This is a genomic window from Pantoea agglomerans NBRC 102470, from assembly GCF_001598475.1.
GTDB classification, from domain to species: domain Bacteria; phylum Pseudomonadota; class Gammaproteobacteria; order Enterobacterales; family Enterobacteriaceae; genus Pantoea; species Pantoea agglomerans.
Genome location: NZ_BCZA01000006.1, coordinates 341,726 through 398,820 on the forward strand (window position 1 = coordinate 341,726; position 57,095 = coordinate 398,820).

Annotated in this window: 56 protein-coding genes (2 of these 56 running past the window's edge); 39 read left to right on the top strand and 17 right to left on the bottom strand. The window is 54.7% G+C overall.

Annotated elements, in window-relative coordinates; genetic code table 11:
- Positions 1-38, top strand: partial view of a CGNR zinc finger domain-containing protein gene (locus tag PAG01S_RS14170; protein WP_062759173.1) — the 3' end only. The gene continues 550 nt to the left of window position 1, outside the view; only the last 38 of its 588 coding nucleotides appear in the window; the start codon falls outside the window, past its left edge; its stop codon occupies positions 36-38.
- 53 nt (positions 39-91) lie between these two features.
- Here PAG01S_RS14170 and proP read toward each other — a convergent pair whose 3' ends face one another.
- Both proP and PAG01S_RS14180 read right to left on the bottom strand, forming a co-directional pair.
- Complete coding sequence (gene proP / locus PAG01S_RS14175) at positions 92-1,558, bottom strand: glycine betaine/L-proline transporter ProP (RefSeq protein ID WP_062759175.1); 1,467 nt, start codon at positions 1,556-1,558, stop codon at positions 92-94.
- Between the two features lie 309 nt (positions 1,559-1,867).
- On the bottom strand, positions 1,868-3,046 hold the full coding sequence (locus PAG01S_RS14180; RefSeq protein ID WP_062759177.1) for an aminotransferase class I/II-fold pyridoxal phosphate-dependent enzyme: 1,179 nt from the start codon (positions 3,044-3,046) through the stop codon (positions 1,868-1,870).
- A 219-nt stretch (positions 3,047-3,265) separates the two neighbouring features.
- On the opposite strand from PAG01S_RS14180, the gene PAG01S_RS14185 reads away from it, so the two are divergent.
- The 11 genes from PAG01S_RS14185 to PAG01S_RS14235 all read left to right on the top strand — a co-directional run bounded on the left by PAG01S_RS14185 (position 3,266) and on the right by PAG01S_RS14235 (position 13,872).
- On the top strand, positions 3,266-4,078 hold the full coding sequence (locus PAG01S_RS14185) for a MetQ/NlpA family ABC transporter substrate-binding protein (protein ID WP_033768553.1): 813 nt from the start codon (positions 3,266-3,268) through the stop codon (positions 4,076-4,078).
- The gene (locus PAG01S_RS14190) at positions 4,075-5,109 is read left to right on the top strand and encodes a methionine ABC transporter ATP-binding protein (RefSeq protein WP_010670742.1); all 1,035 of its coding nucleotides are present in this window, start codon (positions 4,075-4,077) and stop codon (positions 5,107-5,109) included. Before PAG01S_RS14185 ends, PAG01S_RS14190 begins: the two co-directional genes overlap by 4 nt.
- On the top strand, positions 5,093-5,761 hold the full coding sequence (locus PAG01S_RS14195) for a methionine ABC transporter permease (protein ID WP_010670743.1): 669 nt from the start codon (positions 5,093-5,095) through the stop codon (positions 5,759-5,761). The genes PAG01S_RS14190 and PAG01S_RS14195 overlap by 17 nt, the downstream gene beginning before the upstream one ends.
- A gap of 3 nt (positions 5,762-5,764) precedes the next feature.
- Positions 5,765-8,080, top strand: a complete 2,316-nt coding sequence (locus PAG01S_RS14200) for a molybdopterin-dependent oxidoreductase (RefSeq protein ID WP_062759179.1) — start codon at positions 5,765-5,767, stop codon at positions 8,078-8,080.
- 131 nt (positions 8,081-8,211) lie between these two features.
- The gene (locus tag PAG01S_RS14205; RefSeq protein ID WP_010670745.1) at positions 8,212-9,231 is read left to right on the top strand and encodes an isopenicillin N synthase family dioxygenase; all 1,020 of its coding nucleotides are present in this window, start codon (positions 8,212-8,214) and stop codon (positions 9,229-9,231) included.
- 22 nt (positions 9,232-9,253) lie between these two features.
- Entirely contained in the window at positions 9,254-10,057 is an 804-nt protein-coding gene (locus PAG01S_RS14210) for a MetQ/NlpA family ABC transporter substrate-binding protein (protein ID WP_062759325.1), read from the top strand.
- Positions 10,050-10,838: a methionine ABC transporter ATP-binding protein gene (locus PAG01S_RS14215; protein ID WP_010670747.1), complete on the top strand. Its 789-nt coding sequence runs from the start codon at positions 10,050-10,052 to the stop codon at positions 10,836-10,838. Before PAG01S_RS14210 ends, PAG01S_RS14215 begins: the two co-directional genes overlap by 8 nt.
- Positions 10,826-11,494: a methionine ABC transporter permease gene (locus tag PAG01S_RS14220; RefSeq protein ID WP_022624728.1), complete on the top strand. Its 669-nt coding sequence runs from the start codon at positions 10,826-10,828 to the stop codon at positions 11,492-11,494. The genes PAG01S_RS14215 and PAG01S_RS14220 overlap by 13 nt, the downstream gene beginning before the upstream one ends.
- A gap of 9 nt (positions 11,495-11,503) precedes the next feature.
- Positions 11,504-12,574 (top strand): iron-containing alcohol dehydrogenase family protein, encoded by a 1,071-nt coding sequence (locus PAG01S_RS14225; RefSeq protein WP_062759181.1) that lies wholly within the window; start codon positions 11,504-11,506, stop codon positions 12,572-12,574.
- A gap of 97 nt (positions 12,575-12,671) precedes the next feature.
- Entirely contained in the window at positions 12,672-13,274 is a 603-nt protein-coding gene (locus PAG01S_RS14230; protein ID WP_062759183.1) for an NAD(P)H-dependent oxidoreductase, read from the top strand.
- Positions 13,264-13,872 carry a TetR/AcrR family transcriptional regulator gene (locus tag PAG01S_RS14235; protein ID WP_062759185.1) on the top strand — a complete coding sequence of 203 codons (609 nt, stop codon included), beginning with the start codon at positions 13,264-13,266 and terminating at the stop codon, positions 13,870-13,872. The genes PAG01S_RS14230 and PAG01S_RS14235 overlap by 11 nt, the downstream gene beginning before the upstream one ends.
- An 86-nt stretch (positions 13,873-13,958) precedes the next feature.
- On the opposite strand, the gene malG is transcribed toward PAG01S_RS14235, so the two are convergent.
- The 3 genes from malG to malE all read right to left on the bottom strand — a co-directional run bounded on the left by malG (position 13,959) and on the right by malE (position 17,771).
- The gene (gene malG, locus PAG01S_RS14240) at positions 13,959-14,849 is read right to left on the bottom strand and encodes a maltose ABC transporter permease MalG (RefSeq protein ID WP_010247369.1); all 891 of its coding nucleotides are present in this window, start codon (positions 14,847-14,849) and stop codon (positions 13,959-13,961) included.
- 150 nt (positions 14,850-14,999) lie between these two features.
- Positions 15,000-16,523 carry a maltose ABC transporter permease MalF gene (malF, locus tag PAG01S_RS14245; RefSeq protein WP_062759187.1) on the bottom strand — a complete coding sequence of 508 codons (1,524 nt, stop codon included), beginning with the start codon at positions 16,521-16,523 and terminating at the stop codon, positions 15,000-15,002.
- Between the two features lie 57 nt (positions 16,524-16,580).
- Positions 16,581-17,771, bottom strand: a complete 1,191-nt coding sequence (malE, locus tag PAG01S_RS14250; RefSeq protein ID WP_010247363.1) for a maltose/maltodextrin ABC transporter substrate-binding protein MalE — start codon at positions 17,769-17,771, stop codon at positions 16,581-16,583.
- 362 nt (positions 17,772-18,133) lie between these two features.
- On the opposite strand from malE, the gene malK reads away from it, so the two are divergent.
- The 6 genes from malK (at position 18,134) to PAG01S_RS14280 (ending at position 22,953) form a co-directional block, all read left to right on the top strand.
- On the top strand, positions 18,134-19,243 hold the full coding sequence (malK, locus tag PAG01S_RS14255) for a maltose/maltodextrin ABC transporter ATP-binding protein MalK (protein WP_010247360.1): 1,110 nt from the start codon (positions 18,134-18,136) through the stop codon (positions 19,241-19,243).
- A gap of 43 nt (positions 19,244-19,286) precedes the next feature.
- Positions 19,287-20,588, top strand: a complete 1,302-nt coding sequence (locus PAG01S_RS14260) for a maltoporin (RefSeq protein WP_033760237.1) — start codon at positions 19,287-19,289, stop codon at positions 20,586-20,588.
- Positions 20,589-20,690: 102 nt separating this feature from the next.
- Positions 20,691-21,629 (top strand): maltose operon protein MalM, encoded by a 939-nt coding sequence (malM, locus tag PAG01S_RS14265; protein ID WP_062759189.1) that lies wholly within the window; start codon positions 20,691-20,693, stop codon positions 21,627-21,629.
- Positions 21,630-21,817: 188 nt separating this feature from the next.
- On the top strand, positions 21,818-22,033 hold the full coding sequence (locus tag PAG01S_RS14270) for a type II toxin-antitoxin system Phd/YefM family antitoxin (RefSeq protein WP_033773851.1): 216 nt from the start codon (positions 21,818-21,820) through the stop codon (positions 22,031-22,033).
- 98 nt (positions 22,034-22,131) lie between these two features.
- A complete protein-coding gene (locus tag PAG01S_RS14275; protein ID WP_033773852.1) occupies positions 22,132-22,476 on the top strand; it encodes a type II toxin-antitoxin system PrlF family antitoxin in 345 nt (114 codons plus the stop codon).
- Positions 22,477-22,482: 6 nt separating this feature from the next.
- Positions 22,483-22,953, top strand: a complete 471-nt coding sequence (locus PAG01S_RS14280; protein WP_045140153.1) for a type II toxin-antitoxin system YhaV family toxin — start codon at positions 22,483-22,485, stop codon at positions 22,951-22,953.
- Positions 22,954-23,141: 188 nt separating this feature from the next.
- Here PAG01S_RS14280 and malQ read toward each other — a convergent pair whose 3' ends face one another.
- Positions 23,142-25,217: a 4-alpha-glucanotransferase gene (malQ, locus tag PAG01S_RS14285; protein ID WP_062759191.1), complete on the bottom strand. Its 2,076-nt coding sequence runs from the start codon at positions 25,215-25,217 to the stop codon at positions 23,142-23,144.
- Positions 25,218-25,225: 8 nt separating this feature from the next.
- Complete coding sequence (gene malP, locus PAG01S_RS14290) at positions 25,226-27,628, bottom strand: maltodextrin phosphorylase (protein WP_062759193.1); 2,403 nt, start codon at positions 27,626-27,628, stop codon at positions 25,226-25,228.
- Positions 27,629-27,910: 282 nt separating this feature from the next.
- Between malP and malT the strand changes: the two genes are divergently transcribed.
- The 7 genes from malT to PAG01S_RS14325 all read left to right on the top strand — a co-directional run bounded on the left by malT (position 27,911) and on the right by PAG01S_RS14325 (position 34,799).
- The gene (gene malT, locus PAG01S_RS14295) at positions 27,911-30,613 is read left to right on the top strand and encodes an HTH-type transcriptional regulator MalT (protein WP_062759195.1); all 2,703 of its coding nucleotides are present in this window, start codon (positions 27,911-27,913) and stop codon (positions 30,611-30,613) included.
- 921 nt (positions 30,614-31,534) lie between these two features.
- Positions 31,535-31,687, top strand: a complete 153-nt coding sequence (locus tag PAG01S_RS22655) for a hypothetical protein (RefSeq protein ID WP_223564369.1) — start codon at positions 31,535-31,537, stop codon at positions 31,685-31,687.
- Between the two features lie 48 nt (positions 31,688-31,735).
- On the top strand, positions 31,736-32,158 hold the full coding sequence (locus PAG01S_RS14305) for a hypothetical protein (protein WP_010247334.1): 423 nt from the start codon (positions 31,736-31,738) through the stop codon (positions 32,156-32,158).
- A gap of 116 nt (positions 32,159-32,274) precedes the next feature.
- Positions 32,275-32,532, top strand: a complete 258-nt coding sequence (locus PAG01S_RS14310) for a hypothetical protein (protein WP_062759197.1) — start codon at positions 32,275-32,277, stop codon at positions 32,530-32,532.
- Positions 32,533-32,684: 152 nt separating this feature from the next.
- On the top strand, positions 32,685-32,930 hold the full coding sequence (locus PAG01S_RS14315) for a hypothetical protein (RefSeq protein ID WP_022624743.1): 246 nt from the start codon (positions 32,685-32,687) through the stop codon (positions 32,928-32,930).
- Between the two features lie 642 nt (positions 32,931-33,572).
- Entirely contained in the window at positions 33,573-33,929 is a 357-nt protein-coding gene (locus PAG01S_RS14320; protein ID WP_060679078.1) for a hypothetical protein, read from the top strand.
- 384 nt (positions 33,930-34,313) lie between these two features.
- Positions 34,314-34,799: a GNAT family N-acetyltransferase gene (locus PAG01S_RS14325; RefSeq protein WP_062759199.1), complete on the top strand. Its 486-nt coding sequence runs from the start codon at positions 34,314-34,316 to the stop codon at positions 34,797-34,799.
- Positions 34,800-34,982: 183 nt separating this feature from the next.
- On the opposite strand, the gene PAG01S_RS14330 is transcribed toward PAG01S_RS14325, so the two are convergent.
- Complete coding sequence (locus PAG01S_RS14330; protein WP_062759201.1) at positions 34,983-35,933, bottom strand: AraC family transcriptional regulator; 951 nt, start codon at positions 35,931-35,933, stop codon at positions 34,983-34,985.
- Positions 35,934-36,041: 108 nt separating this feature from the next.
- Between PAG01S_RS14330 and PAG01S_RS14335 the strand changes: the two genes are divergently transcribed.
- On the top strand, positions 36,042-37,265 hold the full coding sequence (locus PAG01S_RS14335; RefSeq protein WP_062759202.1) for an MFS transporter: 1,224 nt from the start codon (positions 36,042-36,044) through the stop codon (positions 37,263-37,265).
- Between the two features lie 255 nt (positions 37,266-37,520).
- Positions 37,521-37,961 carry a GNAT family N-acetyltransferase gene (locus tag PAG01S_RS14345; protein ID WP_062759205.1) on the top strand — a complete coding sequence of 147 codons (441 nt, stop codon included), beginning with the start codon at positions 37,521-37,523 and terminating at the stop codon, positions 37,959-37,961.
- Positions 37,962-38,058: 97 nt separating this feature from the next.
- On the opposite strand, the gene PAG01S_RS14350 is transcribed toward PAG01S_RS14345, so the two are convergent.
- On the bottom strand, positions 38,059-38,607 hold the full coding sequence (locus tag PAG01S_RS14350; protein ID WP_062759207.1) for a GNAT family N-acetyltransferase: 549 nt from the start codon (positions 38,605-38,607) through the stop codon (positions 38,059-38,061).
- A gap of 293 nt (positions 38,608-38,900) precedes the next feature.
- Here PAG01S_RS14350 and PAG01S_RS14355 point away from each other — a divergent pair, with 293 nt between their 5' ends.
- A complete protein-coding gene (locus PAG01S_RS14355) occupies positions 38,901-39,356 on the top strand; it encodes a GNAT family N-acetyltransferase (RefSeq protein WP_170933459.1) in 456 nt (151 codons plus the stop codon).
- 167 nt (positions 39,357-39,523) lie between these two features.
- Here the strand turns inward: PAG01S_RS14355 and PAG01S_RS14360 are convergent, their stop codons facing one another.
- Positions 39,524-40,015 (bottom strand): GlcG/HbpS family heme-binding protein, encoded by a 492-nt coding sequence (locus tag PAG01S_RS14360; RefSeq protein WP_062759208.1) that lies wholly within the window; start codon positions 40,013-40,015, stop codon positions 39,524-39,526.
- Positions 40,016-40,020: 5 nt separating this feature from the next.
- Entirely contained in the window at positions 40,021-40,431 is a 411-nt protein-coding gene (gene uraH / locus PAG01S_RS14365; protein WP_010247303.1) for a hydroxyisourate hydrolase, read from the bottom strand.
- 136 nt (positions 40,432-40,567) lie between these two features.
- Here uraH and hprR point away from each other — a divergent pair, with 136 nt between their 5' ends.
- Both hprR and PAG01S_RS14375 read left to right on the top strand, forming a co-directional pair.
- Positions 40,568-41,248 carry a response regulator transcription factor HprR gene (hprR, locus tag PAG01S_RS14370; protein ID WP_062759210.1) on the top strand — a complete coding sequence of 227 codons (681 nt, stop codon included), beginning with the start codon at positions 40,568-40,570 and terminating at the stop codon, positions 41,246-41,248.
- A complete protein-coding gene (locus tag PAG01S_RS14375) occupies positions 41,241-42,599 on the top strand; it encodes a heavy metal sensor histidine kinase (protein ID WP_062759211.1) in 1,359 nt (452 codons plus the stop codon). The genes hprR and PAG01S_RS14375 overlap by 8 nt, the downstream gene beginning before the upstream one ends.
- A 262-nt stretch (positions 42,600-42,861) precedes the next feature.
- On the opposite strand, the gene PAG01S_RS14380 is transcribed toward PAG01S_RS14375, so the two are convergent.
- Positions 42,862-43,155 carry a DUF1330 domain-containing protein gene (locus PAG01S_RS14380; RefSeq protein WP_010670299.1) on the bottom strand — a complete coding sequence of 98 codons (294 nt, stop codon included), beginning with the start codon at positions 43,153-43,155 and terminating at the stop codon, positions 42,862-42,864.
- Between the two features lie 385 nt (positions 43,156-43,540).
- Between PAG01S_RS14380 and PAG01S_RS14385 the strand changes: the two genes are divergently transcribed.
- The 4 genes from PAG01S_RS14385 to yfiB all read left to right on the top strand — a co-directional run bounded on the left by PAG01S_RS14385 (position 43,541) and on the right by yfiB (position 46,840).
- Positions 43,541-44,449 (top strand): LysR family transcriptional regulator, encoded by a 909-nt coding sequence (locus PAG01S_RS14385; protein ID WP_062759213.1) that lies wholly within the window; start codon positions 43,541-43,543, stop codon positions 44,447-44,449.
- 144 nt (positions 44,450-44,593) lie between these two features.
- Entirely contained in the window at positions 44,594-45,154 is a 561-nt protein-coding gene (gene yfiR / locus PAG01S_RS14390) for a regulatory sequestration protein YfiR (RefSeq protein WP_062759215.1), read from the top strand.
- 1 nt (position 45,155) lies between these two features.
- Entirely contained in the window at positions 45,156-46,364 is a 1,209-nt protein-coding gene (gene dgcN / locus PAG01S_RS14395) for a diguanylate cyclase DgcN/YfiN (RefSeq protein WP_010247285.1), read from the top strand.
- 2 nt (positions 46,365-46,366) lie between these two features.
- A complete protein-coding gene (gene yfiB / locus PAG01S_RS14400) occupies positions 46,367-46,840 on the top strand; it encodes an outer membrane lipoprotein YfiB (RefSeq protein ID WP_062759217.1) in 474 nt (157 codons plus the stop codon).
- Between the two features lie 158 nt (positions 46,841-46,998).
- Here the strand turns inward: yfiB and iolG are convergent, their stop codons facing one another.
- From iolG to PAG01S_RS14420, 4 genes are all read right to left on the bottom strand, one after another.
- Positions 46,999-48,009: a bifunctional inositol 2-dehydrogenase/D-chiro-inositol 1-dehydrogenase gene (iolG, locus tag PAG01S_RS14405; protein ID WP_010247281.1), complete on the bottom strand. Its 1,011-nt coding sequence runs from the start codon at positions 48,007-48,009 to the stop codon at positions 46,999-47,001.
- Between the two features lie 9 nt (positions 48,010-48,018).
- Positions 48,019-48,846 carry a TIM barrel protein gene (locus tag PAG01S_RS14410; RefSeq protein WP_033773887.1) on the bottom strand — a complete coding sequence of 276 codons (828 nt, stop codon included), beginning with the start codon at positions 48,844-48,846 and terminating at the stop codon, positions 48,019-48,021.
- 98 nt (positions 48,847-48,944) lie between these two features.
- On the bottom strand, positions 48,945-50,393 hold the full coding sequence (locus PAG01S_RS14415; RefSeq protein ID WP_010670306.1) for a sugar porter family MFS transporter: 1,449 nt from the start codon (positions 50,391-50,393) through the stop codon (positions 48,945-48,947).
- Between the two features lie 321 nt (positions 50,394-50,714).
- Positions 50,715-51,617, bottom strand: a complete 903-nt coding sequence (locus PAG01S_RS14420; protein WP_062759219.1) for a LysR family transcriptional regulator — start codon at positions 51,615-51,617, stop codon at positions 50,715-50,717.
- Positions 51,618-51,717: 100 nt separating this feature from the next.
- Here PAG01S_RS14420 and PAG01S_RS14425 point away from each other — a divergent pair, with 100 nt between their 5' ends.
- From PAG01S_RS14425 to PAG01S_RS14445, 5 genes are all read left to right on the top strand, one after another.
- Complete coding sequence (locus PAG01S_RS14425; RefSeq protein ID WP_062759221.1) at positions 51,718-52,785, top strand: SDR family oxidoreductase; 1,068 nt, start codon at positions 51,718-51,720, stop codon at positions 52,783-52,785.
- 88 nt (positions 52,786-52,873) lie between these two features.
- The gene (locus PAG01S_RS14430) at positions 52,874-53,530 is read left to right on the top strand and encodes an SDR family oxidoreductase (RefSeq protein ID WP_062759223.1); all 657 of its coding nucleotides are present in this window, start codon (positions 52,874-52,876) and stop codon (positions 53,528-53,530) included.
- 1,001 nt (positions 53,531-54,531) lie between these two features.
- Positions 54,532-55,023 carry a type VI secretion system tube protein TssD gene (gene tssD, locus PAG01S_RS14435; protein ID WP_033760320.1) on the top strand — a complete coding sequence of 164 codons (492 nt, stop codon included), beginning with the start codon at positions 54,532-54,534 and terminating at the stop codon, positions 55,021-55,023.
- A gap of 10 nt (positions 55,024-55,033) precedes the next feature.
- Positions 55,034-55,402: a DUF2778 domain-containing protein gene (locus tag PAG01S_RS14440; protein WP_062759225.1), complete on the top strand. Its 369-nt coding sequence runs from the start codon at positions 55,034-55,036 to the stop codon at positions 55,400-55,402.
- Entirely contained in the window at positions 55,399-55,830 is a 432-nt protein-coding gene (locus PAG01S_RS14445) for a hypothetical protein (RefSeq protein ID WP_062759227.1), read from the top strand. Before PAG01S_RS14440 ends, PAG01S_RS14445 begins: the two co-directional genes overlap by 4 nt.
- Before the next feature lie 154 nt (positions 55,831-55,984).
- Here the strand turns inward: PAG01S_RS14445 and fumA are convergent, their stop codons facing one another.
- Positions 55,985-57,095 carry the 3' portion of a class I fumarate hydratase FumA gene (gene fumA, locus PAG01S_RS14450; RefSeq protein ID WP_062759229.1) on the bottom strand. Its footprint extends 536 nt past the window's final position, so the window shows 1,111 of its 1,647 coding nt (coding positions 537-1,647); the start codon falls outside the window, past its right edge; its stop codon occupies positions 55,985-55,987.

Below are 57,095 nucleotides of genomic sequence, written 5' to 3' on the forward strand. Positions count from 1 at the left end.
AAGTGGCGCGTTTCAGGGCAGTTAAATCAGCTGGGTAAACAGTTCGGACGGCAGATAAAAAAACACCCTGCAGAGCAGGGTGTCAGAGCAATTATTTCGCGGTGGTCGCTGATGGCTTGTGCCGCTTGCGCAGCTTGTCGATCAGGCGATGCGCTTCCGCTTTGGTCGCTACCGCAGGGGATGAACCGGTCAGCGGTTGACGGGCTGTTTCACGTACCGTCAGAATGGTGAGCAGGCCAATCACGCCCGCACCCATCATATAGTAAGCTGGCATCATATTGTTTTTAGTGGTATCCACCAGCCACGCGGTAATCAGCGGTGTGGTACCCCCAAACAGCGAAACCGACAGGTTGAAGCCGATGGCCAGCGCACTGTAACGGATATCGGTAGTAAACAGCGCAGGCAGCGTCGAAGGCATAGTGCCGCTGAAGCAGGTGTGCAGTACACCCAGAATCATCAGGCCGCCAAATACCGCCCACATATTACCCGACCCGATCAGCATAAAGCTCGGGATGGCGAGCAGGATCAGACCCACCGCACCAAAGGCAATCACCGGACGACGACCGATGCGGTCAGTCCAGCGACCCCACAGCAGCGTCAGCGGCATCATCACGAACATCGCCACCATCACCAGCAGCAGGCCACTTAACTCTGGCAGACCCAGCACGCCGGTCAGATAGCTCGGCATGTACGAGGTCAGCATGTAGTTAGAGACGTTAAACAGCAGCACCAGACCGATACATTTCATCATTGGTGCGCGGTATTTGCTCAGCATCTGCATCAGCGTCAGATGCGGCTTGCTTTGCTCCAGTGCTTCCTGTTTTTCCATGTGCTGCTGGAAAGCCGGAGTCTCTTCCAGCTTCAGTCGCACATAGAGACCAAACAGGCCCAGCGGCGCGGCGATAAAGAACGGCACGCGCCAGCCCCAGGACATCATCGCCTCATTCGACATCACGGTGGTCATCACCGTGACCAGGCTGGCACCCAGCAGGTAACCGCCGATGGTGCCGAATTCCAGGAAGCTGCCCATAAAGCCCCGGCGTTTATCGGTAGAGTACTCCGCGATAAAGGTCGCTGCGCCGCCATATTCACCACCGGTTGAGAAGCCCTGGATCAGACGTGCCACCAGCAGCAGAATCGGTGCCATGATGCCTATTGAAGAGTAAGCCGGGATCAGACCGATACAGAACGTACCAATCGACATCATGATCATCGTCATCGCCAGCACTTTCTGCCGTCCGATGCGGTCACCCAGCGGGCCAAATACCAGGCCGCCAATCGGACGTACCAGGAAGGCCGCGGCAAACGTACCAAAGGTGGCGATTAGCTGCACCGCGTTGTTGGCATCCGGGAAGAAGACTTTGCCGATGATCACGGCGAGATAGCTGTATACGCCAAAGTCGAACCATTCCATCGCATTACCTAACGCAGCTGCGCCAACTGCACGCTTCAGCATGTCGTTGTCGATGACGGTAATGTCGTCAACAGTCAGCTCTTTTGGCTTCCTGTTCCAGAAATGTTTCTTTGGGTGTTCAGACGATGAGTTTCTGGTGTCCATATTCTCCTCAGGTGCATCAATGAAGGAGTCTTATAGCTTTCGCAGCCGCAAACAATGTTCAGAAGAAACCGTGGAAATGAAAGCTATAAGAAGCCGAATAATTTTTAAGTGAAGCGGCAGAAACCGCAGCCGGTAAACTCTAGACTACGATTGTAAGTTTTTGCAAGTTTTCAGCCGAAATAACTGCATTTACTGACAAACCCAGCATAGTGAACTTATTCACGCCTGCTTACGGGTCTGAACATTTGGTAATAACTTGCGGCTGGTGCTCTGGTTATATCTGGAACTGGTTTTCCCGGTGCTGATGCGCTACTTAAACAGTTTCAGTTCGTCGATGCGATCCAGCGCCTGCAGTAATTGCTCCGTCCCGGTTGTCAGGCTGATGCGAATATAATCACGACCCGCTGCGCCAAACCCGTTACCCGGTGCCACCAGCAGATGACACTGGGCCAGTAGCAGGGCGGCGAATTGCTCCCCGGTGAAACCAGCTGGCGCTGCCAGCCAGAGGAAAAAGGTGCCCTGAAGGGCGCGTACCGGCCAGTGCATTGCTGCCAGCCTGGCTAAAATCACTCTGCGGCGCTGATGGTAATGCTCTGCCAGCAAGCTGAGTTGTTCAGCGGGCAGCGACAACGCGGTGATGGCGGCATCCTGCACCGCGCCATACACCGTGCTGTAGCTATGAGTATGAAGTTTTTTAAATGCTGCAATCATCGAGGCGTTTCCCACCGCAAATCCCACCCGCCAGCCTGCCATGAGTGCGCTTTTTGACAGCGTGTAGATTTCCACGCCCCAGGCTTTGCCATCGGGCTGTGCCAGCAGACTCAGCGGCTGTTCGCCCGACTCACTGCCCAGCGTGGCATAGGCGAAGTCATGAATCAGCGGAACATGATGCTGGCGGGCGAAGGCCAGCGCGTCGGCGAACAGCGCGGCTGTCGCCAGTGCGCCAGTGGGATTATGGGGATAATTGAGCAGCAGCAGACCGGCACGCGCCGCGATATCGTCTGGCACCTGGGTGAAATCGGGCAGGAAATCATTGCACGCCTCCAGCGGAATGCCATAAAAATCGGCACCTGCCTGACGGGCCGCTGAGCGGTAGAGCGGATAGCAGGGATCGGTAGAGATCAACACCTGACCCGGATTAAGCAGGGCGCGGGGAAAACCGTTGACGCCAATGTGCGCGCCCTGGAACAGCGCCACTTCAGTTTCAGGATCGAGCGTGACGCCGTAGTGACGCTGGTAAAAGGCTGCGATAGCACGGCGCAGCGCGGGTTTGCCCCAGAACGAGGGATACTCATGGTTCTCCGGTTTCGCTGCCGCAGCCTGTAATGAAGCGATTACCGCGGGCGGCGTTGGCTGACGTGGACTGCCGGAGGAGAGATCGATCAGCGGTAACAGCGCATCATCCAGTTGTGCTGCCTGCTTTTCCAGCATGCTGAAGAGGTTCTCTTCGAGCCCTGCGACCATCTCTGAAGCTGCAAACTCCGCCATATCTCTCCCGCAATAAACAGTGTTAAGCGGGGAAGAATGACACAGCTGACATTAAAATCTTTAGCAGAAATAACGCTGTTCTTTGCAAGGATTCGAATATCCAGCGTGTGACTATCGTTAGCATAAATAAGCCAAAGTCGGGGCTGGGTTTTGCCTGTTCCTCTCCGCGATGGCTGTGATTAAATCGATCGCTCTCACAATAATGAATCAGGGCAAACAATGCAGATCACATCCCGGGGAATTATTCTGGCACTGACCACCGCCAGCCTTTTTATTTCTGCCGCTCAGGCAGCCGACCAGAAGAAAATACGGATTGGATTTAATCCAGGGCCTTATAAAGAGCAATTTGAAAAAGGCGTCGCGCCCTTATTAATCAGGCAGGGGTATACCCTGGAGTATAAAGATTTCAGTGATGGAATTCAGGTTAATGATGCTGTTCATCGCGGGACGATTGACGCCAATATCATGCAGCATCCCGTCTATCTGAAGTCGGTTAATGACCGGCTTGGCATTGATAACGTTGGGATTGTGCAGGTGCCGACCCCGCCAATGGGGCTCTACTCTGGGCGCGTGAAAACGCTGACTCAACCCGCGCCGGGCAGCACGGTCTCTGTGCCCAATCAGCCCTCAAATGAGTACCGGGCGGCGCTGTTACTCCAGAGCATCGGCTGGCTCAAAATCAGCCCCGATAGCGATGCTGCCACTTTTTCGCAGAAAAATATCACGGAAAATCCCTACAAAATCGTGCTCAAAGAGATGGATAACGCTCAGCAGGTGCGTGCACTTCCCGACGTTGACTATGGAGTCATTCAGGGCAACTTCGCGGTATCCAGTGGCATGAAACTCAATTCGGCACTGAAACTGGAAGCGGCAACCAGCCAGTTTATTAACGTGGTGACGGTTGCCGGTAAAAATAAGCAGGCTCAGTTTGCCCGTGACATTATTGCCGGCTACCACTCAGCAGAATTTAAAACCTACATCACCGGTAATGCGCAGTATGCGGGCTATCTGCTGCCAGATTATTTCAAATGAGTCAGGTAGCCATTGCGTTTCGCCATGTCAGCAAAACGTTTGCGCGTAACGGTGCAGAAGTGCAGGCGCTGAAGGAGATTAATCTGCGCATCAATCAGGGTGACATCTTTGGCGTCATCGGCACCAGTGGAGCCGGAAAAAGTACGCTGCTGCGCCTGATTAATCACCTGGAGACCCCCACAACCGGCTCGGTTGAGGTGCAGGGTGAAGCGTTACAAGGGATCAGCAAAAAGCGCTTAATTCAGGTCAAAAAGCAGATTGGCATGATCTTCCAGCACTTCAATTTGCTCAATGCCCGAACGGTGTTTCACAACGTCGCCATCCCACTGATTTTGCAGGGCCGGGATAAAGATTTTATCGCCACCCGCGTGGCGGAGCTGCTGGCGTTTGTTAACCTCAGCGACAAAGCCCACAGCTATCCGGATGAACTCTCCGGCGGTCAAAAACAGCGCGTCGGAATTGCCCGCGCGCTGGCAACCAATCCCGCGATTCTGTTGTGTGATGAGGCGACCTCCGCGCTGGATCCCCAGACCACGGTACAGATTCTGCTGCTGTTACAGGAGATTAATCAGCGTTACGGCATCACCATTGTCCTGATCACCCATGAGATGTCGGTGGTACAGAAGATCTGCAACCGGATGGCGGTGATGGAGCAGGGCCGTATCGTTGAACAGGGCGATGTCCTGTCGCTGTTTGCTGAACCGCAACAGTCGGTGAGCGCCAGCTTTGTGCAGTCCGTCATCCACGATCGTCTGCCACAGCAGACCCTTGCGCTGTTAAGCCAGCATCCGGCTGTCGACGTGTTGCGGCTGGAGTTTGTCGGCAGCACGGCACAACAGCCGATCATCAATCGCCTGATCCGTGAACATGAGGTTGAAGTGAATATCCTGTTCGCCAGCATGACGGAAGTACAGCGTACCATTCTGGGTTTCATGATTGTGCAGATCAAAGGCGAGCCCGCAAGACGCGAGGCGGCCATCCAGTTTCTCATCGCGACCGGAGTGAAAATCAGTGATGTCAGAACTCTTTGAAACCGCCGTTACCGGCGATCAGTTCCTGACGGCGATGCAGGACACGCTGATCATGGTGGCGTTGTCGCTGGGCTTTGGTTCGCTGCTGGGCCTGCCGCTTGGCATTGTGCTGGTGATCTGTCGTCCGGGTGGGATACAGCCGAATCGACTGGTACATCAGTTGCTGAACCCGATCGTGAATATCATCCGTTCACTGCCGTTTATTATTCTGCTGATCACGATTCTGCCGCTGACGCGCCTGCTGGTGAACACCACCATCGGTACGGCGGGGGCCATTGTGCCGCTGGTGATATTTATCGCGCCCTATATTTCACGGCTGGTGGAGAATGCGCTGCTGGAGGTGGATGAGGGCATTCTGGAGTCAGCCAATGCGATGGGTGCCACCACGCTGCAGACCATATGGTATTTCATGATACCGGAAGCCGCCTCGTCGCTGGTGTTAGCTCTGACCACCGCCACTATCGGCCTGCTGGGTGCGACGGCAATGGCGGGCACGGTGGGCGGCGGCGGTATTGGCGACCTCGCCATTACTTACGGCTATCAGCGCTTTGATGCCTTTGCCACGATTTCGACTGCGCTGGTGCTGATTGTCATTGTCCAGCTACTGCAAACCCTGGGTACGCGTCTCTCGCGCCGTATCCGACGCGAGTGAGCCATGAAAAAGAATGATTTAGCCGTTATGCACTGGGGCACGTATCACGTCACCACCGATGGGGACACGCTGACGTCGGTCAGGCCGGTGGCGTGGGACCGTAATCCCTCTGCGATCGGGCAGTCGTTACCGGGCGCGGTGCAAAGCGAAACCCGGGTCAAAAATCCGGCCGTCAGGCTCGGTTATCTCCAGAGCAGAAGCGCATCCCGCAACGGGCGCGGCAAAGAGCCGTTTGTGGAGGTGAGCTGGGATGTTGCGTTGCAACTGGTGGCGGAGGAGCTGGGGCGTGTCAAAACAGAGCACGGCAATCAGGCGATCTACGCCGGCTCTTACGGCTGGTCGAGTGCCGGACGTTTCCATCATGCCCAGAGCCAGCTTCATCGTTTCTTTAACCACTATGGCGGCTATATCGCCAGCACCAACACCTACAGCATTGCGGCCGGTGAACGCACGCTGCCGCACATCATCGGCAACCTCGATGAGTTACAACGTCACCATACCCATTGGCCGGTTCTGGCAGAGCATTGCGAACTGTTTGTGGCTATCGGGGGTTTGCCGCTGCGCAATGCGCAGATCAATGGCGGCGGGGCTAATGACCATGCGCTTTCTCATTGGTTAACCACGCTACGGCAGAATGGCACCCGGTTTATCAACATCAGTCCGGTCAGAAACGATCTCGCTGGGGTGGCGGATGCGGAGTGGCTGGCGATACAGCCCGGCTCCGATACGGCGCTGTTACTGGCAATCGGGCAGGTGTTAATTACTGAATCTCTCTATGACGCGCCATTCACAGAACGTTACACGGTGGGCTTTGACCACTATGCCGCCTACCTGCTGGGTGAACGCGACGGTATAGCTAAAACGCCAGAATGGGCCGCTCCGCTGACCGGGCTGGCGGCCGCGGAGATCCGTGCGTTGGCACGGCAGATGGTGGCGCATAAAACGATGGTGAATATTGCGTGGTCAGTGCAGCGGGCGCGGCAGGGCGAGCAGGCTTTCTGGGCCACCGTTGCGACTAGCGCTCTGCTGGGTCAGATCGGCACGCCCGGCGGCGGGCTGGGCTTTGGTTACGCCTCAACCAATCTGGCCGGTGCCGCCCGGCGACAGTTTTCCGGGCCTCGTCTGCCCGCCGGTCATAATCCGGTTCAGGAGACGATTCCGGTGGCACGCATCGCCGACATGTTGCTCAATCCCGGAGGGCACTATGAGTTTGATGGGCAACAGCGGGTCTATCCCGACATCCGGCTGGTCTACTGGGCGGGCGGCAATGTCTTTCATCATCATCAGGATATCAACAAGCTGATACGCGCCTGGCAGCGGCCGGACACTGTAATTGTGCATGAGCAGTTCTGGACGGCGCAGGCAAAATTTGCCGACATCGTGCTGCCTGCGACCACGTCGCTGGAGCGTGAAGATATTGGCAGCGCCAGCAACGACGGTTTTATCATCGCCATGCCGCAGCATCTGCCGCCGTTTGCAGCTGCAAAATCGGATTACGCAATTTTTGCCGCTCTGTCGCAGCGGCTCGGTTTTGCTGACGCCTTTACGCAGGGGCGTGATGAGCGCCAGTGGCTTCAGTCACTCTATGAAGATTCCCGGCCACGCGCGGCAGCGCAGGGCATCGAACTGCCGCCCTTTGAGGCGTTCTGGTCACAGGGAGTGGTGGAGTATCCCGCGCCAGAGACGCCGCAGATCCTGCTAAAAGCGTTTCGCGATAACCCTGAGTCAGCCCCGCTCAGCACGCCGTCGGGGAAAATCGAGCTTTTTTCTCAGCAGGTGGCCGATTTCGGGTATGACGAAGCGCCCGGATTTGCCTGCTGGTATGCGCCGGAATACCAGGCGCAACAGCAGGAAAAGCAGCAGTGGCCGTTGCATCTGCTCTCCAGCCAGCCACGGACCCGGTTGCATAGTCAGTACGATCATGGACGGGTCAGCCGGGCCACCAAAATTGCCGGGCGTGAGCCACTCTGGATGCATCCTGAAGATGCTGCTGCGCGCGGCATTGAGGAGAACAGCATCGTAAAAGTCTTTAACGGACGCGGCGCGCTGCTGGCGGGTGTGCATCTGACGCAGGATATCCTGCCGGGTGTCGTACAGATGTCGACCGGCGCCTGGTATGACCCGCTCGATCAGCAGGAGGGCCAGCCGCTGGATAAACACGGCAATCCCAATGTGCTGACCCAGGATAGCGGCAGTTCACGACTCGGCCAGGGGTGCAGTGCGCAGACCTGTTTTGTCGAGATTGCGCTTTATCAACAGCCTTTGCCTGAGATTACGGCATGGTTACCGCCGGCATTCGTGGCGTGGAGCGCAGAGTAATCTGCGGGTTTAAAGCCCGCGGCGTGGTGGGATATTCCCATCCGTCGCATATACATAGCAGGATTAGTTGGTAGTTAACGCATAAATGAAATGGCAGTGTAAAGCGATTCCATGCCAACAGAGTGTCAATCATGAGCGCGTTAACCACAGCAGAATTGCCGGTAATTGATTTCGCATTATTGTCAGGTAATCAACAGCAGCAGCAACAGGTCCTGGAAAAATTAAGCCAGGCCGCGCGTGATGTCGGTTTCTTCTATTTAATCAATCACGGCATCGACCGTGAACTATTAGATGAGGTTCAGCACGTCGCGCGGAAATTTTTTGCCCTGCCACAGGCGGATAAATCCGCAGTGGCGATGGCGAACTCGCCGCATTTTCGCGGCTATAACCTGGCGGGGGTTGAAATAACCCGCAGCCAGCCTGACTATCGCGAGCAGTTTGATATTGGTGCGGAACGGGAAGCGCTGCCCGTTACCGCCGATTCACCCACCTGGCAACGGATGCAGGGGCCGAATCAGTGGCCTGAAGCTTTACCTGAACTGCAAACGGTGGTCACCCGCTGGCAGCAGCAGATGACAGCGGTGGCGCTGGAGCTGCTGCGCGCCTTTGCCGGGGCACTGAATCTGCCGCGCAACGCCTTCGATAACCTCTATGGCGACTATCCCAACGAACATATCAAACTGATCCGTTATCCGGGCCGCACGGAGGGCGAATCACGCCAGGGTGTTGGCGCGCACAAAGATTCAGGCTTCCTGACGATGTTACTGCAGGACGATCAGCCGGGCTTACAGGTGGAAGTGACGCCGGACAACTGGATCGATGCCTCACCACTGCCGGGCGCGTTTGTGGTGAACATTGGCGAGCTGCTGGAGCTGGCAACCAACGGTTATCTTCGCGCAACGGTGCACCGTGTGGTGTCGCCACCGCAGAGCAGCGAGCGCTTATCCATCGCCTTTTTCCTTGGCGCGCAACTCGACGCCGTGGTGCCGATCTATCAACTGCCTCCTCAGCTGGCTGAACTGGCACAGGGACCGAGCAGCGATCCGCTTAATCCGCTGCTGCGCGAAGTGGGCTGGAACTATCTTAAAGGCCGGCTGCGTTCGCACCCGGAAGTTGCCCAGCGTTTCTACCCCGAACACAACACCCACTGATAACGATAAGAGATAAATGATGATGATTAAAAAGCGCTTTCTGGCCCTTGCCGGTCTTTCACTGCTGATTGCCCAGAGTTTACAGGCCGCGCCGCTGCGCGTAGCGGCCGATCCGCTGCCACATGCGGAAATCCTGGAGTATGTCAAAACCCTGGATCCGAAACTGGATCTCAAAATTGTTGAGCTGAGCGGGGGCGTGAATGCCAATGAGCTGCTGGCCGCCGGGGATGTGGATGCCAACTACTTCCAGCATCTGCCTTACCTGAAAGATCAGGAGAAGGCGCTGGGGAAAACCTTTGCCGTGGCCGCCAGTGTTCACATCGAGCCGCTGGGTATCTATTCGCGGAAAGTGAAAAGTTTAGCGGCGCTACCTGAAGGGGCCAGCATTGCGGTACCGAACAACACCACTAACCTGAGCCGCGCACTCTGGCTGTTGCAGGACAAAGGGGTGATCAAACTCAACGCGCAGGGTGAAACGGGTTCGACGCTGGTGACGCCAAAAGATATCAGTGAAAACCCGAAGAAAATTAAGATCGTTGAGATTGAGTCGCCGCAACTGCCACGCTCGCTGGATGATGTGGATGCCGCAATTATCAACGGCAACTACGCGCTGGAAGCCGGTCTGACCCCGGCGAAAGATGCGCTGGGACTGGAGTCTGCAACACATAATCCCTACGCCAACCTGCTGGTAACGACGCCAGAACTGGCGAAAGATCCCCGCGTGTTACAGCTGGCGAAAGATCTGCGCTCGCCGCAGGTAGCGGAGTTTATCCGTAAAAATTATCAGGGCTCAGTGATTCCGGTCGCGGACCAGCAGCATGATTAAACTCAGTCATCTCAGCAAACAGTATCCTGGCGCATCTGCGCCAGCGTTAGACGACATCTCACTCACCATCGAAGAAGGGACCATCTTTGGCATCCTTGGCCGGAGCGGAGCGGGAAAAAGTACACTATTGCGCTGCCTCAATCGGCTGGAGAGTCCCACCAGCGGCCTGATTGAAATCGACGGGCAGGATCTCGCTGCGATGAGCCTGGCGCAACTGCGTCAGCAGCGACAGCAGATGGGGATGATCTTCCAGCACTTCAATCTGCTGCATTCGCGCAACGTGCAGGACAACGTCGATCTGGCGCTGGAGATTGCCGGTGTGCCTGCGGCTGAACGCCGCGAGCGGGTCGCATCGCTGCTGAAACTGGTGGGGCTGGCCTCCTTTGCGGCGGCCTGGCCGTCGCAGCTCTCCGGTGGACAGAAACAGCGCGTCGGCATCGCCCGCGCGCTGGCCGCCCGACCCCGTTACCTGCTGTGCGATGAGGCGACCAGCGCGCTGGATCCCGAAACCACCACTTCGATTCTCGATCTGCTGGCCGATATTCAGCAGCAGCTCAATATCACCATTGTATTGATCACCCATGAAATGGCGGTGGTGAAGCGGATTTGTGACGGGGCGGCGCTGCTTGAGAATGGCCAGCTGGTTGAGAGCGGCAGCCTGAGCCAGATCATGGGACGTGAAGAGGGACGCCTGCGCAAAATGCTGCTGAAGGATGGCGAAGCAGACCGGGCGTTTATCGAAAAATATCAGCGTGAGGCGTTAACCCGATGCGTAGCATGAGTAGTGAGCGGTTTCAGGAACTGCTGCTGAACGCCACTGGCGAAACACTGTATATGGTGTTGCTGGCGGCCCTTTTCACGGTCGCGATAGGGCTGCCGGTAGGCGTGCTGCTATTTCTGACCCGGCCAAAAGGCATTCTGCCCAACCGCGCGATTTCACTGCTGCTGAATACGCTGGTAAATACCGGACGCGCCTTGCCATTTGTGGTGCTGCTGATTGCGCTGATCCCCTTTACCCGTCTGCTGGTCGGCACCACGCTGGGCAGCACTGCCGCTATTGTGCCGATTACGCTGGGGGCATTTCCCTTTTTCGCCCGCATCGTGGAGAACGCGCTGGATGAGGTCGACCGCGGCCGTATAGAAGCGGTGGTATCAATGGGCGGTACCCTGTGGCATATCGTCAGCCGTGTGCTGCTGCCGGAAGCGCTTCCCGCGCTGGTGGCGGGCGTTACCCTGACGATTGTGATGTTGATTGGCTTCTCGGCGATGGCGGGTGTGGTTGGCGGTGGCGGGCTGGGCGATCTGGCGATTCGCTACGGTTATCAGCGCTTTGATAACCAAATCATGGCGGCCACCATTGTGGTGCTGCTGGCGCTGGTGATGCTGATTCAGAAACTCGGCGACCGGCTGGTGCGCTCGCTGGCTTATCGTCGATAAGGAGCAACCATGTTTCGCGTGATGTCGCCGAAAGGCTTTCTGCAACGGCCAGGGCTGCGGGCCGGGGTGGGAGAAATTATCCGGCCGCTTGCCTCGCATATTCACATCTTCACCTCGCCGCGGGCCTGGCAGGCGGTGAATCCTGACATGAGCATAAGTCTGGAACGGGCGGGGATCCGCTGGCAGCTCGATACGCTGACCGGTGAGTGTACCGATGCGGCGATTGCTGCCCTGCAACAGCAGGTGCAGACGCACGGCGCTACCCTGATTCTGGCCGTCGGCGGCGGGCGGGTTCTGGACTGCGCCAAAGCGGTCAATGATGCGCTGCCGGATATCCGGCTGGTTAACTTCGCCACGCTGGCCGCCACCTGTGCCGCCTGGTCTCCGCTGGCGATTATCTATGATGAGCGCGGCGGCCATCTGCGCAGCCAGCCGCTTAATGCCATGCCGGAGCGGATTCTGGTGGACAGCGAGGTCATCGCCCGCAGCGAGGTACGCTATCTGCGGGCCGGGATCGTGGATGCGCTGGCCAAATGGTTTGAATTTGAGCCTTATCAGCGACAGACGCCGCACCAGCTGGCGCTGGATCTTAAAGTCGCAGCCGCCTGGCAGGCGGTAACGGTGCTGAAACGCTGGGGAGACACGGCGGTGGCCGATAACATCAGGCAGCAGGTCACCCCGGCTCTGGAGAAAGTGATTGAAGCCAACATTGTGCTGGCGGGGCTGGCTAACAGTATTCAGGATGCGATGGCGACTCCCGGCTTTGCCCATATCATCCACGATCGCCTGACTCACCAGCCGGAGCTGCATCACTGGCTGCATGGTGAAAAGGTCGGTTTCAGCTTGCTGGTACAATCCTGGATTGAACAGCAGGGTAAGCAGGTGGAGCCTGAACTCCTGGCGCTGCTGCGCCGTTTCCACTCGCCTCTGACGCTGCCTGCGGCGATTAACGCGGATAGGATGAGACAGATTGCGCAGCAGATCCATTTCCCCTCCGCCAGCCTGGCGCACCTTCCCTTTACGTTCGATCACCCTCTGCTGGAGCAGGCCTTGCTGGCGACTTCTGCGTTTAAACAGTAAGTGCGGTCAGCGAATTGATCAGTGGTCGCCGCTTGCTAACCTACCAATAGTAACTTACCTTTAGTAGCTTAATGACTAATCAGGTAAGGTGACGACGATGCATGCATTAATAGTGACTTCCCATCCCAATCAGGACGCTCACACCCATCGCGTGGCGGACCAGCTGGCGCAGGGCATTATCGCGACAGGCCAACATACGGCTGAAAAGGCCGATCTGGCGGCAGAAGGGTTTGATCCACGTTTTACGCTCAGCGATCACAGACATTTCAACGCTCTGGCGCCGACGCCACCCGATGTGCTGGCAGAACAGCAGCGGCTGGATCGTGCCGATGCGCTGGTGCTGGTCTATCCGGTCTACTGGTGGTCATTTCCGGCACAGCTTAAAGGCTGGATAGACCGTGTCTTCATCGCGGGCTGGGCCTTTGATGAGCAGGATGGCCATATCGTAAAACGCCTCGGCCATCTTCCCGTGCATCTGGTTGCGATTGGCGCGGCTGACACCCGAACCTTTCTGCGGCGCGGCTATTTCGCCAGCATGCGGAATCAGATCGATCACGGCATCTTTGACTATTGCGGTGCGCCGGTGGTGACCAGTGAACTGTTGCTTAGCGGCGATGAAGGTTATCCTGAGTCACACTATCAGCTGGCGCATCAACTGGGCCAGCGTCTGTTCGCCCATCAGGAAAAACATGACCGTTGAAAAAACACCCCGTAAGCGTCTGTCACGCGAAGCACGACGCAGGCAGTTGTCAGACGTCGCGTGGCAGATAATGCAAACCGAAGGCAGCGAGGCACTGACGCTGGCCAGAGTCGGCGACGCGGCGGGGGTCAGTAAACCGGTGGTTTATGACCACTTCACCACCCGTCATGGATTGCTGGCGGCGTTGTATGACGATTTTGATCGTCGCCAGACCGAAAAGATGGAAGCGGCGATGAATGCCGCACCGATGGTGATGCAACAAAAAGCGGAAGTGCTTGCGGCCTGTTATGTGGATTGTGTGATGACGGAGGGGCGTGAGATTCCGGAGTTGCTGTCAGCGCTCAGCACCTCGCCGGAACTGGCTGCCGTCAAACGCCACTATCAGCTCGACTTTATCGCCCGCTGTCAGCGCTGGTTTGCCCCTCTGGCTGGCAGCAGCGGCATTCCGGAAGCAGGCATGTGGGGCTTGCTGGGGGGCGCGGATGCCATCGCAGGCGCGGTGGCACGCGGCGATGTCAGCAAACCGGAAGGAGAGCAGGCGATCACTGCCATGGTCGTGGCGCTGGTGGCAGGCAGCCGTGCGTCGGAATCGGATTAGCATAAAAAAGGCGGCCCGCAGGCCGCCGAATCCTTCAACCACAACAGGCGTTGTGTAAGTAGTGGCAACGTACAATGATGATCGTTTTAGCCTTTCACCCCGCCCGCGGTTAAACCGCTCACCAGCCAGCGCTGCGCCAGCAGGAAAACAAGGGTGATCGGAATCGCGGAGAGCACCGCCGCAGCGGCGAAATCGCCCCACAGATAATTCTGCGGATTGAGGTACTGCTGCATCCCGACCGCCAGGGTGTAGCTGTTCACATCGCGCAGCAGCAGCGAGGCGACCGGCACTTCAGTCACCGCGGCGATAAACGCCAGAATAAACACCACCGCCAGAATCGGCACCGACAGCGGCAGCAGCACCAGCCGGAACGCCTGCCACGGCGTTGCGCCATCCAGCGCGGCCGCCTCTTCCAGTGACCCGTCGATAGTCTCGAAATAGCCTTTGATGGTCCAGACATGCAGCGCGATACCGCCCAGATAGGCGAAGATCACCCCACCGTGGGTATTCAGCCCGATAAAGGGCAGATACTGGCCGAGACGATCAAACAGGGCATAGAGCGCCACCAGCGACAGCACCGCCGGGAACATCTGGAATATCAGCATCCCTTTCAGCAGGCTGGCACGGCCGGTAAAGCGCATACGGGCAAAGGCATAGGCGCAGGTGGTAGAGAGCGCCACGATGCCCAGCGCACTGATTGCCGCAATCTTGATCGAGTTCCATAACCAGAGCAGCACCGGGAAGGGCGGCGGTGTCACCCGGCCATCCGCATGTTCCACGCTGAAACCCAGCGCCAGCCGCCAGTGCTCCCATGAGATCTGCTCCGGGATCAGGCTGCCGGTGGCGAAGTTCCCGGCACGCAGCGAAATCGCAATCACCATCAGCAGGGGAAAGAGAATCGCCGCGATAAATAACAGCAGCAGCAGATGCGTGGTGAACAGACGCAGCCGTTGCGATTTCGGTTGTACCATAGCCATAACAACTCCTCAGAGCCTGGTCCCTCAGGCTATTTTATTTGTCAGTCTGAACCCGGGCAGTGCTCACAATCCTCACCTCCCAGGTTCCGGTTGTTCCACGCTCTTCGCGTCCGGACTGCCTGCAACCATGACGCCAGTCGGGCCAGGCGCTTAGTCGAATTTCATCCGCGAGGCTTTCAGGTTAATCACCGCCAGCGCACCCACCAGCAGGAAGATCAGCGTGGCGATAGCGGCGGCCAGCCCAAAGTCCTGCCCGCCGCCGCCTTCAAAGGCGATACGCCAGGTGTAGTTCACCAGCAAATCGGTGTAACCGGCTGGCGTGGTGGTGCCGAGGCGATCCGGCCCGCCGTTGGTGAGTAACTGCACCAGAACAAAGTTATTAAAGTTAAAGGCAAAGCTGGCGATCATCAGCGGCATCAGTGGTTTCAGCAGCAGCGGCAGAGTAATCAGGAAGAAGTTCTGCAGCGGTCCCGCACCGTCCATCGCCGAGGCTTCATAGAGATCGTCCGGAATTGCCTTCAGCAGGCCCATGCAGAGGATCATCATGTAGGGGTAGCCGAGCCAGGTATTGACGATAATCAGCATGGTGCGCGCCAGCGTCGGGTCGCTGAACCAGGCCGGCTTCACGCCAAACAGCGCGCTGAGCATCACATTGATTTCACCAAAGCTCTGGTTGAACAGTCCTTTGAAAATCAGTATCGAGATAAACGCTGGCACGGCATAAGGCAGAATCAGCATCACCCGATAGACCGCTTTGCCGCGCAACGCCTCCCACTGCACCAGACAGGCCAGCACCATTCCCACCGCGACGGTCAGCACCACCGTGATCAGCGAGAAGAGTAGCGTCCAGCCAAATATCGCCAGGAACGGCTTCTGAATCCCTTCGTCAGTAAACACCCGCACGAAGTTTTTCCAGCCGGTATTCACGGTAAAGCCGGGACTCAGGGTTTCGTTCGCCCAACTGCCGTCGGCGTTAATCGCCTGGTAGAAACCAGTCTGCGGATTAGCACGATAGCGCGCGTTACTCTGCTGGTTGATCAGCTCATCCTGCACACCCACCCGATAGAGCGGCTGGGTGCCGGAGAACTGGCGCAGCGAACTCATCCGTAACTGACGACCATCCGGCATTTCCGCCCGGATCTGGCTCAGTGCCTGACGATGGGTCGTGATCGCTCTGAAGTTCGCCCGTTCACCTGAAGGTGCAGCAGCAGGGGCCATTTTCAGGGTCTGTTCAGCGCCAAACTGAAACGGCGGTGAAACATAGTTTTTGCCATCATTCAGCACCAGCTGCCAGCGCTCGCCGGCCGGGAACAGAGAAAAACTGACTGCTTCACCCGACTGGAAGGTGCGGCCCAGCAAAACCTGCTGCGCCCGTTCAAAGGTGAGCTGGTTGCTGCTGCTGTAGTTGGTAAAGGCAATGGCAATCGTGCAGGCGAGAGGGAACAGTACAAACAGCGCCATTCCCGCCACGCCGGGATAGACATAACGCCACGCATAGGCGCGACGGTTAGCAAAAATCCACAGTCCGGTCGCACTGAGGATCAGCGTCAGCAGCGCAAACAGATATTCGCCCTGCGCGTACATCAGCACCAGCAGATAGCCGACCAGCAGACAGCAGATCCCGATGAGAACGCTTTTCAACAGCACACTGCGCGTTTTCGGTTTTCCTGACATGATGCGGTTTTCCTTAACGGTCACTCAAGCCGGGTTGCCCCGGCTGCAAGGGGAGAATTACTTCTTCAGACGGGCCTGAGCATCTTTCAGTGCGGCGTCGACGCTCTGACGACCGCCCAGCGCGTTCAGGGTAGCGGTGCGCATCGCATACCAGAATGCCGCCATCTGCGGGATATTCGGCATGATGTCACCCTGACGGGCATTGTTCATGGTGGCGGCGATACGCGAATCTTTTTCCAGCGTCTGCTGGAAAGATTTCAGCGCCACAGCACCCAGCGGCTTATCTTTGTTGACCGCATCCAGGCCGGTGTCAGTCAGCAGATAATTCTCCAGGAACTCTTTCGCCAGCTCTTTGTTAGGACTGGCGGCGTTGATCCCGGCACTCAGCACGCCGACAAAGGCTTTCGACGGTTTACCGTTCAGGGTTGGCAATTCGGTGACGCCATAGTCGATGCCGCTCTTGTCGAGGTTGCCCCACGCCCACGGACCATTAATGGTCATGGCGGTTTCGCCTTTGTTAAAGGCGGCCTCAGCAATCGAATAATCGGTGTCCGCATTCAGGGTTTTGGCTTTAACCTGATCGACCAGGAACTGCATGCCCGCTTTAGCTCCGGCGTTATCGACGCCGACATCCTTCACGTCATAATGTCCGTCGGTGAGCTTAAAGGCGTAAGCCCCGCCTGCGGCCAGCAGCGGCCAGGTGAAGTAGGGTTCCTGCAGGTTAAACATGATGGCGCTTTTGCCTTTGGCGCGCAGTTGCTTGTCGAGACCGGCAATCTCTTCCCAGGTTTTTGGCGGGTTCGGCAGCAGCTTTTTGTTGTAGATCAGTGACAGCGACTCAACGGAGATCGGATAGCCAATCAGCTTGCCGTCAAAGCGCACCGCGTCCCAGGTGAACGGGAAAATCTTCTCGCGGAAGCTGGCATCCGGCGTGATCTCAGCCAGCAGGCCGGATTGCGCATAGCCGCCGAAACGGTCATGTGCCCAGAAGATAATATCCGGGCCATCGCCGGTCGCCGCGACCTGCGGATACTTCTCTTCCATTTTGTCAGGATGTTCGACCGTAACTTTGATGCCGGTCTCCTGCTCAAATTTCTTACCCACTTCGGCAAGGCCGTTGTAGCCCTTGTCACCGTTGATCCAGATGACCAGTTTACCTTCCTCAATTTTTGCCATCGCGCTGGCCGAAAAGAGCACGGCAGAGAGGGCAGAAAGGGCCAGAATTCTTGCTCCGGTTTTCATCGTCATAAATCCATCCTGTTAGCGGAAGTGGTGAATGCTTTACCGGCATCATTGTGCTTATCCGCCACGGCTTCTCATCCTCCTCTGCTCTACGCCCCTCGGCCTGCCGCTGTGATCGCGCTGGCAAAAAGCCCCTCAAGCGGGCGCTTACGCGGCAAAAATTCCTGCGGGTCTGCGTGAGCGATCACAAAAAAGCGCGGCAGCGTGCGGGCCGCGGCGTCAGCCCGCGTTTCTCCTCCTCCCGCCTCCTCCCCCAGCGGAATGCAGTGCGGTGGAGGATGTTACCGTCTGTTTCCTCTCGCATAGTGAGCCCCGGAACCCGTCTGCCGCTGGGCAGGCACGACTATGCAGCTAAGAGGGAAGGGATCATGGCGAGCGTTGTGTTACGCAATGTCACGAAAGCCTGGGGCGATACGGTGGTGTCGAAAGATATCGATCTCACTATTCGTGAAGGGGAATTTGTTGTTTTCGTCGGCCCATCAGGCTGTGGCAAATCGACGCTGCTGCGCATGATTGCCGGGCTGGAGACCATCACCAGCGGCGAGCTGTTAATCGGCGACCGGCGCATGAATGAAGTGCCGCCCGCCGAACGCGGCATCGGCATGGTGTTTCAGTCCTATGCGCTCTATCCCCATCTGTCGGTGGCGGAGAACATGTCTTTTGGCCTCAAACTCGCCGGGGTGAAAAAAGCGGAGATCCAGCAGCGGGTTAATCAGGTGGCGGAGATTCTGCAACTGGCGCATCTGCTCGATCGCCGGCCTAAAGCCCTCTCTGGCGGGCAGCGTCAGCGCGTGGCGATTGGCCGCACGCTGGTGGCGGAACCGCGCGTCTTCCTGCTGGATGAACCACTGTCGAACCTTGACGCCGCGCTGCGCGTTCAGATGCGCATTGAGATCTCCCGTCTGCATAAGCGCCTGAAGCGCACCATGATTTACGTGACCCACGATCAGATCGAAGCGATGACGCTGGCCGACAAAATCGTGGTGCTGGATGCCGGACGTATTGCGCAGGTCGGTAAGCCGCTTGAGCTGTACCACTATCCCGCCAACCGCTTTGTCGCCGGATTTATCGGCTCACCAAAAATGAATTTCCTGCCGGTCAAAGTGACCGCCACCGCCATCGATCAGGTTCAGGTGCGGCTGCCGAATCAGCAGCTGGTCTGGCTGCCGGTTGACAGCGCCGGTGTGCAGGTCGGCAGCAACATGTCACTGGGTATTCGCCCGGAACATCTGCTCTCCAGCGATATCGCCGACGTCACCCTGGAAGGGGAAGTGCAGGTGGTGGAACAGCTGGGGCATGAAACACAGATCCACATCGAGATTCCCGCTATCCGTCAGAACCTGGTTTACCGCCAGGAGGACGTCGTGCTGGTAAAAGAGGGCGCCATCCTCGGTATTGGCCTGCCGCCCGAGCGTTGTCACCTGTTCCGCGAGGACGGGAGCGCGTGCCGCAGGCTGTATCAGGAGCCGGGTGTATAGCCCTGCCAAAAACAATAAAAGCAATGACCTCAGGAGATAGAAAATGTTAACTCTGCGCAAACTTCCCATCGCCGTTGCCGTCGCGGTGGGAACCCTCTCCGCCCCGACGATGGCGGTTGATTTTACCGGTTACGCCCGTTCCGGCATTGGCTGGACCGGCAGCGGTGGTGAACAGCAATGTTTCCAGGCCACCGGTGCCCAAAGTAAATACCGTCTGGGCAACGAATGTGAAACCTACGCCGAACTGAAATTAGGCCAGGAAGTGTGGAAAGAGGGCGACAAAAGCTTCTATTTCGACACCAACGTGGCTTACTCCGTGGCACAGCAGAATGACTGGGAAGCCACATCGCCCGCCTTCCGTGAAGCCAACGTAAAAGGTAAAAACCTGATCGACGCGCTGCCAGGCTCTACCATCTGGGCCGGTAAGCGTTTCTATCAGCGTCATGACGTCCATATGATCGACTTCTACTACTGGGATATTTCCGGTCCGGGTGCCGGTCTGGAAGATGTCGATCTCGGCTTCGGTAAACTCTCTTTCGCCGCAACCCGTTCATCTGAAGCGGGCGGCTCTTACACCTTCTCCAGCGATCGTATCCGTGACTTCGCCACCAGTACTGCCAACGACGTGTTTGATGTGCGTCTGGCCGGTCTGGAAACCAACACCAACGGCGTGCTGGAGCTGGGTGTCGACTACGGTCGCGCTAATGCCCGTGACGACTACCGTCTGGAAGAGGGGGCTTCTAAAGATGGCTGGATGTTCACTGCTGAACATACCCAGAGCATGCTGAAGGGCTATAACAAATTCGTACTGCAGTATGCCACCGATGCGCTGACCTCTCAGGGCAAAGGCGTGCCGCAGGGCACCAGCCTCAATAACAATGGTGACATGTATCGCATCCTCGACCACGGTGCGATCTCGCTGGCCGAACGCTGGGATCTGATGTACGTCGCTATGTACCAGAACATCGATCTGGACAACAACCGCGGCACCGAGTGGTACACCGTGGGTGTGCGTCCGATGTACAAATGGACGCCGATTATGAGCACGTTGCTGGAACTGGGCTACGACAACGTCAAATCACAGCAGGCTAACGAGCGCAACGGCCAGTACAAAGTGACGCTGGCGCAGCAGTGGCAGGCGGGCGACAGCATCTGGTCACGTCCGGCTCTGCGTCTGTTCGCGACCTACGCCAAATGGGATGAAAAGTGGGGTTACAACAAAGATAACTCAGGCGATCTCACCACCTTCGCCTCTGCGGACACCAGCGGCAACGGCATCCTGACCAACAGCCGTGGTAAAGACGATGAAGTGACCTTCGGCGCGCAGATGGAAATCTGGTGGTAAGCCAGCACCTTTTCTGACAGGCGCGCCTGCGCCTGATGGATCTCTTTGGTCGCGGTGTGCCATTGCCTGGTTCACGCCGCGACCTGCAATAAGGTAGACATAATGAAAATGAAAAAACTGGCTGCACTCTGCCTGAGTGCGGCGTTACTGACAGGACACGCGCTTCCCGCCCTGGCGGATGTCAATCTGGTGCCGCAGGATCTCTCGTCCGCACCGGTCGTGGCACCCGAGACACTGCAACGCCTGAGCTGGCAACCGTTGGCTGCTTCTCAGACACAGACAACAAAACTCGCTAACAGCGGACAGACGCTGTATGCGCCACACATTGCCGGTCCGGTCGCGGCCTACAGTCTGCCCGCCAATATCGGCGAACTGACGCTGACGCTGAGCAGTGAAGTGGCGAACGGTCAGGTTTTCGCGCCGAACGTGCTGGTGCTGGATGAAAACCTGCGTCCTGCGGCCTGGTTTCCCAGCCGCTACTTTACCTATCAGAAGCCGGGCGTGATGGCGGCAGATCGACTGGAAGGGGTGATGAAATTAACCCCGGCGCTGGGTCAGCAAAAAATCTACCTGCTGGTGTTTACCACCGACAGCGATCTGACACAAACCACCACGCTGCTTGACCCGGCCAAGGCCTACGCGCAGGGCACCGGTCATGCGGTACCGGATATTCCCGATCCCGTCGCCCGCCACAGCCGGGAAGGGACAATCAAGCTGAAGATGCAGACCAGTTCCGGCTCATCCATTCTGGTCGGGCCGCTGTTTGGTTCATCCGGCCCGAGCGCGGTGACCGTCGGCAATACCGCACCTGCGGCAGCGTACAGCGCAGCACCGGCGCCTGCACCCGCCGCAGCGCCCGCGCCAAAAGCCCATGCGGAACCGATCATGAGCGACACCGAGAGTTACTTTAACCAGAAGATCAGACAGGCGGTGAACAGCGGTAATATCGATAAGGCGCTGAAACTGCTGGATGAAGCCGAGCGGCTGGGTTCCACCTCTGCCCGGCAGACCTTTATCAGTAGTGTTAAAGGCAAGGGGTGAAGCTGCCCCGACAATACTGATGTTGTTCCATCTGGTGCGCTGCGGCGCACCTTTTTTTGTTGCAGAGATCCTGATTGCATGATTTTTTTGCGTGGTTTTACGCATTGCGTAAGTCATGCTGTGGGCAATAGCGTTTGATGAATATAGGCTAACTAAGCTGTTTCAGGGATGACTTTTCTGGAGGCTAAATGCGAAGTTATACGACAACACAGGCCCGAAAATATCTTGCTGAAATCATGGATATCGTGATGGCGGGTGAGCCTGTGATTATCACCCGGCGGGGCGGTTCTGCTGCTGTGCTTATCAGTCGCGAAGAGTTTGATGTCTGGCAGGAAATAAAACAGGGTGCCAATTTTTCAGTCGATACGGAAAAGCGTAATCAGAAACTTTTAATGAAGACTTAGTAACAAAACATTCGCTCTTATCGCGATCAATGCATTTGCATTGCCAATGCACTTGCATTACTGTTGCGCTATCTTGTTTTTTCTAGTGAGAATCCGCAATGGGAACTTTGACTCATGCAAACATCTCTCTGCGTGCTTCATCAAAACTGACAGCCCGCAGCCAGACCACTATCCCTGCCGCAGTTCGTGATGCGATGAATCTGCAACCTGGTGAGAATATCGAATACGCTGTTCTGCCGGGCGGCAAAGTCCTTATTACCCGTCAGGAAACGGTGACTGATGATGATCCAGTGATGGCGAGCTTTCTGAGTTTTCTTGCTGCTGACATACGCAACACACCTGCAAATATTAAAACGCTGGATCGAGGATTATTAACTCGCATTACATCGTTGACCGAAGGTATGGACGTTGATTTGGATGCTCCACTCATGGACGATGAGTAATTAAGTATGGAAGACAGCACGGTTATAAATGGATGGCACGTTTATGTTCATCCCTGTTTTGAATCGCAGCTGATTGCGCTGACCAATGAAGTGGAGTTACTCAGGGCTAAATATCCTGAAAGTTACCAGCGAAAAGCGACGACTAAGCTTTTAGCCGCTGTGTTTAAAGTTATCAATAGTGAGATTTGCGCCGATCCACATCAGGCAAAGTTTCGCCAGGGCGATACGCTGGGAGAACAAAATAAGCATTGGTTCCGTGCAAAGTTTTTGATGCAGTATCGTTTGTTCTTTAGATTCAGCGAGCAACATAAAACCATCATCCTTGCATGGATGAATGACGCTGAGACCAAACGTGCTTATGGCAGTATGCGTGACGCCTATAAAGTATTTTCAGGAATGTTGCATAACGGCTATCCACCTGACGACTGGGCATTGCTGTTAAAGCAATCTCAGGATTGGGCGAAGATAAATTCTTAAGTTCATTAAATCCTGAACAGAATCCGGTTAGTGTTTTCAGACGCTCGTGCTCAGGGTGATCTTATCACTGTTGAGAGGCGCTGATTACAGTAGCAGAGTGCGAGCCGTTGCCGGCCCGCACGCTGTAATAACTGAAAATGATGTAAAACAGGCTGCGTCAGACACGAGTCTGAGTCGCGCGTTAACCTTCAATTGCGCAGTAGTCGCTTCCGGCGTGCCGTCAGATCACGCAGCAGCGTGTCAGTGGCAGGATCGCTGAACAGCGTTTCAAGCGTGGCGCTGAGCTTGCGTCGCCAGTTCGGATATTCATCGCTGGTGCCCGGAATATTGACCGGCGTCGCCATATCCAGCCAGTCCTCCGGTTGCAGTCCCAGCAGGGCGCTGTGGCTATCAGCCAGATAGCGCTGCATCGCCCGGTTTAATGCCTTGCTCATGCCGGTGCGACGTGCATCGCGTCCGGGACGTTTCGGCAGGGCACCAACGCGATGCAGACTCTGCAGCAGCGCCTGCTTCGCCCGCAGCCGATCCTGATACAGCCCGGCCAGCACCACTTTGTCAGGATAGAGGCCGAGTTGTGCGCCGGTGGTCAAATCATCGCTCTGCCACCAGCCACGCAGCGTCGGAAGATCGTGAGTGGTGGCGACCGCCATTGCCTGCCGTGGCCATTCGGCGGGCGGACGAAAACTGTGGGCTGACTCCTGCTCAAAATAGAGCACCTTATAGGAGTAGACCCCGCCATCGCGCAGCTTATCGACAATCGCTTCCGGCACCGTACCGAGATCTTCGCCAATTACCATGCAGCGATGACGCTGACTTTCCAGCGCCAGAATCGCCAGCAGATCGTCGATGGGATAGTGCACGTAGGCACCGTGCATCGCGCTTTCACCGGCCGGAATCCACCACAGCCGCATTAGCGCCATCACATGGTCAATGCGCAGTGCGCCGCAGTGACGCATGTTGGCGCGCAGCAGGGCGATCCACGGCTCCCAGGCGCGCTGACGCATCACCTGCGGATCCATGGGCGGCAATCCCCAGTCCTGGCCGCGCGGGCCGAGAATATCGGGCGGCGCACCGATGCTGGCCTCCATGCAGTAGAGATCGCGCTCGCTCCAGGTCTCTGCGCCACCCTGCGCAACACCCACCGCCAGATCGCGGTAAAGTCCAATCGGCATCTGCTGCTGCTGGCAGATGTCCCAGCAGTCGGCAAACTGCTTCGCGGCCAGCCACTGCAGCCAGAGCCAGAAGCGCACCTGATCGGCGTGCTGTTGCAGGAAGGCCTGCACGGCCGGACTGCCGGGATCCTGCAACGCCTCCGGCCACACCGGCCAGCCCCAGCGATCACTATCCTGTGCTATCTGATCGGCGTGCAGCGCATCAAACAGCGCCTGATGCTGAAGACTCTCGCCTCCTTCACGTATAAATCCATTAAACGCCTGCACCTCGGGATCGCTGGCGTCACGCTGAGTAAACTGCGGCCACGCCAGTCTCAGCGCGGCAATTTTCAGCCGGGTCACCGCCGCATAATCCACCCAATCTGCTGCACGAGCCTGTTCCAGCGCCTGTTCTGTTTCCGGACGTTGCCACCAGGCCTGAGCGGCAGTGCTCTGCCGGAAATCAGCGACTGCGCCCACATCGATGTAGAGCACATTGAGCCAGCGCCGGGACGAGGGGCTGTAAGGGCTGGCACTCTCCGGGCTGGAGGGAAACAGCGCATGGATAGGGTTAAGACCGATAAACGCGCCGCCGCGTGCGGCTACCTCCGGCAGCATCCGGCGCAGATCGCCAAAGTCGCCGATTCCCCAGTTCTCCGCCGAGCGCAGGGTATAGAGCTGCACGCAGGCGCCCCATATTGACTCACCTGCCAGCAGGGCCGGGGGTTCATAACAGCGGGCCGGGGCAATTATTATCCGGCACGACCACTGCTGCGCACCCTGTTGCAGCGTCAGCTCATGATAGCCTTCTGGCAGCGGCGGCAGATGCAGCGGCTGAGCGGGCTGGCAGCGACCTGAGCTGATTTCACCCGCTTCACTGGTGAGATGCCAGTGGGTATCGTCAGCGAGCTGTGGCGACAGGCTCAGCAGATCGCCGCTGCGAAAAATCACCACCGGTGGCAGTGGCGTGCTCAGCGGATGGCAAGGCTGCATCACCGCCAGCAAACGCTGGCGGGTCAGGGTCGGGATCGCCTGTGGCTTGCCGTGAGCATTGATATACTCAGCGGCGATGCCCGCCCGGGAGAAATCGTCCATAACCGGATCTGTTTTCATGGCGTTCCTTAGCGTTTCGCTTGCCAGATGCGCTGCTGGTAATCGCGGATAGCGCGATCGGAGCTGAACATGCCACAGCGTGCGGTATTGAGGATGGTGGCACGTGTCCAGGCCTCCTGATCGCTCCACAGCGCTTCTACCTGCGCCTGCGCGTCAAGGTAGGGCTGGAAGTCAGCCAGTACCAGATAGGGATCACCGCCTTCGGGGCCGAGACTCTGCAACATCGCATCAAAGGCGTGGCAGTCGCCCTGGCTGAAGGTGCCATCTTCCAGCGCCAGTAAGACCTGATTGAGCTGCGGATCTTTCTTGCGCCACTGCGCCGGGGCATAACCGTCTGCTTTTAACGCCACCACCTGTTCCACGGTATGCCCGAAGATAAAGATGTTCTCACTGCCAACCTGCTCAGCGATCTCAACGTTCGCTCCATCCAGTGTGCCGATGGTCAGTGCGCCATTCAGCGCCAGCTTCATATTTCCGGTGCCGGACGCTTCTTTACCAGCGGTGGAGATCTGTTCGGAAAGGTCGGCGGCGGGAATCAGCCGCTCGGCGACGGAGACGTTGTAATCGGGAATAAACACGACTTTCAGACGGTCACCGATGCGGGGATCCTGATTGATCACCTCGGCCACTTTGTTGATGGCATAGATGATGTTTTTCGCCAGTGCATAGCCGGGTGCGGCTTTGGCACCAAACAGCACCACGCGCGGCGTACGGTTGGCCTGCGGATCGGTGACCAGCGTCTGCCACAGCGCAATGATGTGCAGCAGGCTCAGATGCTGACGTTTGTACTCATGCAGTCGTTTGATCTGTACGTCAAACAGCGCGGTGGGGTCAATCTCAATGCCGGTCCGCTGTTTCACCCAGTGCGCCAGCGAGACTTTGTTCTGCTGCTTGATGGCGCGATATTCCGCGCAGAAGGCGGCGTCATCCGCAAAGGCTTCCAGCCCCTGCAAGGCATCGAGATCGTTCAGCCAGGGTTTTTGCAATGTCCGGGTGATCAGGGCACTCAGCGCCGGGTTGCACTGATTGATCCAGCGGCGCGGCGTAATGCCGTTGGTCACGTTGTGAAATTTCTCTGGCCACATCTGGTGATATTCCGGGAAGAGATCCTGCACCACCAGTTTCGAGTGCAGCGCTGCCACACCGTTGACCGCGAACCCGCTGGTCACGCAGAGGTTCGCCATCCGCAGCTGGTTATTATGCACCAGCGCCAGTCTGGCCCACTTCGCTTCATCGTCTGGCCAGCGCGCCGTGACAGCCGTTTTTAGCTGCGCGTTCAGGGTATTGATGATCATCATATGGCGCGGCAGCAGACTGCGCACCAGACGCACATCCCAGCACTCCAGCGCTTCCGGCATCAGGGTGTGATTGGTGTAGGCAAAGGTGTGCTGTGTGATCTGCCAGGCGCGATCCCAGCTCAGCTGATGCTCATCCAGCAGCAGACGCATCAGCTCCGGGATGGCCAGCGTCGGATGGGTGTCATTAAGCTGGATCACTTCATGATCGGCCAGGGTTTCGATGCTGCGTCCGGCCCGATGATGGCGACGCAGAATGTCAGCCAGCGCGCAGGCGCACTGAAAATATTGCTGCATCAGACGCAGTTTTTTACCGTTCTGATGATTGTCATTGGGGTAGAGCACTTTAGTCAGTTTTTCAGCATCAATACCCTGTTGCTCCGCGCGCAGAAAGTCGCCGTCGTTGAAGCGACTCAGGTTAAACGGCTGGGCATGTTTCGCCTGCCATAGACGCAGTGGCTGGCTGATACCATTCTGATAACCCACCACCGGCAGATCCCAGGCTTCGCCGAGCAGTTCAAACGCCGGTTGCCACTGTGGCTGACCCGCAACCGTCACCACTTTACCGCCCAGTCCGACCCGCACGTTAAGCGCGGCGTTGTGGTTAAACCACGGATAGCGGTCGCGCTGCCAGTCATCCGGGCCTTCAATCTGCGCGCCCTGTTCGAAGCGCTGCCGGAACAGACCGTACTGATAGTTCAGACCGTAGCCCGTAGCGGGCTGACCCACATTCGCCATGGAATCCAGGAAACAGGCTGCCAGACGACCCAGGCCGCCATTACCCAGCGCCGGATCCGTTTCGGTTTCCAGCACGTCAGTGAGTGAGATATTCCAGGCGGCCAGGGCCTCGTTGACCGCGTCATACCAGCCCAGGTTCAGCAGGTTGTTGCCGGTCAGGCGACCGATCAAAAACTCCATCGACAGATAGTTAACATGGCGCAGTTCTGTCGGGGCCGGGGGAGCAGGCTGCGCGGCCAGCATATCGGCCAGCGCACCGCTGAGTGCCTGCCACCACTGTGTCGTGGTCATCTCCTGCGCATCGCGCAGGCCAAAACGCTGCCACTGACGGGTCAGGGCAGCATTGAACTGAATCGGGTTGAAATCGGGCTGTGTCATGGTTGATGTCCTGTAAAAACGGAAAATGGGTCAATGTGGCGACAGTCTGCCCGCGCGGAAACCCTCGCTCATCCTCCTGCAAAGAATTAGCGGAGGAGGATGGGGAGGGTGGAGAGGATGAGGCTAATCCGAAATCGTTGAAGGAGTGTGATAGCGCACGCTTTTGTAAAGATTAGTTAATGGGTTTGCTTGCATTCATCTGACGAAATGCTGAACCTGTGTAAGGAATAATTACGAAGCGTAAAATAATGATGCGCTCGACAAATGGAGAAACGCGCGCCCATGTTAATACCCGCTAAACTCAGCCGCCCGGTGCGTCTTGAAGGCACTGTGATTCGGGAGAGATTGCTGCAAAAACTCACCGCTGCCGGTAACTATCGGCTGGTGCTGGTCACCAGTCCGGCGGGCTACGGTAAAACCACACTGGTGTCGCAGTGGGCGGCAGGGAAAAGCGATCTGGGGTGGGTTTCTTTAGATGAGGGCGATAATCAGCCGGAGCGCTTTGCCGATTACCTGATCGCTGCACTGCAACAGGCCACCCACGGTGGCTGTCCGCGCAGTGAACTGCTGGCTCAGAAGCGGCAGTATGTGAATCTCAACGCCCTGTTTTCTCAACTCTTTATCGAGCTGGTGGAGTGGCAGCAGCCGCTATGGCTGATCGTTGATGACTACCATCTGATTACCAATCCGGTGATCCACGACGCTATGCGCTTTTTCCTGCGCCATCAGCCTGAAAATCTGACGCTGATTCTGATGTCACGTAATCTGCCGCAGCTCGGTATCGCCAACCTGCGGGTGCGTGAGCAACTGATTGAGCTGGGCAGCCAGCAGCTGGCTTTTACCCACCAGGAGGCGCGACAGTTTTTTGACTGCCGACTGGCGGCCCCGCTGGAAAGCGAAGAGAGCAGCCGACTCTGTGATGATGTAGCGGGCTGGGCCACTGCGCTGCAACTGATCGTGCTGTCGGCGCGACAGGGTGCCAGTTCGGCTCAGCATTCCGCCCGGCGTCTCTCTGGCATTAATGCCAGCCACCTCTCCGATTATCTGGTTGAGGAAGTTCTGGATAACGTCGATCTGCCTACCCGCCATTTCTTACTGAAAACCGCGCTGCTGCGTTCAATGAACGATGAACTGATCGCCTGTGTCACCCGTGAAGAGAACGGCCAGATGCGGCTGGAAGAGATTGAGCGTCAGGGTCTGTTTCTGCAGCGCATGGACGATTCCGGCTGCTGGTTCAGCTACCATCCGCTGTTTGGTAACTTCCTGCGTCAGCGCTGCCAGTGGGAACTGGCGGCGGAACTGCCTGCGCTGCATCGGGCTGCGGCAGAGAGCTGGATGGCGCAGGGCTTTCCCGGCGAGGCGATTCATCATGCGCTCGCCTCTGGCGACGCCACTATGCTGCGGGACGTGCTGCTGAAGCACGCCTGGACGCTGTTTAATCAGAGCGAACTGCCGCTGCTGGAGAACTCCCTGAAAGCACTGCCGTGGGAGATGATGCTGGAAAATCCAATGCTGGTACTGCTGCAGGCGTGGCTGATGCAGAGTCAGCATCGCTTCTCCGAAGTCGACAGTCTGCTGGCGCGTTTTGAACAGGCCAGCCGCTGCGAGATCGACGCAGCACTGCGCGGTGAATTTAATGCATTGCGCGCCCAGGTGGCGATTAACGATGGCAATACCGATGAAGCGGAGCGGCTGGCGAAAGTGGTGCTCGATACCCTGCCAGCGAGCCGTCACTACAGCCGCATTGTGGCAACCTCAGTGCATGGTGAAGTGATGCACTGCAAAGGCGAGCTGGATGATTCACTCAAACTGATGCGGCAGACCGAACAGATGGCGCGGCGCGATGAAGTGTGGCACTACGCCCTCTGGAGCCTGATTCAGCAGAGCGAGATTCTGTTTGCTCAGGGCTTTTTGCAGGCAGCCTATGAGATCCAGAGCCGCGCCTTTGTGCTGGTCGACGAGCAGCACCTGGCGCAGTTCCCGCTGCATGAGTTTCTGCTGCGCATCCGCGCTCAGTTGCTGTGGGCCTGGGGACGACTGGAAGAGGCGGAGCAGGCGGCCCGGGAAGGCATCAAAGTACTGAACGGTTTCCAGCCGCAGCAGCAGATTCAGTGTCTGGGTTTGCTGGTGCAGTGCTCACTGGCACGTGGCAATCTGGATAACGCCCGCAGCTACCTGAACCGGCTGGAAAACCTGCTGAACAATGGCAACTGGCACAGCGACTGGATAGCCAATGCCGACAAAGTCCGGGTCATTTACTGGCAGTTGACCGGCGACAGCCAGAACGCCCGTGACTGGATGCGGCAGACGCCTAAACCCGCCTTCGCCAATAACCATTTTCTGCAGGGACAATGGCGGAACATCGCCCGCGCGCAAATCCTGCTGGGTGATGTCAGCCAGGCGGAAGTGGTGCTGGAGGAGCTGAATGAGAATGCCCGTGCCCTGCGCCTGATGAGCGATTTAAACCGTAATCTGCTGCTGCTGAATCAGATCTACTGGCAGACCGACCGCAAAGCGGAGGCGCAGCGTGTCCTGATTGAGGCGCTGAAACTGGCGCGCAGCACCGGTTTTATCAGCCATTTTGTGATTGAAGGCGAGATGATGGCGCAGCAGTTGCGGCAATTGATTCAGCTGAATACCCTGAATGAACTGGACAGCCACCGTGCCCGGCGCATCCTGCTGGAGATCAACAAATATCACCGTCACAAATTCGCCCATTTCGATGAAGGCTTTGTCAGCCGGTTGCTTAACCATCCTGACGTGCCGGAGCTGATCCGAACCAGTCCGCTGACGCAGCGTGAATGGCAGGTGCTGGGATTGATCTATTCGGGCTACAGCAACGATCAAATCGCCGGTGAGCTGGCGGTGGCCTCCACCACCATCAAAACCCACATCCGTAATCTCTATCAGAAGCTGGGCGTCACCCATCGTAGCGAAGCGATGAATCAGGTGCAGTCGCTGCTGAAAATGATGGGATATGTCTGACGACAGGCGTTTACAGGGGCGGGCTTCAGCCCGCTCTGCCGCATGTCAGCACACCATCGAAACAGGCGGTCTTTATCAATGGGAAGCGGGGCAGTTACTTTACTGCGCAACATGCAGCTCTGATTTGCCGGATTTCGGGCCCTGATTTCTTCCAGCCGGTGCATAAATATCGCATGCATCAGCGCGTTACGGGCTTCACCTTTATTCAGCCCCGCGAGGTCCCGCCTGCAGCAGTTAGGGTAGTGCTTCCTGAAATTACGGATTTCTGAGGTTCAGGAAAATTAATTCTGAGTGGTTAAAGAGTGTCCCCTTACCATACCTCTTAAAAGTCAGATGAATTATAGAAAATGATATATGCTTTTGCTTTTTTTTGAGTTCAGGATTGTCATTCCCTGCTTATGAAAAAAGTGCCTTAATAAAAATGCAATATGTATTATTTCATGAAAAGAGTAAATTGTTAGCAGAGTAATTACTAGCCTTTAATGTCATTAGCTATTAACTAGTTAGTTAAAAAATAGCATCCCCGAAAATTTTTTTTAAAATTAAACGAAAACATTATAAAACAACGAAAAACGTTTCATTACACTCCATAGTTTTTATTTTTTAGATAATTTACTTTTAATGAAATAGCTCATTAGCTATGGGGTGGGCCAGCGATTATCTCATGTATTTATTATCTTTAAGGATGGATTATGAGACATAAAAAATTAACGCTTGCTTTGGCTGTTTTTGTCCTCTCTGCGGCGCGACTTGCAGTCGCTGCACCGTTACATAACCAACCGTTTACGAATCACTCCCCACAGACCTTCTTACTTGTCGGCGATGCTAATGGAGGTGACGGCGGCAACGGGGGTTCTGGTTCTAATTCTCCTGGTGGCCCTGGCGGCGATGGAGGAAATAACAGCGCCAGCGGTAACGGGAATGGCAGCGGTAATGATAACGGCACTGGCAACGGCTCCGCTAACGGTAATGGTTCCGGAGACGGTGACGGCGGCGGTGATGGTGGTGACAGCGGTGGCGATGGTGGTGGTGGTGATGGCGGCGGTGCGTAATCAGGCTGCAGAATCTAACTAAAAATGGTCGCCTCATGAAGGCGGCCATTAATTAAAGGATGAAACTTCTATGTCAAAGCTACACAACACGCTGATTTTTTTTCCACTATCTGCAGGGCTGCTCCTTTCCCTGCCGGTATTCAGTCAGACACTCCCGCAGGACACTATTCAGCTGTCTGCCTGTGAGAGCCTGAACGGACAAGATGGGAACGGCAGTTCGCCTGATGGAGAAAGTGGTAAAGACGGCGTGCCCGGTACAGGCTGTCTGAACGGAGGTAACGGCGGTAACGGTTCTGCTACAGGTGGTAACGGCGGAAATGGGGGAAATGGGGCAGGCGCCGCGACTGAACCCTACCATAAACACCACAAACATCATAAAAATGGACAGGGTAGCGCCAATGGTGGCAACGGGGGTGATGGTGGTTCAACTGACAATGCGCCCGGAGGTGCTGGCGGTGATGGAGGTAACAATGACCAGTCAGAACATCTGTAAACGATACCGTACCCTACTAAGGTGCTCCACTCTGATACTGGTGATTTTTACACACTACGGTTATGCCTCTCCGGCCTCCCCGATTCCTTTTCCTGATTCCTTATCACTGATTTCTGATGGTGGAAACGGCGGGGACGGTGGTCCGGGCGAAAACGGAGGGGATGGCGGTAACGGCGGTAATGCTGGTACAGGCTCCAACTCAAATGGCGGAGATGGCGGAGATGGCGGAAATGGCGGCACTAACGGAGCCGATGGAGGGGATGGTGGCAACGGAGGAAGCGGGAACAACTCATCCGGTGGTGATGGTGGTGATGGTGGTGATGGTGGTGATGACGGTGATAGCGGTGATAGCGGCGGCGGCATATAAGTCATAGCGCAGAGGATGATATGAAAAACCTTCTCATGAAAGCTGTATATCTCATTATTCTCACCTCAGCATTACTGAGACCTTTCATGGTCGTACTCACGGTAACCTCTTCTCTGGCGGCCGGAATATTCAGCACTGCGGCATGGGCAGACGGCGACGGTGGCGACGGTGGTGACGGTGGCGGTGACGGAAACGGGGGAGACGGAGGGAATGCTGGTTCTGGCAGCAACGGAAATGGCGGCGACGGCGGTAATGGTGGTGAAAACGGAGGAAATGGAGGGAACGGCGGTAATGGTGACGGATCAGGTAATGGCGGAAACGGAGGCGATGCGGGTCCTGGCGGCGTCGGCGGGCAGGGTGGCAGTGGCGGGAATGAGGGAGGACATGATGGTTCTCCCGGGATGAGTGGAGCTAAATAGTTATCCCTATGCCGTTAACGTGGTCTGCCGGAGGTTAATTACCCCGGCGACTTCATGCATACAGACTAAGCAGACAGCAAGGCAATGCTGAGACACCGGGTTGCCAGGCCTGAACTGCAAAGCCGGTGAAGTCATATCAGTCGTTTTTACCGGCACCAGTAAATCCCGATCTTCCTTAAAAGACATCGCATAGTGTCAGCCTGAGTGATGGCAGTTTATCCGGCACCACCCAACGATCCATTTCCCGCCCGGCCTCTGCCGACTCCTGTGACATAACCCCGGCCTCTTCTGCAGGGGAACGGGTTGAATCGCGGCATGCTGGTCACAGATGTTATGTTGCATTAGAGCTGAAAGCCGTTCTTATCAGGCCAGGATATTAAGGATCGCAACATAAAAAGAAGATACAGGCGGTGAGTGTCCGCTATGAGCAAGGAGCGGACGTTCCGTTCTTAATGACTGACTGTTACCATTGCATCCAACATAGCACCCGGCTCATCCAACCTTACCCACAACAAAAATTAATATCCATAAATCAGCTCTATACACGTATGACATCACCAACTCCTCAAGTCACAAAATATTTTGCCGATAACGATTTTTTAACGATCCAAAGTCCTGGAAGACAGATATGAATAAATTTGTTTATTGTATGATTGCTTTGTTTTTTTCCGGTTTATGTTCCGCAGCTGAAGATTTAGGCTTGGGGACATATTTATGTGATGTCCGGATAACCAGCTCTCATACAGAGACGCAGCTTTTGCCAAAAGCTGCTGTCGTTGAAGACAATGGAAGTAACTACAAAGTGAAAATGCTGGGTAATGAGGTAGCATCCCCAGCGCTTGAAAGTGTCATGGGTGGTATTAAACAGCAGGCTACTGTTAACGGAATAACCTTCGTAAGACGTCCTAATTACGATGATCGTTTTATCATCGAAAATGCGCATTCCGGCTTCTTTTATAAAATGAGAAACTGCAAAAAAAACTAATATTTTTTCAGCTGATGCTTTAAGCATTAGTATATGATGGCTTTTAAATTAATTGTGTTTTAAAAGTCCCTGTTTACTATATTATCTTGATTGTGAACCTCATATCTTTGCAGCCATGTTATGATTAAAATGCTTCGACAAATTGCTGTCACCTATTCGGCCGATGAGCAATTTAAACTGCTATCATGTCCGTATGCCTTCCAGTTTAACGTTCAAGCTGTATTACCTTTGTATTGATTTCTGGCAACAGCAATGAGGCGGGCCAGACTAAGTTCAGATTTATGTCCGCTATGAGTGAGGAGCAGCCATGACCCCAGGGATGGTTTGAATAAGTGATATCCCTTTACCCGTTTTGAGCTGATGCTTTTCTTAGCAGGATGCTTTATGTTGGTCACACTCATCCTGCAGGGTATAACCATGATAAAAGTAGAAAAATCAGATCCATTCTCTTCAGAATCCCATCGTTTAATCGAAATGCTATCAGCAGAACTTGCCGCTATTACTGGTGATAACGGCAAAAGCAATTTCACCACCCAAGCAATGGGTGATGACAAAGCTTTATGGGCATTAGCAAAGAATTCTCAAGGCAAAGCTGTGGGATGCGGTGCTATACGACCATTTACCCAAAATATAGCCGAGCTTAAAAGAATGTTTTCAGACCGAAGTGAGTCAGGGATTGGTGGTACTTTACTCACTTTCCTTGAAAAATCAGCAAAAGAGATGGGATATATCGAAGTTAGGCTGGAAACCCGCCACATCAACTATCGTGCTGTAAATTTCTACATGAAAAATGGTTATGTCCCTATTGAGAATTACGGCCCATATATAGGCAGGACAGAAGCTATCTGTTTCTCAAAGGCATTGCGCTGACTATATTAATTGGAACTGACGTCTGCTCCTGTCACAAAGTGGACTGTCATCGGGCTGATGACCGCTATATGCCAGTAGCGGACACTGTTTTTAATGTGATTCATTTTGTTCTGCACTTCCTGGAGCACAAAGGAAGTAAAACTACGTAGCGATTATTGCTATCCCCGCTAAGGATAAAACCCATTAGCTAAGCAAACGAACCGCGCCTGGAGACTTACCCGTTACACGCTTAAAAGCCCGGCTGAAAGCAGCCTGAGAGGAGTATCCCAACCGTTGCGATGCGGTGTCGACGGTGATGTTTTCTGACGACAGCCAGCGGACAGCGAGATGCATCTTTACTTCTGTTGCATACCGTAGCGGTGGGACGCCGATGGTGGTCTGAAACCTTTCGGCGAATGCGGAGCGGGATATATGCGATTCGGCAGCGAGTTCTGCCACGCTCCAGTCCCGGCCCGGTTCGCGATGAATCGCCAGGATGGCCTGAGCCAGACGCGGATCGCGCAGTGCTGCAGCCAGGCCAGGGCTATTGCCGCAACCATCTTCCACCCATCCTCTGATAAACATCGCTCCAGCCACATCGGCAAGCCTGGCGAGAATACCTGCATAGCCCACGCGTCCGGAGCATATCTCACGCTTCATCGCATCAAGTATATGCATGAGTCCCGGCCACTGAATCCCCTTTGCATCGGCATGCATAATTTCAGGCAGCACATCCGCCAGCCGCTGCATGCTTCCCAGATCGATTTTCATGCAACCAAAAAACAGCACAGCGCCTGGCTTTTCCTGGGTACTCGGGCAGGTATCAATCCCACTCACTTTTTCATCCAGTGGTGCCGTTTCGATATTGTCGATATCCAGCACGTCGGCGGCTGTTGCCGACAAAAGCTGATGCCGTTCGCCGTGGGGAAGAAATACAGCCTCTCCGGCTGAAAGCGTAAGAACTTCGCCGTTTGCACTATGAAGCACCATCTCCCCTACAGCGACGTAGTGCAGATAAGCATGACCGGGCCTGCTTGCGAAGTTCAGGCCAAACGTATCTCCCGTCTGGATACGCTGATATCGCACGCCGTATAGCCGCAGGCCGGAAAGCAGCTCGCTGATGAGTTCTGATGACAGAGCGAAAGATGAAGTCATATGCCTTTTCGGGTTTTGGGTAAAAAAGTGAGGGGTTTAGAGCATAGATCATCCAGCTGCGCCTGAATAGACTTCTTCTCCTGAAACGACTTTCCAGGAGACTTAGAAATGACGGATGAAACTTCTATCAGGGTTCACAAAGAAAGAGTGCAAAGAGATGAGAAAATCCAGCCAGCCTGGCTTGCGGTTTTTTCGTTAACCATGGGTGTTTTTGGCCTGCTCACCGCAGAGTACCTGCCTGCCAGCTTATTAACGCCTATTGCCCGGGATTTGGGTGTGTCAGAGTCTCTTGCAGGACAGGCCGTAACAGTGACGGCGGTGATTGCGTTATTTGCCGGATTACTGATACCGCGATTAACGCGTGCGCTGGACCGGCGCATCGTGTTGTTGAGCTTTACTGCCCTTATGATCTTCTCAAATCTGCTCGTGGCGCTCTCTTCAGGTATTGTCATGCTGCTGGCAATGCGCATCCTGCTGGGTATTGCGTTGGGTGGATTCTGGAGTATGGCAGCGGCGGTTGCGATGAGGCTAGTGCCGGAGAGGCTGGTACCGCGGGCGCTGTCGATCATTTTTAGTGGAATCGCGGTAGGTACTGTTGTTGCCGTACCGCTGGGAAGTTATCTGGGCGAGATGTCTGGCTGGCGTAGCGCGTTTATTGCCGCTGCTGCGGTTGGCGCAATCTCTTTCATTTTTCAGTGGCTGACCCTGCCCGGAATGCCGCCGGTAGTCAGGACCAGGACGGCATCCGTATTTTCTCTGCTCCAGAGGCCGGGCGTGAGCGTGGGCATGCTGGGGTGCGTGCTCGCCCACACCGGCCAGTATGCGCTGTTTACCTATATACGGCCTGCGCTGGAAGGACTCGCACACATAGACGCAAAAGGGCTGGCGTTAATACTTCTGGTGTTTGGCATTGCTAACTTTATCGGGACACTGTCGGCAGGATGGCTGATGGAACGCAGCCTGCGTTTTACGCTGATTATTATGCCTGCTCTGGTGGGAGCAGCGGCACTGGGTATGATCACTCTGCCGTTATCAATCGCCGGGCTTACGGCGCTGGTCATGCTGTGGGGGCTGGCATTTGGTGGCATACCGGTGGCGTGGTCAGGTTGGGTCGCCCGGACTCTTCCCGATGAAGCCGAGAGCGCAGGGGGTATGGTGGTTGCCGCCGTTCAATCCTCCATTGCCGCGGGTGCAGCAATAGGTGGCCTGATATATGGCCTCAACGGGGTAACGGGGGTATTCATTACAGCTGCCTGTATCATGTTCACTGCCGCGCTGGTTATTGCATTCCGGGTCAGGGTCTCGCCATCAGCTGAAGGAACGCAAAACTGACCATTTCAGTGACATTTTAAGATGTCGGGAGACCTCAATCGAACAGCTTAACATCCCCGGACCGCAAAGCGTTCCGGGCCTGCTGGCTGAGTCTGATGGCAAAGGGGCGGTTTAACTGCTGAAGCTGGTTAAATGCGTTTTGAGCGAGGAGCGGAACATAAATAGCCGTCATCTCATTGACGGTTCTGTGGCTCCTTAGAGGATATGACTGCATTATCATCAGAATTTATCTTTGTCATATATGGAGTAAGTCTTATGAGTATAGGTATAAGGCCAGCACAATTTTCTGATGTTGATGGAATTTTCTCGGTCCGAACATCTGTTACGGAGAATCATCTGAGCCGAGAAGAAATGCGAAGAATGGGGATCACCGAAAGCGTCGTGGGCGATATGATCAAAAACGACCATTGTGCATGGGTTGCCTGCGATAACGACGAAATTATTGGTTTTTCAATGATTTTAACGGATAAAGGCTGTCTTTATGGTCTTTTTGTTCTTCCTGAATACGAAAGCAGAGGTATAGGTCGCAGACTCACTATGCTTGCGGAACAGGAGTTATTCAGACATCACGAAATTGCCTGGCTGGAAACCGAAGAAAACAGCCGTGCGGCAAAATTTTACATGCAACTCGGCTGGGGTAATAAAGCAAATCTGGATGGCACTTTTATCCGGTTAGAAAAGCAACGTGATAGTTGACCTTCTTCATCTCTCATCGAGTTCCGCATTTGCATGCAGAAGACCTGCGCTCTGGAAGGGCCGCTATGAGAGCGAAGCGGACGTGGTATTCCTGGTATCATTGAAATTTTCGAGCATTCCACTCATCGCGGGTGATTTCCCAAAGCTCAGAATCCAGAAGGCCGCTGACATACTCCTTCTTAACAGTTTTGATAAGCCGCATTCCGCTAGTGACCGAAATACGTTGAGAGCGGCTGTTAAGGGCTGCTTTAGGTGCGCGTAACACCGGCTTATTCAACACATTGAACCAGTAATCTGTAGCCGCAATACTAGCCTCACGCATATAGCCCTGACCCTGATATTCCGGTGCGAGCCAGAATCCACGATTGTTATCTTCTTCATCGTAAAGACAGATCAAGCCCATGACTTTATCTGGTATCTCACGATTTCTGATAGTCCAGAACCATGCAATTCCGCTCGCCATGTCAGGCAGAGCAACGTTATTGACGTAATTCTCTGCACCATTCTCTGGATAAGGCCAGGGGACCGATGCCACCATATAGCGGACTATTTCCCAGCGGGGATAAAGCGTCTGGATCTGCTTAGCATCTTCGGCGACTAATGGTTTCAAAAGCAACCGATCTGTTGTAAGTGTGGGGGTTGGCATGGGCAATTATCCTTGGTTGTTGATGAATTCCCGATCAGATTTTGTTTACCTTACGAAAAATATGCACATACCGTCATCTGTTGCATCATGCAAAGATGGTATTACGGCTTCAGCGTCCGCTACTGGCACAAAAGGGACTGGTAACAGTCAGATGTCCGCTAAGAGCGAGAAGTGGACATTGTGCATTAGCGCTAACGGTTCAATCTTTGGATGTCAGCTCGATTCAGTTCGGATAGTTTCTCTTAGATAATGATAATGTTAAGTCTCCCTACAACATCTGGATAGGTGTGATAGTGAGTATTTCAGCGATATTTGAATGGCGTATGAATGATTTTCTGATCAGTACAGACAATGCAAAGTTGAACATACAGGCTGTGCATCAGTATTTGACGAGATCTACATGGGCAAAAGGTATAGATCTGGAAACCGTCACGGCTTCAGTAGTAAACAGCCTTAACTTTGGCATTTATCACAATGAATCTCAGGCAGGATTTGCACGTCTGATAACGGACTATGCTACTTTCGCGTATCTTTGTGATGTGTATGTACTTGAGGAATACCAGGGCGTCGGGTTGGGAAGATGGCTTATGGAATGTATTCATAGTCACCCGGTGTTTGAAAAGCTTCGTAGGATCTTGTTATTCACAACAACTGCGCCCTGGCTTTATGAAAAGTTTGGTTATGAACCGGTGAATAAGAAAAACTACGCGTGGGCTATCACACGGCCTGATATCTATACCAATAGATAAAAAAACATAACAAGCCTTTCTCAATGCCCGGCCACAGTTCCTTTGAGAGTACAACGTCCGCTTCTGGCACAAAGCAGCCGTTCTGGCGGCGACTTATCTAAACAACATGGGGAACAGTTTATTCCCCGTGTCTGGCAGGAATAATACCCGCCGCGCGTTCATCATGATTACGGTTGCTTGCTGTTACCCAGCACTTTGTTAATCGCTTCGGTCCCACATTGATCGTCGGATTCCGCGCCGCCGGTGCCCGCCATGCCGATAGCGCCGATCCACTGGCCGCGATATTGCACCGGCACGCCGCCGCCAAGCAGCAATAGCTCATTAACCGTATTCAGGTTGACGCTTTCCGGTGAGGATTGCGCCTTTATGGTCAGTTGTCTGGTCGGCGTTTTGGTGGAGAGCGCAGTAAACGCTTTACGCCATGCCGCCTGGGTGTTGTGCGGCCCCACGTTGTCATCCCGCATCAGGGTAACCAGGTTTCCACCCCGATCCACCACGGCGACGACGCCCTGACGATTTATGTTATGGCAGGCGGACAAGGCCTCCGTTGCCAGTTGATTACTCAGCGCCTGCGTCATGTCATAGACGGAGGCTGGCTCAGCAGCGAGCGCCACGGCAGGTCCGGTTGTCAGCATCAATGCCAGCAGTAAACGTTTCATTTATCTCAGCTCCCGCGATAGGTGGAATATCCGTACTGGCTCAGCAGCAACGGAATGTGATAGGTGGTCGTGGTATTGGTGATATGGAACTCCACCGGGATTTCGGGGAAGAAACTCTGCTGTTGATGTGCCGCAAAATAGTGACCGGTTTTAAAAATCACCCGATAGTCTCCCGCCTCAAAGGGCTTTGCTGGCCAAAGGGCATCAATCCGACCCTGCTGATTAGTATTGGCGGTATTCAGTACTTTCCAGCTTTCTCCCTGTTTCTGCTCAAGCATTACCTCAACCTCTGAGGCCGGCAGCCCGGTCTGCTGGTTCAGCACGTGAACGCTCAGCGGATTTTTACTGGCCGCGAAGGTGACCGCGGGAACGGCAAGCAGCGTAGTGAGGGCCAGGGCAGTGAGACTCTTTTTCATTTTTTAATACTCCGGTGTTAATCACCCCGCTGTTATACCTGTACGGTTGTTCGTTCTGCCTGTCAGAAAGATGACCATATTGTCATCTGGCGCTGAAACACTGGGGCGGTCATAAATTTCATGGCAAACTGCGCCGATGAAACTATTGCTGATCGAAGATAACCAGAAGGCGAGCGCCTGGGTGCGTAAGGGGCTGGAAGAAGCGGGCTATATCGTGGATTACGCCGCAGACGGCCGGGATGGCCTGCATCTGGGGCTGTCACATCCCTACAGCCTGGTGATACTGGATATTATGCTGCCGGGAATGGATGGGTGGCAGGTGCTGAAAACCCTGCGTACCGCCAGTCAGATTCCGGTAATTTGCCTGACTGCCAGAGACTCGGTGGATGATCGGGTGAAAGGGCTGGAACTGGGGGCCAATGATTACCTGGTTAAGCCGTTCTCTTTTGCGGAGTTGCTGGCTCGGGTAAGAAATCAGCTCCGACAGCAGCAGCCGCACAGTAGCGTACTACGGGTGGGCGATCTGGTGCTGGACTCAGCGCGCTTTCAGGTTGTGCGTGACGGTGTCACTCTTGCACTGACGCGCAAAGAGTTCATGCTGTTATGGCTGCTCGCCAGCCGTAACGGTGAGATTCTGCCGCGGACGCTGCTGGCCAGCGAAATATGGGGCGTTAATTTCGACAGTGAAACCAATATCGTCGATGTTGCTATCCGCCGCCTGCGCCGTAAAGTCGACGACCCCTTTCCTAAAAAGCTCATCACTACGGTAAGGGGCATGGGATATTGCCTTTCAGAAAAAGGAGGCGAGGGTGACTAGCCCTTCTCTGACGCTGCGGCTGACGGCAATTTTTACGCTGATCATGGCGATGGCCTGTGGCGGCATCAGCCTGATTCTGTATAAAGCGTTACGCAGTGAACTGGTCTGGCGGGACGATCAAACGCTGATTAATCGGGCGGCGCAGTTAAGACAACTGCTTGAAGATGGTGCCCATCCCAGCTCGCTGCCGCTCTACTTCAATCGGATGGTCGATATCCATCAGGACATTCTCAGCATCCGCTCGCAGCATGAGCAAAACGTCAGTATTAATCATACCGGGATAACGTTGCCCGCGATCTCGCCCACGTCGGTCAGCACGCCACCCAGTGAGAAACAGCTGCACCGCTGGATCAATGCGGATAAGACGGAAGCGTCGGCGTTAAGCCTGCAGGCAAACTCCTCGCTCGGGCCGGTAACTATTACGCTTGCCCGGGTCGCGCGGGAGCGAGCACTGATGCTGGAGCGTTATCGCCAGCAAAGCATTCTGGTTTCACTGGCGGCCATATTGCTGTGCGCCGCAGTCAGTCCGCTGTTGATTCGCAGAGGGCTAAGGGCGATCGGCCGGTTAAGTAAGATCGTGGCAGAAACGGCCAGTGACCGGTTAAATCAGCCCGTGCCGCTTCAGGCTATCCCGCAGGAGCTGCTACCGATTGGCAATGCACTTAACGCTATGCGTCAGCGCTTATCCACGGACTTTATCCGTCTGACCCAGTTTGCCGACGATCTGGCCCACGAAATCCGCACGCCCATTAATGTGTTACTGGGCCAGAATCAGGTCGCGCTGGGTCATGAACGCTCAGCCGCTGAATATCAGACGCTGCTCGAAGGCAACATTGAAGAGCTTGAGAGTCTCTCGCGTCTCACTGAAAACATTCTCTTCCTGGCTCGCGCCACGCACCACAATATCAGACTCAATAAACAGGACTTCCTGCTGCAGGACGCGCTGGAATCGCTGATCGACTTTCTTGAACCGGTTGCGGAAGAGCAGGAGAAGGCCATTGAGCTGAGCGCCGCAGGCAGCCTCACCGCGGATAAAATGCTGTTCCAGCGTGCGATGAGTAACCTGCTGATCAACGCCATTCGTTATTCGCCAGAAAAAGGCACGATTCAGGTCAGTACCTGTCATCACGCTGACTACGTTGAGATTGAGGTGTTGAACGCGGGCGAAGCGCTGGAGGAGCCTGAAAAATTATTTGAACGCTTCTGGCGGGGCGATAACGTCCGTCATACGGCCGGAAGCGGGCTGGGACTGTCGCTGGTACGCGCCATCGCCGCTTTACATGGCGGAAGTGCTTACTACCGGCATGAGAACGGGCACAATATTTTTGGCCTGCGCCTGCCCCGAAAGTGAGTGTCTGTACGAAAACTTTATCGGTGCGGCTTTAATGAAAGCAGAGGGGGATGGAAGCGATCTGCGGAAGTCATAAAGTCAGACACAGCCACCCCCTTGCCTGTTACACGCTACCTAACCGGCACGGTGGTCACGTAGCGTCAATTACCAGAATATACCTTGTCACTTTCTCGGGTAAATCCCGGCACCACTGAGCATACTGGTGACATCCTGCGGGCCCCAGGTTCGCTGGAGTCTGCATCGGCACATGACGGTGAAGTGTTTAAAGGCTTGCCCCTTCAACCAGCACAAACGTCCCGTGCGCAGCCCCTGCACGCAACAGCCTGGCAGCCTGATACGCAGGGCTTTCATAAAAACCTTTGGCTTCGGCAAAAGATTCGAACTCAAATACCACATGCCGTTCATGCGCCTCTCCCTCCAGATTTTCATACTGCCCTGACCAGGCAACGATCTTCGGATTAAACGCCTGCATGGCTTCGCCTGCAGCTCTGGCATAGTCAGCGTATGCGACAGGGTCCGATACGGTCACGTGAGCGATTAAATAACCTTTGTTCATTTCTCTTTTCCTTCCTGACAGGGGGGTGAAATCCAGCGTAAGGCAGCGCGACTGGCGTTAACCAAATCCGGAATGGGGGCTAAGTTTTCAAATCTTCCTTCGGGTCAACGGATTGAGTGGTGAGTAACAACCTTTTCACTGAGTGCTTCCCGATACCCTGAGCAATGTTTGCCGCGGAACCGGCAGTGTTCTGAGACAGTGCTTATGTACACAAATCTGCATGGCAGTTCGCAACGGCGTTGAGCCTTTCAGAAAGACGGTTCACCTTCATAACGTTCAGATCGCGTTCTGTAATATCCGCGGTGTGAAAGCAGTCTATTACCCATTAATATGGTGATAAATAACGTAAGAAATAACGCACTGTTACTCTGAAGGGGAACAATGAATGAAAAACCTTGAGGCGCTGATTATTTTTGCACGCGTGGCGGAAATGAAGAGTTTTACTCAGGCAGCTGAAATCCTGGGTATTCAGAAAGGACGCGCCTCATTAGTGGTGCGCGAACTCGAAAGGGAGACAGGCGCCACGCTTCTGCATCGCACCACGCGAACAGTGCAGTTAACGGAAGATGGACGGGCTTTTTACTCACGCGCCCGCGATCTGCTATCGGAAGCCGAAGAGTTACAGTCCATGTTCTCTCACGATGGGATGTCACTGCGGGGCAGGATACGCGTTGATATGCCTGCCGTGCTGGCACAATGCGTGGTAATCCCCGCGCTGCCTCAGTTGCTGGAGGCACACCCTGAACTGGAGATCGAGCTTTCAAGTACCGATCGGCGCGTTGATTTAGTTCATGAAGGATTTGATTGTGTCATCCGTCTGGGGCCAATCGTTGATGACACGCTTATTGCTCGCCCGCTGGGGCAGCTCCGCATGATTAATGCCGCCAGTCCGGGCTATCTGGCGCGCTTCGGAGTACCGCAGACGATTGATGATCTGCTCAATCATGGCCACCAGATGGTCCATTACCAGCGGAGCTTTGGTTCGAAGCCAGATGGCTGGGAGTATCCGGTGGATGGCGGCTACCAATTGCTGATGTTACCCGGCGCCATAAGGGTAAATAGCGTACCGGCCTATCATGAGGAGGGACTGGCCGGGCTGGGCTTGATTCAGGGCGGTTACTCCACGCTGGCGCCCTATATTGAGCGCGGTGCGCTGGTTGAAGTCCTTACCGATCTGTGTCCTGAGCCGCTCAGTGCCTCTTTTGTTGTCGCACACCGACGAAATCTGTCGCGGCGTGTCAGAGCCTTTATGCACTGGACAGAAGAAATTTTAAAACCTTATTTTGACAGATAGCACAGTGATTCTTACGCCAGATAAAAGTACACCAACAGGGTATGTGGCGAACCAAACCAGAAGTACAAATTTAATCACCGCTATGCTAATATTTCCGCGCTTATTAAGGCGTCCTGCCATGCGTAGAATTTTTGGGAACGCAGTATGATCGATAAATATCAAATTCATCATGACGTCCATGTGCTGCTTTTCATACGCCACATCTGCAAACTCGTTTATACGGGACTTATTTTGCTGCTGCTTATTCCTCATATTGCCAGTGCCGAAATAAAAGATGGCAAAGCCAATGATATCGTCAGTGGTATTATCAGCTTCACCCAGTGGACGGGCTTAAAACAACCGCCTCAATTATGTATTTTTTCTTCAGCCCGGCATCTCTCCTTGCCGGACTCTGCCTCCTCGGCGGCAGCCACATTCACCGTTGTTTATCTTGCCAGCGCAGGCGACCTGCCGTCGCACAGATGCGACGCCGTCTATTTCGGCGATCAGACGTCACAACAGCAGGTGGACCTGATTCAGCAGTTTAAGGGCAGAGCCGTCCTTACCCTCGCGGAGAACAATGCGGATTGCACGCGGGGCGCCGCGTTTTGCCTGATTTTTCATCCGGGCCACACGCTTTTTTCCGTTAACCTTGATTCGCTTGCCAGAAGCGGTGTCAGGGTGAGTCCGGACGTGCTTTTGCTGTCCCGCGAGAGAAGCGAATAAAATGAAATTCGATAAATTAAGAAATGACAAATCATCGATACGCAATAAACTGCGAAAAATAAGCACCATCAACGCTGCGGTGATATTACTGTTGTGCTGGCTGTTGCTCTCTTCGACGTCGCTGCTATTCATTAAAAATTACGAGAAGCGAAACCTTGAATTAATCGGCGCAACCCTCAGCACCACGCTAACCGCTGCGACCGTTTTTTCCGACAGTTACGATGCGCACAATAAAATTGCACGGCTCGGCAATGAAGGGATGTACGCGTCTGCGAAACTGGTCACTAAAGATCAAATTGTTCTGGTCAACTGGCATGCTCAGCAGGAGCAGACGGGCTGGTATTCGCGGTTATTACGTGAGTGGATTTATCTTAAACCGCTTAACGTCAGTATCATTCACTCTGACGTTGCTGTCGGTACATTAACGCTGGAAGGCACCGTGACCGGCGCGGTGAGTTTCATTCGATACTCCTTCATGATTCTGACCAGCGGTATGCTATGTGTACTGATTATCTCCCTTTTGCTGAGTGAATTTCTGCATCGGGGTATGCTCGCTACACTGCGCAACATTACCAGCTCGATTCACTATGTGATTCATTCCGGTGATTTTTCCTTGCGTATACCGGAGAGCACGACGAGTGAGTTTCAGCTATTTTCAGATGATCTCAATTCGTTGCTGAGGGAAATGCAATCGCTAAAGGCTTCGCTTATCCGAGATAATCGCTCGCTGGCAGCCAAAGCGCTGGAGGACCCGTTAACCGGTCTTGCAAACCGCAGCGCCTTTGCTGCTCACCTTTCCCGGCTTCTCGACCAGCAATATGCTGAGGAGCGTTTTGCCTTACTCTTTCTTGATGGCGATCGCTTTAAAAGTATCAATGATAACTGGGGCCATGCCGCCGGGGATGAGGTATTAAAAGCGATAGCAGCACGCCTGCTATCACTGGCATCTGAACAGGATCTAGTCGCCCGGTTAGGTGGGGATGAATTTGCCATGCTGGTGAGCAGTCAGGTCAGTGAGGAGCAATTACAGCAACTCATGCAGGACATCCATGACCTCATCATGGAAAAAATCATCCTTGCAGAAGGTACGCCGATAAATACCTCGGTTACCATTGGCTACGCCTGGTCACAACACGGCGATACGGTTGAGTCTATTCTCGAACGCGCTGACATGAATATGTACAAAAATAAGCGAACAAATAAGGCTTAAAGATGAAAAAAAATATTTCCCTGATGCTGCTTATTTTGGCGCTGGTCGGTTGTCAGTCTAAAGAACGTTTTAGTGAGGCGCAGATCGCAGCGATGAAGCGTGCGGGATTCACTCAAAATATGGAAGGCTGGGGATTGGGCTTATCAGATAAGATCCTGTTTGGTGTAAACGAATCAGAACTTACACCCTCCAGCAAAAGAAATATTCAGGGGATGGCAAAAAACCTGGCGTCGACCGGTATTAAGCATGTGCGAATTGACGGGCACACCGATAATTACGGCAAACCAGATTATAACCAACAGCTGTCGCTAAAAAGAGCTAACGCAGTCGCGGCACAGTGGGCGGAAGGGGCTGCTATACCGCGCGAAAATATTATCACACGTGGATTAGGCATGAGTGCACCGGTTACCAGTAACAATAGTGCACAGGGACGCGCGCAAAATCGGCGTGTGGCAATTGTGATAACTGCGCCGTGATAATGAGTTAACAGTGGGCAGTGCTGCACGCTCAGGCCGGTATGACTCAATATCCTGCCTGGGGGCTTTATCCGGTTACCGATGATGCGTGAAGAGCCGCTGGAAAAGATGAAACGCAGAGGAAAATGCACGGCGGAAGCCGCCGTGCAGTGTTGCTATCAGCGATAAAACGCCGGTCTTGCTGGCATACTGACCGGCACAATTTCACCGGAAGTCTGGGCCGCGACGCAGGCATCAGCGGCCACCGCGGCGGCGTAACCATCCCAGGCGGAGGGACCGGTCATCTCACCGCTGATGACGTTGTTGATAAATGCCTGCAACTCCACGTCATACGCATCGATAAAACGCTTTTTCCAGTCAGTCAGAATGGTGGTGGAGAGCTTAGCCGCGCTGCGCAGCTGCACAGAGACTGGCTCCGGCAGACGAGCAATGCCGCTTTCACCCACCACTTCACACTGAATGTCGTAACCATATTCACAGTTCACGAAGATTTCGACATCAATGCGCGCCCCTTTGGTCGTCTCAAGCAGCACGATTTGCGGATCGCGCAGATGTGACGACGCCTTACGGGTTTTACGCGGGAAGATCACCTGCACGCTGGCATAATCATCATCCAGCAGCCAGCGCAGCACATCGAGTTCGTGGATCAGCGTGTCGGTTATCGCCATGTCGGTGGTGTAGCTGTCGCCCACTTCCGGGTTGCGGTGTGCGCAGTGCAGCATCAAAGGCTCGCCAATTTCGCCGCTGTCGATCACCGCTTTTAGCGCGCGATAGCCGCTGTCATAAGGGCGCATAAACCCGACCTGCACCAGCTGACGTCCTGCCTTAATTTCTGCTTCCACAATGTTCATGCAGCCCTGCGCGGTAACCGCCAGCGGTTTTTCGCAGAACACCGCTTTACCCGCCTCAATGCAGGCCAGCACAAAGGCTTCATGCGTCGGGCCCCAGGAGGTGACCAGCACCGCATTGACCTGCGGATCGTTAATCAGATCGATAGCATTGTCATAAATACGCGCTTCCGGCGTCAGCTCGTTAACGATTTGCTGGCAGTTTTCACGGTTGATATCGTTAAGCGCCACTACGCGCGCATTCTGTAACACAGTGCTGCAACGGCGGATGTGTTCGCGACCGATTGCGCCGGTGCCGATGACGCCAATATTAATAGTCATGATAATTCCTTAAGCTGAGTGGTTTAACAGCTGGATGCTGTCGCGAATTTCGCGGGCAATGTCCGCTTCCTGCCAGCTGTTCATCACTGAGGAGAACGGCTCAAAGGCGTAAAGGCCGGTGTAACCCATCTTCTCCAGTCGCTCGACCTGCTGCTTACTGCGCAAGCGGTCGTCCGCGCTGAGCATGATGCGTTCTTCGTCGGTTAGCTGATTAACCGGGCGCGGGTCGGTGACACCGGAAAGGTGAACCAGACCGATCTGCTGAATATCGATCTCCTGTTCGAAGGTCTGTTCCGCATCTTCAAACAGATGATGATGGAAGGTATCGATCAGCAATCTGAATGGCACACCCGCTTCATGGATCAGCGTCTGAGCCTGAGTTGCTGAACGCAGCGAGCTTTGCGGAAAGCCCAGCGGTTCCACCAGCCCCTGAATACCTGCCTCAGCGAACAGCGGGGCCAGGGTTTTCAGCGCGCTTACGGTGTCGGCAGCGCTGATCGGCGTGCCGTCATTAAGCGGGCAGAGCACCAGCGATTCAGCGCCGACCGCCTGCGCATCACTTAACAGCTGGCGGGTGCGTTGCAGCACCTCTTCATTCAGCTGATTAAAGGGATAGAGCGCATTGATGGTCACAATCCGGATGCCTGACTCACGCGCCAGAGCTTTTACCTCGTCGCCGCTGAGATCGTCGGTGACGCGGCCGCTGGGCATATCATTACGCAGTTCGACATTATGGATACCGAGCTGGCTAACCAGTTTAAAAAACTGCGGAAGGGTGAGGCTGGGCGCAATTTTACGGTTGATACAAAAGCGCGCGTTGGGAATATTCAGGCTCATAACAATTTCCTTGAATGTAGGGGTACAGTGTTAATAGCAATCGGGTAGTCAGCGTAATGCTGCGGGCCGTGAGTTATTTAATACGGACGTTTCAGGCACTATTTTTTGCCGTTGCCGTTATAAAGCGCATAGAAATAGTGCTCGACCTGCTCAAGACTTCTTCCCCGGGTCTCGGGAATAAACTTCACAACAAAAACAGAACCGCCGATGCCGATAGCCGCGAATATAAAGAAGGCTCCGGCCAGACCAAATGCGGCTAATAACAGCGGGAAGGCCATGGAGATGGCGAAGTTGGCGATCCACAGTGAGAAGACAGCGCCACCCATACAGATGCCACGCATCCGGGCGGGGAAGATTTCCGACAGCAGCAGCCAGGTAACGGGTGACAATGCGCCCTGCTGGAAGCAGAGAAACATCAGCATCCCCGCCAGCACCAGATAAGCCCGCAGCAGGTTGACCGTGCCGTTGAGGTATTCCGGCATCAGCCAGCAGACCAGCCCGATAAAGAACAGGCAGCAGGTGCAGCCCATCTGTCCGATTAACACCAGCGGACGGCGTCCCACTTTGCCGATTAACCAGATGCCCGCCAGCGTCATCACCACTGAAATCACGCCATTGGCGATGGTGGCGAACAGCGCGGCATCGTTGCTCAGTCCGGCGGCGGTCAGCATGGTGGGGGCGTAATACATAATGGTATTCACCCCGGTCAACTGCTGGATTGCGGCAATACCCACGCCCAGCAGGAAGATTTTCATCAGCCAGGGTGTGGCGAGATCGCGCAGGCGGCCTTTGCCACGCTGACGGTTCTCTTCAATGGTTTCCTCAATCTCTTCCAGCTCCCACTCGACATCTTCGGCGGCACGGGTTTTTTCCAGGACCTCGCGCGCTGCCTGACTGCGGCCTTTCATTACGTGCCAGCGCGGGGTTTCAGGCATAAAAATCATGCCGATCCAGAGCAGAACAGCGGGGACAATCGACAGCGCCAGCATCCAGCGCCAGGTATTTTCGCCGCCCCAGATATCGTTAAAGGTGGCGTTGGAGATGTACGCCAGCAGCTGACCGCTGACGATCATCAGCTCCTGCAGTGTGACCAGTTGGCCACGTTTGTTGGCGGGGGCGATTTCTGCGATGTAGACCGGCACGGTCGCGGCAGCACCCCCCACGGCAAAGCCCAAAAACAGCCGAGAAGCGATCATCCAGGTGACATCAGGCGCCAGCGCCGAGCCGACAGCGCCAAAAGCGAAGATAAGCGCCAGCGCAATGATAATGCGTCGTCTGCCGAGGCCATCAGCCAGATGACCGGCTGCCAGCGCGCCGAAGGCTGCACCAAACAGCAGGGAGCTGGTGACCAGCCCGGTAGTAAATGGGGTGAGATGCAGATCGCCGCGCATAAACAGCAACGCGCCTGAGACCACACCGGTGTCATAACCAAACAGCAATCCACCCAGGGTGGCGACCAGCGCAATAATCTTCACAAAAGGCTCGGTGCGGGTGGTGCTATTTGGACCGGATGCCGGGTTCGACGAGATATAAAGTTCTTTTTCCATGAATACTCCTGGTAATAACGGCAAAGACAAAACGTCAGAACATGAAGAAGACATCACCCTACTGATATTTTTATTTCGGGTTAAATTATATTTGAAACTTAGTTTTCATTATGTGAGCTCAACCCTTCCGCCATTTTTATTTTGATGGGATTCCATCAGGGCGAAAATAAAAACATTAAATTTAAGCGGGTTATAGAGGAGGTTGATAAGTTACCGGCGGTTCAGGCAGGGCGGAACAACGGGAAATCAGCGTCTGGAAAGAGTAAATGATCGCGGTCAGGATGAAACATCCCAACCGCGATAAACAGATAGCAGGGCGGGTTAGCGGATTTCCAGCGCGGTGAGCGCTGATAACAGCGCATCGACCTTAGGCAGGAACTGTTTACGGCGTGGCCACACCACGCTCAGCGTCAGCCCCTCTGGCTGCAACTGCGGCAAAATTATCTCCAGGTCGCCCTGTTTCACGGCATGCTGAATCAGCCACGAGGGCATTTGTGCCACACCCAGCCCGGCGATGACAGCCTGCAGCTGGGCATCAACGTCGCCCAGTGCCAGCCGGTACGGCACCTCGCGCCAGTGCGGCTGACCATCTTCGGTGGTGAACAGCCAGGGTTTGGTGCTGCCATCTACACGCTCATAAAGGATGGCGCGGTGGTTCAGCAGCGCCGCCTCATCTTCAGGTCGTCCTTCACGTGCCAGATAAACGGGTGAGGCACAGAACTGCATCTGCTCGCGGCCCATATTACGCCAGCCAAGCGAAGCAGGCAGGTCGGGCGCGCCGCCGATCCGTACCGCCACATCCACGCCCTCTTCAAACAGGTCAACAAAGCGGTCAGAGAAACTCAGGCTCAGAGCCAGTTCCGGGTGTTGCTGACAAAAGGGCATCAGCAGCGGCATCACATTGAGGCGGCCATAGGTGGTGGGCACTGCCAGGCGCAGGCGACCGGAAGGAATCGTTCGCTGTGCCGCCAGCACCGCTTCGGCTTCGGCCAGATCCTCCAGAATGCGCAGGCAGGTCTGGTAATAGGCGCTGCCCGCGTCGGTGAGGTGCAGGCTCCGTGTGGTGCGCTCCAGCAGTCGCGAGCCTAATCGCGTCTCCAGGCGGCTGACGCTTTTACTGATCGCCGATCCGGTCACGTGCAGACGCTCCGCAGCGGCGGTAAAACTGCCACACTCTACGCTGGCAACAAACGGCAGAATATCTTTGAGGCGATGATCGTGCATCGATTAATGAACTCAGGTTGAGAATGCTGTGAATAAATGCCAGAGATAAGAACTGAATTCTCTATTAGGCTTAGCATTACGCAAAACGAGGAGAAATCAAATGAAAAAGCATGCTTTGATTGTGGGCATCAGTGGCGTTATTGGTCGCGGACTGGCAGATAAATTACAGAAGGAAGGCTGGCAGGTCAGCGGTCTGTCACGCGGACGTGGCGCGGTACCTGAAGGTGTCACCAGCCTGACGGCCGATCTGACCGATGCGGATGCCGTCCGTGACGCGCTGAAAACAGTGAAACCGGATGCACTGTTCTTTAGCGTCTGGGCGCGTCAGGAAAATGAAAAAGAGAATATCCGCGTTAACGGCGGCATGGTGCGGAATGTGATTGAAGCACTCGGCGACCGCTTACAGGGTTCGCACGTGGCGCTGGTGACCGGGCTGAAGCACTACCTGGGTCCGTTTGAAGCTTACGGCAAAGGTGCTGTGCCAGTCACGCCGTTCCGTGAAGAGCAGGGCCGTCAGCCGGTCGATAACTTCTACTACGCGCAGGAAGATGAAGTGTTCGCTGGTGCAGAGAAGTATGACTACCGCTGGAGTGTGCATCGCCCACACACCATCATCGGTTATGCCGTAGGCAATGCGATGAATATGGGTCAGACACTGGCGGTCTACGCAACGCTGTGTAAAGAGAAAGGCTGGCCGTTTATCTTCCCTGGCTCACCTGAGCAGTGGAACGGTGTCGTTGATATGACCGATGCGGGCCTGCTGGCTGAGCAGCTGCACTGGGCGGCGACCTCACCTAATGCCGCTAATCAGGATTTCAATGCGGTAAACGGCGATGTGTTCCGCTGGAACTGGATGTGGCCAAAACTGGCTGACTATTTCGGCATTGAAGCAGCAGAATACCCGGCGCAGATGATGCCGCTGGAAGATCGCATGCAGGAAGCCGCCAGTGCATGGCAGACGATTGCAGATCAGCATCAGTTGCGTGAATCGGATGTCAACAGACTGGCTTCCTGGTGGCATACCGATGCCGACCTGGGACGTCCGATGGAAGCCTTTACCGATATGAGTAAGAGCCGTAAAGCGGGCTTCACCGGCTATCGCAGCACGCTCGACTCCTTTACTCAGCTGTTTGATAAGCTGAAAGCAGAAAAAGTGATCCCGCAATAACCCAGCAGGCGCCGCATCAGGCGCCTGTTTTGTTTCTGACTGATAACTATACTCTGGCACTCAATCAGTAAATGGAGGATTGGATCCTATGGCGACATGTTTCATTATCGGCGCAGCGGGCAAAGTGGGCCAAAAGCTGACTCGTCAGCTGAGCAGTAAAGGCCATACAGTGACGGCGCTGCACCGCAAACCGGAGCAGGCAGAGACGCTGCATGCCGCTGGTGCTAAACCGGTGGCTGGCGATATTCAGCAGCTGAGCGTGATGGCACTGGCAGATCTGATGACCGGTCACGATGTGGCTGTCTTCACGGCGGGTGCGGGCGGTGCCGGGATCGAGCTGACCAATGCCATTGACGGAGAAGGGCTGAAGCTGGCGGTTGCCGCAGCAGAGCAGGCGGGAGTATCACGCTTTATGCTGGTTTCCGCTTTCCCGGATGCGGGTCGCGGCAAAACACCCTCAGAGGGATTTGAGAATTACATGCGGGTGAAGCGTCTGGCGGATGCGGAGCTGGTGGCGAGTAAGCTGGAGTGGGTGATCCTGCGACCGGGTACGCTGACCGATGAAGCGGGTACCGGTCGGGTTCATGCCGATCTGGCGATTCCGTATGGTGAGATCCCGCGCGAAGATGTGGCGGCGACACTGGTCGGCCTGATCGAAAATCCGGCAATTAAGTATCAGATCATCGAACTCACCAAAGGTGATGTGCAGATTGATGTGGCGTTGCAGCGATTGCTGCGGGGCTAAAAAACCGCCTCAAAAAGTTGGAAACTCAACTTAATCAGACGCAGTTCAGGGAAGAGTCCAGGCTCTTTTCCTGTATTACAGTTTACGGTAGTCAGACATTACCCGGAATAAGAGGGATGGCTAACGTGAAACTGCTGCCCGTTATGGCGTTGGCGCAAGGTTGTTGGTCGCCGAATCTCTGCTCATTATTAATTAGCCTGTTAAACCCACGCCGTTACTCATCAATTATTTATCTGAAAAACTGCCAAATACCAAATTGAAGGCTGAACGCCGATGATACGCCATGTAGTTATCCCGTCTGAAAATATCGCTCATGAAAATGGCCGGTCGTAAGTATTTTACAGCGTGACTGCACCGGTGGCAGCGTTAATCAAAAGAGGGCAATGAGGTAGCTGTATTTTATGTTTGCGGCGAAAAGCGTTAACTCTCTCCGATAATTTACCTCTTCAGTACTGAAGTCATGTCCGAATGTCGTTCAGAAAATCCCGCCACGGCGCGAGTTAATAAATGTCAGTCAAGGCATTTACGCGGCTATCAGCGGCTGATTCACCCGTGCTTCATATCAAACTGCGGTTGCAGATCCAGATCACAAATTATCATTAAAAGCTTCGGGCAGCAGATGTGGTGCAGAGTCCTTAGGGTAAGTGAAACTGCTTTAATAACGCGATAGCTAAAAGATTTTTCGTCACGCTTCAATCCCAGGACTTCATTCTGGAGGAGTCAGATAGAATTAGTTGTGCAGAGAAAGGTCATAGACACTGGGATCCCCACTATAATTCTGAACGCATCAGCCTGCGTCTCAATAGCTTCAGCCCGGTTAAGTTCAGATTACAGTAAAAGAGGGTGTCCTGAGGGCAAAGATAGGATGCGTGAGCAGACCGAAAAGGGAGAAATATATGCGTTTTTATTGATTGCCATTAATTAAATATCATTCAGCATTTCATAATGGGAGTGCAGGCGGAGGATACTATCACTCTTCATATGACAAAGGAGTGTGTTAAATGGCTATACCAGTATATCTGTGGCTTTACGATGAAGAAGGGAAGTTAATAAAAGGCTCTGTCGATGTCACTGAACGCGAAGGAAGCATTGAGGTAACTGGGATGCAGCATAATTTATTTATTCCCACGGACGACACAACAGGTGCAGTGACAGGCGCGCGGCAACATGAGGCTTATACTTTTGAAAAAACTATTGATAGCGCATCGCCGCAATTGTATAAAGCGCTAACAACAGGGGAAACGCTAGCAAAAGCAGTGTTCAGCTTCTACCGCATCAATTACAACGGTCAGGAAGAGGAGTATTTCGTAACGAAACTCGAGTGTGTGAAGGTTTGTCACGTCGTGACGGTTATGTTCGATACCAAAGACCCGGATTTTGAAAGGCACGGTCACGTAGAGCATGTCGGGCTGCGTTATGAACAAATAGCTTGGCATTATACAGATGGCAATATTAAACACACCGATAGCCTGGAAGAGCAGAAAACAGCATAAGGAAATCACAATGGCTAAATGGATTTATAAACAAAGTACGGGTGAGTTATATCGCGATGGCAAGTTAATTGAAACAGGCTACTCTGGTATTCTTACAAACAAAAATAATCCTGATCGCGAGCAGGTTCGTGGTATGGGTCCAATCCCGCGAGGAACCTGGAGAATCGGCAGTACCGGAACCAGCAAAGGCCCGCTCACAATTACCCTGGTTCCGCTCAGCGTCAACGCTTATGAGCGTGATATGGGTACATTCAGGATGCACGGAGACAAACGCCACGGCATCAGAGGTTTTGCCTCTGCTGGCTGCATAATTATGGGACCATCAACACGCTTACTGGTTAGTAAAGATTACGGCGCAATTCTGGAGGTGGTGCGGTGATTAATCATTATGTGCTGAGTCTGGCCCTGGCTCTGTTACCGTTCGCTGGTTACACAGCAGATACATCTGGCAGTGAATGCGCCGCTCGGGGGCATTATGCCGAGGAGATGCTCTTATCTGCTATAACCAAAGAAGGTGTTAATGGGATTGAGCGAGATAAAACAATAGTTGAAGTGCTAAATCTTTCCCTCGTTTCCGATGCGTTAGCGCATCAGTTTGCGCAGAAAGACGCTATAACAGGTAAAGGTCTCTTGCTCAAAGATTACTTCGATATTTACCACAATAACGGCGCAATGAACCTGACGGTTAAATACACCTATACCAATGTGAAAGGCGCAAAAAATGTATATATTGTCTCCAGCATACTAAATAACGATGAGTGCTCTGTCCGATTCAACGGATATTTGACACTTTCCCGTGAGTTCTGAAGGGGGGTTAGCCATCCCGGGAAAAGTTGTCAGATAAAAGAGTTGCGAATTTATGTTGAGTTCCCCGGCCAACCTTAAACTGATTAGCCGGGGAAATTTTTAAAATCTCCTGCGTCCTGCCTTTCGGAGGCAGTTCGATTAAAGGTCTTTTTCGTTACTTAACGCATTTCGCGCAGTGCGCGCGCTCAATGTGCTGGAAGAAATCGTTACCTTTGTCATCGACCAGGATAAAGGCAGGGAAATTCTCCACCTCGATTTTCCAGATCGCTTCCATTCCCAGCTCGGGATACTCCACGCATTCCAGACTTTTGATGCTCTGCTGCGCCAGCACCGCTGCCGGACCACCAATGCTGCCGAGATAGAAGCCGCCATGTTTATGACAGGCATCCGTCACCTGCTGGCTGCGATTGCCCTTGGCCAGCATGATCTTACTTCCGCCGTGCGCCTGCAGCAGATCCACGTAAGAATCCATACGACCGGCAGTGGTCGGGCCGAGTGAACCAGAAGCATAACCTTCAGGCGTCTTCGCCGGGCCAGCGTAATAGACCGGATGATCTTTGATGTACTGCGGTAATCCTTCGCCGTTATCGATGCGCTCTTTGAGTTTTGCATGTGCAATATCGCGCGCCACGATAATAGTGCCGGTCAGTGACAGGCGGGTTGAAACCGGATAAGAGGACAGTTGCGCCAGAATTTCTTCCATTGGGCGGTTGAGATCAACCTGCAACGCTTCACCTTCGCCCTGCTGGCGCAGTGTTTCCGGGATCAGGCGGCCTGGGTTGGCTTCCAGTTTCTCAATCCAGATACCTTCACGGTTAATCTTCGCTTTGATGTTACGGTCAGCCGAGCAGGAGACGCCCATGCCGATCGGGCAGGAGGCGCCGTGACGTGGCAGACGCACCACGCGGATATCATGTGCAAAATATTTGCCGCCAAACTGCGCACCCAGACCGAGCTGCTGCGCCGCTTCCAGCAGTTCCTGCTCCAGCTGAACGTCGCGGAACGCCTGACCGTGCTCGTTGCCTTCAGTGGGCAGCCCGTCGTAATAGTGAGTTGAGGCAAGCTTCACGGTTTTCAGGGTGCTTTCAGCCGAGGTGCCGCCAATGACAAACGCAATATGGTAGGGCGGACAGGCTGCGGTGCCGAGGGTACGCATCTTATCCACCAGGTAATTTTTCAGCTTGCCCGGGCTCAGCAACGCTTTGGTTTCCTGATAGAGATAGGTTTTATTGGCGGAACCACCACCTTTAGCGATACAGAGGAAC

Bases quoted from the DNA above. Each gene is read 5' to 3' on its own strand.
- PAG01S_RS14260 (WP_033760237.1), top strand. From the start codon at position 19,287: ATGTTAACTCTGCGCAAACTTCCCATCGCCGTTGCCGTCGCGGTGGGA.
- hprR (WP_062759210.1), top strand. From the start codon at position 40,568: ATGAAACTATTGCTGATCGAAGATAACCAGAAGGCGAGCGCCTGGGTG.
- PAG01S_RS14305 (WP_010247334.1), top strand. From the start codon at position 31,736: ATGTCAAAGCTACACAACACGCTGATTTTTTTTCCACTATCTGCAGGG.
- uraH (WP_010247303.1), bottom strand. From the start codon at position 40,431: ATGAAAAAGAGTCTCACTGCCCTGGCCCTCACTACGCTGCTTGCCGTT.
- malM (WP_062759189.1), top strand. From the start codon at position 20,691: ATGAAAATGAAAAAACTGGCTGCACTCTGCCTGAGTGCGGCGTTACTG.
- PAG01S_RS14385 (WP_062759213.1), top strand. From the start codon at position 43,541: ATGAAAAACCTTGAGGCGCTGATTATTTTTGCACGCGTGGCGGAAATG.
- PAG01S_RS14220 (WP_022624728.1), top strand. From the start codon at position 10,826: ATGCGTAGCATGAGTAGTGAGCGGTTTCAGGAACTGCTGCTGAACGCC.
- PAG01S_RS14275 (WP_033773852.1), top strand. From the start codon at position 22,132: ATGGGAACTTTGACTCATGCAAACATCTCTCTGCGTGCTTCATCAAAA.
- PAG01S_RS14440 (WP_062759225.1), top strand. From the start codon at position 55,034: ATGGCTAAATGGATTTATAAACAAAGTACGGGTGAGTTATATCGCGAT.
- dgcN (WP_010247285.1), top strand. From the start codon at position 45,156: ATGAAATTCGATAAATTAAGAAATGACAAATCATCGATACGCAATAAA.
- malF (WP_062759187.1), bottom strand. From the start codon at position 16,523: ATGTCAGGAAAACCGAAAACGCGCAGTGTGCTGTTGAAAAGCGTTCTC.
- malP (WP_062759193.1), bottom strand. From the start codon at position 27,628: ATGACACAGCCCGATTTCAACCCGATTCAGTTCAATGCTGCCCTGACC.
- PAG01S_RS14335 (WP_062759202.1), top strand. From the start codon at position 36,042: ATGACGGATGAAACTTCTATCAGGGTTCACAAAGAAAGAGTGCAAAGA.
- yfiB (WP_062759217.1), top strand. From the start codon at position 46,367: ATGAAAAAAAATATTTCCCTGATGCTGCTTATTTTGGCGCTGGTCGGT.
- PAG01S_RS14230 (WP_062759183.1), top strand. From the start codon at position 12,672: ATGCATGCATTAATAGTGACTTCCCATCCCAATCAGGACGCTCACACC.
- malQ (WP_062759191.1), bottom strand. From the start codon at position 25,217: ATGAAAACAGATCCGGTTATGGACGATTTCTCCCGGGCGGGCATCGCC.
- PAG01S_RS14350 (WP_062759207.1), bottom strand. From the start codon at position 38,607: ATGCCAACCCCCACACTTACAACAGATCGGTTGCTTTTGAAACCATTA.
- PAG01S_RS14225 (WP_062759181.1), top strand. From the start codon at position 11,504: ATGTTTCGCGTGATGTCGCCGAAAGGCTTTCTGCAACGGCCAGGGCTG.
- PAG01S_RS14360 (WP_062759208.1), bottom strand. From the start codon at position 40,015: ATGAAACGTTTACTGCTGGCATTGATGCTGACAACCGGACCTGCCGTG.
- PAG01S_RS22655 (WP_223564369.1), top strand. From the start codon at position 31,535: ATGGCAGCGGTAATGATAACGGCACTGGCAACGGCTCCGCTAACGGTA.
- PAG01S_RS14415 (WP_010670306.1), bottom strand. From the start codon at position 50,393: ATGGAAAAAGAACTTTATATCTCGTCGAACCCGGCATCCGGTCCAAAT.
- PAG01S_RS14310 (WP_062759197.1), top strand. From the start codon at position 32,275: ATGGTGGAAACGGCGGGGACGGTGGTCCGGGCGAAAACGGAGGGGATG.
- malT (WP_062759195.1), top strand. From the start codon at position 27,911: ATGTTAATACCCGCTAAACTCAGCCGCCCGGTGCGTCTTGAAGGCACT.
- malG (WP_010247369.1), bottom strand. From the start codon at position 14,849: ATGGCTATGGTACAACCGAAATCGCAACGGCTGCGTCTGTTCACCACG.
- iolG (WP_010247281.1), bottom strand. From the start codon at position 48,009: ATGACTATTAATATTGGCGTCATCGGCACCGGCGCAATCGGTCGCGAA.
- PAG01S_RS14180 (WP_062759177.1), bottom strand. From the start codon at position 3,046: ATGGCGGAGTTTGCAGCTTCAGAGATGGTCGCAGGGCTCGAAGAGAAC.
- PAG01S_RS14330 (WP_062759201.1), bottom strand. From the start codon at position 35,933: ATGACTTCATCTTTCGCTCTGTCATCAGAACTCATCAGCGAGCTGCTT.
- PAG01S_RS14320 (WP_060679078.1), top strand. From the start codon at position 33,573: ATGAATAAATTTGTTTATTGTATGATTGCTTTGTTTTTTTCCGGTTTA.
- PAG01S_RS14235 (WP_062759185.1), top strand. From the start codon at position 13,264: ATGACCGTTGAAAAAACACCCCGTAAGCGTCTGTCACGCGAAGCACGA.
- PAG01S_RS14325 (WP_062759199.1), top strand. From the start codon at position 34,314: ATGTTGGTCACACTCATCCTGCAGGGTATAACCATGATAAAAGTAGAA.
- PAG01S_RS14380 (WP_010670299.1), bottom strand. From the start codon at position 43,155: ATGAACAAAGGTTATTTAATCGCTCACGTGACCGTATCGGACCCTGTC.
- yfiR (WP_062759215.1), top strand. From the start codon at position 44,594: ATGATCGATAAATATCAAATTCATCATGACGTCCATGTGCTGCTTTTC.
- PAG01S_RS14190 (WP_010670742.1), top strand. From the start codon at position 4,075: ATGAGTCAGGTAGCCATTGCGTTTCGCCATGTCAGCAAAACGTTTGCG.
- PAG01S_RS14205 (WP_010670745.1), top strand. From the start codon at position 8,212: ATGAGCGCGTTAACCACAGCAGAATTGCCGGTAATTGATTTCGCATTA.
- PAG01S_RS14200 (WP_062759179.1), top strand. From the start codon at position 5,765: ATGAAAAAGAATGATTTAGCCGTTATGCACTGGGGCACGTATCACGTC.
- PAG01S_RS14410 (WP_033773887.1), bottom strand. From the start codon at position 48,846: ATGAGCCTGAATATTCCCAACGCGCGCTTTTGTATCAACCGTAAAATT.
- PAG01S_RS14270 (WP_033773851.1), top strand. From the start codon at position 21,818: ATGCGAAGTTATACGACAACACAGGCCCGAAAATATCTTGCTGAAATC.
- PAG01S_RS14195 (WP_010670743.1), top strand. From the start codon at position 5,093: ATGTCAGAACTCTTTGAAACCGCCGTTACCGGCGATCAGTTCCTGACG.
- tssD (WP_033760320.1), top strand. From the start codon at position 54,532: ATGGCTATACCAGTATATCTGTGGCTTTACGATGAAGAAGGGAAGTTA.
- PAG01S_RS14210 (WP_062759325.1), top strand. From the start codon at position 9,254: ATGATTAAAAAGCGCTTTCTGGCCCTTGCCGGTCTTTCACTGCTGATT.
- PAG01S_RS14430 (WP_062759223.1), top strand. From the start codon at position 52,874: ATGGCGACATGTTTCATTATCGGCGCAGCGGGCAAAGTGGGCCAAAAG.
- PAG01S_RS14215 (WP_010670747.1), top strand. From the start codon at position 10,050: ATGATTAAACTCAGTCATCTCAGCAAACAGTATCCTGGCGCATCTGCG.
- PAG01S_RS14425 (WP_062759221.1), top strand. From the start codon at position 51,718: ATGAAAAAGCATGCTTTGATTGTGGGCATCAGTGGCGTTATTGGTCGC.
- proP (WP_062759175.1), bottom strand. From the start codon at position 1,558: ATGGACACCAGAAACTCATCGTCTGAACACCCAAAGAAACATTTCTGG.
- PAG01S_RS14345 (WP_062759205.1), top strand. From the start codon at position 37,521: ATGAGTATAGGTATAAGGCCAGCACAATTTTCTGATGTTGATGGAATT.
- PAG01S_RS14420 (WP_062759219.1), bottom strand. From the start codon at position 51,617: ATGCACGATCATCGCCTCAAAGATATTCTGCCGTTTGTTGCCAGCGTA.
- PAG01S_RS14280 (WP_045140153.1), top strand. From the start codon at position 22,483: ATGGAAGACAGCACGGTTATAAATGGATGGCACGTTTATGTTCATCCC.
- PAG01S_RS14185 (WP_033768553.1), top strand. From the start codon at position 3,266: ATGCAGATCACATCCCGGGGAATTATTCTGGCACTGACCACCGCCAGC.
- malK (WP_010247360.1), top strand. From the start codon at position 18,134: ATGGCGAGCGTTGTGTTACGCAATGTCACGAAAGCCTGGGGCGATACG.
- malE (WP_010247363.1), bottom strand. From the start codon at position 17,771: ATGACGATGAAAACCGGAGCAAGAATTCTGGCCCTTTCTGCCCTCTCT.